Here is a 55,455-nt window from a genome sequence, read left to right on the forward strand (position 1 = left end):
AGCACTATGAACTAGCAGAAGAATTTAACAAACTGCTAGGTGGAAAAATGGATCAGCAGGCGCTTGTTGATATGACCACAGTTTTAATGAATGACTTCTATTTATATGACCGCAACGGTGCGTTTGTGTCGATCTTACGACGCAGCCGTGACACCTTCCTTGAAATGACCGCGATTATGTACCAAAAACCAATTGTTCGTGTCTCAGAAATTGTTCGAAAATTTGTGAATAAATACGGCATGTACCGAGAATCCGATTTTGTGATGAACTATGTATATTTGCTTTTAACAGCCGAGGTGAACAGTCTGGAAATGCTGGTGGAGCAGGATGATCCGATTCGTCTGCTGCTGTTATCGGACTTAACACCTACTGAAGAAACCTTTTTGGCTAAGCATATCGGCAAAATTATCAGCGGGAATTTTGAGATTTCCTACTTTGAAAATGTGGTGGATCGCAAGCAGGGGATGTATCTTGAAATGCTGAATTATGATGGCTTAATTACTACCGGTTCGGTAGACGGGGTGCCGGAAGATTTTCCAGTGGTTGTGATGGACCCGTATGTTACGCCCAAGGCCTTAGTGGTTATTCAGAATTTAGTGAACGAGCTTTCCTTAAATAAGGAATTAGGGTTGTAGCGATAAAGCCAGCAGATTTTGCTGGCTTTATTCGTGTAATTCTAACGGCAGACCGTCTGGATCGAAAAAGAAGGTCATTTTCTCGCCGGTAAAGTCGTCGGTGCGCAGCGGCTCGCAAGCTACACCATGGGATTCAAGGTAAGCAACGGTGTCTTCGATGGCATCGGTTTTGAAGGCTAAATGCCGCAGTCCGCTGGCTTCCGGGTAACTAGGGCGCTTCGGCGGATTCTTGACGGCAAAGATTTCCAGCTCGGCACCATTGGCCAGCTGCAGGTCCAATTTATAATCGTCCCGTTCTTCGCGGTAGTGTTCCCTTATAATCGGAAGCTTTAAAATATCCACGTAAAATTCGCGGGCTTTTTGATAATCTGAAACGATAATTGCTACGTGATGGATGGTGTTAAATGATGGCTGATACATAAAAAATCCCCTTTCTTGCTACCAAGCATAGCACAGCTTTTGGCAGAAATCTGCTGGTGCGGCTGTCAGAAGGGGAAAATCTATGCTATACTCTAATCATAATTTAATATAGAAACATTTGGGGTGCTAAAAAGCTGAGATTATACCCATGGAACCTGAAACAGTTAGAACTGGCGCAGGGAAATGTCGTAAAAACATCAATTGCGCCCGTCCATTTATTTGGTCGGGCTTTTTTTAAGACTTCTCTCTGCCGTTCTAGTAGCAAGAGAAGTCTTTTTGATTGTTCAGAGTATGGTTTAGGAAGGGAGTTGGGTGTTTGCAAAGAGCGAAGCTGCAAAAAATGATGCTGTTAGCCATGATGATTGCGTTGGATGTTGTACTGTCACCGTTGTTTCGCGTGGAGGGGATGGCACCGATGTCCAGTGTGATGAATGTTTTAGCTGGCGGGCTGTTGGGACCCGTGTATGGAACGGCGATGGCTTTGTGTTGTGGGGTCATCCGTATGGTTTTATTGGGGATGCCGCCCTTAGCTTTGACGGGTGCAGTTTTTGGCGCCTTTTTGGCGGGGCTATTGTATCGCATGACCGGAAGTATTTATGGTTCCATGATCGGGGAAATTATCGGCACCGGGATTATCGGTTCGCTGCTGTCGTATCCGATGATGGTTTTCTTAACCGGCAGTCAGCAGGGGTTGTATTGGATCATTTATACCCCGAGATTTATCGGAGCGGCCTTAATTGGTTCCTTCGTGGCTTTATTTGTTTGGAAGTTGATTTGTCGTGTACCAGTGTTTATAAGATGCCAGCAATTATTTGGAGGGATTAAGTCATGAGTAAACTATCAGCCGCAGTAAAAGATGTATTTCCGTTGTCCACGTCGCCTTTGGTTCAATGCATTACCAATGAAATCACCTGTGAATCGATGGCCAATTCCTTGTTGTATATTGATGCCAAACCGGTGATGGCGGATGATGCCCGCGAGTTTCCGGCTTTTTTCCAGCAAACCGACAGCCTGCTGCTGAATCTGGGACGTATTTCTCCGCAGCGGGAGGCCAATATTTTTGAAGCCAGCCGTTTTGCGAAAATGCACCACAAACCAACCGTTATCGACGTGGTAGGTTTAGCGGCTAGTCCTTTGCGACAGGAAATGGCGCTGCAACTAATGAAGCAGCCGCCTCAAGTCGTTAAAGGCAACATCTCAGAAATGCGGGCGTTGTGTCAGCTGGAAAGTCACGGGCGCGGCGTTGACGGTAGTTCGTTGGATCAGTCGGAAGAAGCGCTAACCGAATTGACCGCAGCATTGAAGATCTTGGCAGCCGACTACCCAGATACTACCTTCTTGGCAACCGGTGCGGTGGATGTGGTGGTGAATCAGACCGAAGCTTGCCTGTTGGAAAACGGAGTGGATGAACTGGACTGCTTTACGGGAACCGGCGATATCGTAGGTGCCATGATTGCGGCGTTATTAGGTGTCGGCCTGGAACCTTTCCCGGCAATCATTGCGGCGGTTAGCTACTTTAATTGCTGCGGAGAAAAAGCCAAAGAACTGGTTCCTGAAGGCTTAGCCGATTTTCGTCAAGCCACCTTAAATCAGCTTTCGCTGTTGATGAAGACCGACTGGGAAAAACAAGTGAAGGGGAAAATGGTATGAACAACGAACTACTGAAGCTTTATTTAGTGACGGGACGTTATGATTTTAGCGATGAGGAGTTTTTGACGATCATCGAAGAAGCTTGCCAAAACGGCGTAACCTCGGTTCAGCTGCGGGAAAAGGAATTGTCCACTCATGACTTTTATCAGCTGGCATTAAAGGTCAAGGCGGTGACTGCTCGCTACGATATTCCTTTGATTATTAACGATCGGTTGGACATTTGTCTGGCTGTGGATGCTGAAGGGCTGCATATCGGTGACGATGAGCTTCCAGTGACGGTAGCCCGGCGTTTATTGGGCTCGGATAAAATCCTCGGAGTATCCGCTAAAACACTGGAAAGAAGTGTAGAGGCTCAAACAGAGGGGGCTGACTATTTAGGCGTGGGGGCGATTTTCCCTACCCCAACGAAGGAGTCTGATGTGACACCTATAGCGACTTTAAAAGAGATCACGGGATCTGTGGCGCTTCCGGTGGTAGCCATCGGCGGAATTAAGCTGGGTAACCTGTCTGCTTTGACAGATAGCGGAATTACTGGTATATCAGTAGTAAGCGAAATAATGAAAGCTGAAGATGTGCCTCAAACAGTCAAAAGCCTGCGCCAGGCAGTTGAGGCCCTGTAATGTATCTTTGGTTAAAAGGAGGCCCCCATGATTAGCTACAAAAAAGATCAAACGTTCCAAAAAGTCGATGAGAACACCGAGCGTTGTGTGGTAACTCATAGCGACAAGATTATGTCGGTAGTCGTACGTTTCAAAGAAGTTCAAGAAAGTACTTCGTTGCACAGCCATCCGGAAGAACAGGTAACCTATATCGTTAAAGGCAAGTTCAAGTTTTTTGAAGAAGACCAAGAATATATTGTCGAACCTGGTGATTTTCTGCGTTTTGAGTCCAATGTGCGCCACGGCTGTGTTCCATTAGAACCAAATTCCGAGTTGGTCGACACCTTTACACCGATTCGCAAGGATTTTTTGTAAAATTGAATGAGTGATACATTGAGCCGATGAGGGAGATTTCATCGGTTTTTTCCTGTGCGCTAAAAGCATAGAAACCGGGTTTCCAGCCGTTGTAGCGTATAATGATTCTTATACTATCAGGTGTCCAAAGGAGTAAAATCATGTTAGAACAATCCACCATCACGACCGGTGAAAAGACGAGAGAGTGGCTGTCCATCACGGCGCCAACCGAGGAAGAAATCCTCAGCTATGCAGCGAAGTTTGACCTGCCGAAGGATGTATTTACCCTCCATCCTTTTACCGAAGAAGTTTCGCGAATTGAAATCCTTGATTCAGACAAGCTGGGCCAGTGTGTCAGCCTGGTTTTGATCAGCTATCAGGTGGAACAGGATGTTTCCGATTCGGTTGAGGGGGCGTTGCTGCCGATTTCGTTTCTGTTTTCAGAAGACCGAGTGATTACGGTGGCTTCAGATACCTACGAGCTGTTGAAAATGCAGCGGATGTTTGAAGCCTGCGAAGGCGATGCGGCGCAGTTTATCATTGCTTATATTTTATACACCTACCACAATTATCTGCTGGCTTTAAACAAGCAAAAACGGATGATCGATGAAGTCAACGAGGCCTCTAAAAATAGTACCGAAAAGGACAACCTGATTTTACTGCGGGATATCGAAAAAAACCTGGTTTATCTGGAGCATACGCTAGACGATCAAAAACAAACGACGGACTTGATTTTAGCAGATGAACGGATCATTAGCCAGATTTCCAAGGAAGCGTTGAACGATGTTCGGATCAGCTGCCGGCGGGTTGAAAAGCTGGTGCATTTGTATCGCGGATTAGTGGATTCCACCAGCGGAATGGTATCGGCTTTGATGGACAATACCTTGAATCACTTGATGAAATATCTGGATTCAGCGGCCTTGATTATTTCCATTCCCACCTTGATTTTCAGTCTGTGGGGGATCAATACCGGCGGACTACTGTGGAAGGATTCGATTTTGGGTTCACTGAGTGTAGTTCTGCTGGCACTGGTGTTAACGATTATTGGTGTCATTTTGCTGCGGCGCAAGGACTTTATGGACTGATTATCAATTGAAGTTGTCGCTTTAAGCAACGCACAAATTCAAGTGGGAATTTGCGAAGGTTATTCCCGAGAACAGAAATTGGATGTGTTAAGATGGAAGTGAAGAAAAGAGTGAGGAGGTAATAGCCATGATTGGAGCTGCCGCTAGTTCATTTGTCGCTTTTTTGCTGGTGTTGATCCTAGTCCAAGGACAAAATATCCAGCCAGCTGATGTCGCATTTTCCCAAAAAGTGATCACTTATCGCAAGGCTGGACTAACCAAAATGTTTCTCTTCTTTACTAAATTAGGCAAAGCGGTACCGACGCTGTTAATCTGTCTATTGCTGGTACTTATTCCCCAAACTCGAACCACGATTGCTTTGAATGTGGGAATTAATGTGGTGGCAACTACCGGCCTTACATTTATTATTAAACGTATCTTTAAGCGGGAACGGCCGCGAGACAACCGCCTGGTGGAAGAAACGGATCATAGTTTCCCCAGTGGTCATTCTTCGACAGCCGCGACACTTTATATCGGAATATTTTTGAACGCTCTGTTGTTTATGAACGCAGCTTGGTGGTTGGCTGTGCCGGCGTTCCTTCTGAGTTTTTTAGTCGGCTTTAGCCGCGTATACCTGGGCATCCATTATTTCACCGATGTGTTAGGCGGCTGGTTTTTAGGGCTGACAATTGCTTTTGTGGTTCCACTATTGATGAATTAAACAAACCCTGCGATTTTTTTCGCAGGGTTTTACTTATTTGCCTAATTGATAAGCTGCCACACGTTCTGCTTCGGGCACCATATTTCCGCCAGTTCCCCAAACAATGTGGGTTCCTTTGCGAAGCTGTGGATTTTCTTGGGCAAAGGTTCGGTTTACATCTGAAAATGAAGCAAAACCAGCTGTCGAAGAGGGTTCCACGAAAATGTCTTCCTGATCCTTCAACAACCGCAGATAGTGATACAACCGCTGATCCGCCACCGTGGTTTCCCCATATAAGAAGGGCTCAATTACCTCACCCACTAAACGGGATGGTCGGCCAACTGCCAAACCATCGGCCGCGGTTTTCCCGTCCAAGCCAATATCAGAAACTGCGATCTGATCATTTAACTGAGTGTACAACCCCAGCAGCATGCAAGGAGCATGAGTGGGCTCCACGAAAATAATCGTAACAGCCTCGCCGAATAATTGATGCAGACCAAAGGCTACGCCGCCAGGACTGCCGCCAACCCCGCAAGGCAGATAAACAACTAGCGGCTGTTCCTTGGAAATAGTAATTCCTTGGTGGATTAACTGCTGCTGCAAACGCAAAGCCGCCACACTGTAGCCTAAGAAAAGATCCCGTGAGGCTTCATCGTCAACAAAATGACAGTTAGGATTTCCTTCCGCCGTCTTTCGCCCAGCGGCTACTGCTTGACTGAAGTCTCCAGGATGCTCAACGACAGTGACTCCTCGTTCTCGCAATAAATCCTTTTTCCATTGTTTAGCATCTTCTGACATATGCACCGTGGTTCGAAAGCCCAGCTTCGCCCCCATAATTCCAATGCTTAAGCCTAAATTACCAGTCGAACCTACTGCAATTTCATATTGAGAAAATAGTTCAAGAAAGGCTTGATCCGCTAATTTTTCGTAATTGTCGGTCAGCTGCAACATGCCAGTATCCAAGGCAATTGTTTCCGCCAATTTCAAGACTTCGTAAATCCCGCCCCGGGCTTTAATGGAACCAGAAATCGGCAGATGACTGTCGCATTTCAAGTAAAGTTTTCCTTCAAAGTTAAAGTCATCAGAATCCTTCAAGGCCGCCAGCATCTTAGGAACTTCCTTCAATTCCGATTCGATAATCCCGTTAGTCGCTTGAGTTTCCGGAAAAACCTGCGCAATATAAGGCGCAAAGCGTTCCAAGCGAGCCGCCGCATCCTCCATGTCCGCCAAAGTAAATACCGCGGGCTTTTCTATACCAAAATTCGGATTTCTCCATTGAACTTCCTGGTAGTTTTGTAAATCAGTTAAAAAAGCATCTATCTGAATCATAAAGGACTCCTTGTTTTTTATTCAAAGATACCATGTTTGCCCAAGAGTTGTGAATGCTTATTTTTTGTTCATCAACTGAGAGTAGCAAGATAGCGATGTTTGTTGCAAAAACTTTGTGCTATCATATATAGAGGGAAAAGAAGGGAGTTAAGGATGTATAAGAAGTTAAATCAATATCTTGGTAGGAGACCTGGATTTTATTTGTTGTTTCTATGGACTATATTGGTAGTGGTCCAGATGATAGTTAATGGTAGAAATCAGCTTCCGCTTTGGCATAACATGTATACTAAATTTGTCTTTGCATTGTGTTTTTTACTAGTCTTCTTTTTTTACACGCTAAAGTTACAAAAGCGGACACAGTTTGTTGTCGGTTTTGTCAGCAGTTTTATTTATCAAATTGTCAGCAACTGGTTTAATAAAGGTTTAGTGGATTATACCTCATTGATTATTCTGGCTGTAGTTGCAATTATGTGCGCTGCATTTTTGATGATTATTGTTACAGGTTTAGAAAGAAACTACGAACGTTCAAAATAAACGATTCAATCGAGATTTAGCATAATAAAAAGCTAAATCTCTTTTTTTGTCTTGCGAAAAAAGAGCACTGGAGTGCAAGCGAAGGTCACGATTTTTCCCTATGATAAAAGAAAAAAGCAGGTGATGAGATGAATTGGAAGGCACAATTCCCCGCAACGCAACAGCCTACAGAGCAGCAAATTGCGGAATTTATTGACAATCAACTTTGGCAAGTGCTGAATCACTATTTGCAGCAAGCTTATGAAGCGAAACCAAAATACAGCCATAGCAGATGCTCCATGCAAGCCGGCTGGAACGTCAAATACCACAAGGCAGGTAAATCCTTGTGCACTTTATATCCAATGGAAGGCTATTTTATTATGCTAGTGGTTGTCGGAAAAGCCGAGATGGCTGAAGCGGAAGAAATGATGCCTTTGCTGTCGACCTATACGCAGCAAGTCTTCCAGCAAACTGAAGTCGGCCAAGGACAAAAATGGCTAATGCTGGAAATTAGGGAGCAGGAAATTTTAGAGGATGCGATAAAACTCGTTGCATTGCGTCGTAAGCCAAAAAATCAAATCGATCGGGGAGAGCTGAATGACTAGAATTACGCAAATCATGCAAAAGAAGCTGCCGGAAATGCAGCTGTTGTCCGTACGAAAGACCATCCACTTTTTTGAAGAATATTCCGACTTCATGGGAGAAGCTGTCGGCAAAATCGAAGAACGGATCAAAGAAGCCGACAGCTATCCCAGCAGCGGGCCGATCGTTTGCTTCCATAATATGGACTTAGAAAAATTAGACGTAGAGATCGGTTTTCAAATAGCTGAACCAATCGCAGGAAAAGGTGCAGTGAAGGATTCCGTACTGCCCGCTCGAACGATCGCCACCGCGATTGACCAAGGACCTTATGAAAAACAGGATCCGACGATGGAAGAACTGATGAAGTGGATCAGCGAAAACGGCTATCAGCCTACTGGCGGAATTTATTACCACTATTTGAATGATGATCAGCGGCCGGAAGAAGAGCTGCTGACGGAGATGTATCTGCCGATAACGAAGCAGAGCTGACATTACTAAGCTTGCAGCAGCCAATCGATCACATTCATTTTCTTAATACCATCGTAATTTGCTGTTTTATTCAATTGATCCAATGTTAATAGATACTTAGGGTACTGGTCGTCGATTGATTGCAGTGAACGCAATTCACGAGTTAACACCTGCTCATCCAAGGCGGTTAACGCAACTTGATAATAAGTAATTTCCTGTTGGTCATTGATAGCAACGAAGTCAACCTCATACTTTTTAGTTTTCCCGACATAGACTTTCTGGTATCTTCTAAGCAGTTCCAGGTAGACGATGTTTTCAACAATATGACCGAAATCTTCTCGGTGATCCCGCAGTATCAGTTGTCTTAATCCAATATCTACAACATAGTATTTCTCTTGACTGTTTAATAGCTGCCTACCATGAATGTCGTAGCGTTCAGCCCGATACATGATTAAGCTGTCAAGAATACCAGCTATATATTTTTCAACTGTTTTGTTAGAAATAGCGGCCCCCGCGCTCTTAAGTGTATTTGTTAATTTGTTGGTATTAACTAGACTGCCAATGGTACTAAAAAGGGTAGCCAATACTTTTTCTAACACCTGCACATCCTGTACACTCAAGCGAGTGATAATATCATTCAAAACAACGGTAGAATACAGACCTTGAAGGTACTCTAAAAGTTCCTGATCGTTATCAGTAAAAAGGGCATAGGGGAAGGAGCTTTTCAAGTAATCGTTGAAGAAGGCTTCATCAGTTTTATAACGGTCGTTTTGCTTATGCCAATTGACGTACTCTTGAAAAGACAACGGCAGCATCGCTAGTTCTACATAGCGACCGCTCAATAAAGTGGCAATCTCTCCGCTTAAAAAATAGGCGTTTGAACCAGTTATATAGAGATCGACGTTGTTCTCTAAAAAAAGTGAATCCACCACACGCTCAAATTCCTGAACATGTTGAATTTCATCAAGAAAAATATAATACATTGATTCTTCAGTTGTCATTTTTTTTAGATAACGGTACAGCTTTTGGGGATCCCTAAGCTCATCAAAAGCCATGTTTTCGAAGTTAACGGAAATAATATGGTTTTCTGGTACACCAGAATCAATCAGCTCCTGTTTAAAAAGGAGAAACAAGGTTGATTTTCCAGAACGACGTACACCGGAAACGACTTTGATAATGGGTTTATCTTTATGTCTTTGCAGAAAATTCAAGTAGCTTTTTCTTTTAACATACTTCGCGTTCATTTTATCCCCTCCATTCCTAAAACATACCACAAATCAAAAGTTTTTGGAATCTATTCCAAAAACTTTTTCCGATGATTCAAAAGAGAACCAAAACTAAAACAGCTGACACGTATCGTGCCACAACGGATTTAGCCAGAACAATAAAAAATAAGCCATCGCATACCGAGATATACGATGACTTACCTTATTTCTCAAACCTAAACCATCTGCGCCAACAACAACCCAGACACCAGGATAGACAGACACAAAACCCCACAGCCTAGTAAAAAGAAAGCTTTTGGCTGTTCCGCACTTGCTTCATCCGAGCCTCTTCTTAAAGAAAGAAACACCAAAGCAGCACCCAGGATATTAAAGCTGATCAACTGCTGAGCCAGGGCCATAAACAAATAGTGCTTTTGCTGTTTGCCTTTCAGCATTTTCAACCAATAGCTTTGCGTAAAGGCGATGCAGGCATTCAAAAAGATGAAGGCAAAGGGCGCTTGATTTAAAAGCTCCGTGAAGCTGATATGTAAGTTAAGGGTGGTCAGATAGACATAAATCAAAATCAAGATGGGACTAATCAACCAGTAGCCCTGCAAAATCGGGAAGGGATTGTAGCGTTTAATAGTCTGAATCATAATGAGCTCTCCTGTTCTTTTCCTAGCGAGACGATGTAGCGTCTGATAATCGTATCCAGCAATAAGTTCAACGTAATAAAGGAATGCAATTGGCGACTTTGGCCGTGAATCACCATCGGCGTTACGTGATAGTGCAGGCTGTAATTAGCCAATGAAGACATATAGTTTTGACTAAATTCAGTAATGGCGATGAAAGGAATTTGCCGCAGCTTCAAGATTTTAATGTCTTCCTTCATCTCATCGGTTTCCCCGCTTAGGGAAATAAAAATCACCAAATCCTGTTTCGTGAAGGCGGACATACTAACATCAAATTCCGTTTTAGCCGGCAAGACCATCGAACGGACCTTGCAGCCTAGTAAAGATTTGGAAAATTCGTTGGCGGCATTTTTCTGAGCATAGCCGGTGCCGTAGCAGTAAACAATGTTGGCGTTAGCCAGCAGCTGCATCAGCGGTTCAAAGTCCAGCTGGTCCAAATATTTCTGCGTATCCTCAATGTCTTTGCGTTGATTGGCTAAGACATCATACAAATTGTCGTTTGGGTTATCCTTGGAGGATTTCAAAAAATATTTCAATTCTGAATAGCCGGAAAAGCCTAGTTTTTTCGTTAAGCGAATCACGGAGGATTTTGACACATGAGCGGCTGTCGCCAGGGAGCTGATGGTCATGGCTTCAACGTTCGGCTGGTTATCCAGCATGTAAGCCAATATTTCTTTTTCGGTTTCGCTAAAGCTTTCCTGCCGCGAATTAATCAAATCTCGTAGATTCATAAAAACAGCTCCTAATCCCTCTTGTTTCCTCTATTATAATGTAAGAAACCAACAGCGACTAGGAGCAAATCATTAATTCAACAATTGTTCGAAGCGTTCTCTCACTTGGGGAACGTCCATCCCAACAATAACTTGGAAGGCTGTACCTTTTCTTACTACACCGTGAGCGCCGCCTGATTTGAAGGCTGTGTCGTCGGCTACTTTGGTTTCGTCTTTGACACTAATTCGCAAACGTGTGGCACAATTGTTTACTTTACTGATATTTTCTGCGCCACCAAAGGCTTCTAAAAAGACTTGGGCCCGTTCAGAATAAGGATCGCTGGCTGCTGAGTCGTTGCCAGCTTTTTTGGCTTCTTTGTAATCTTTTTTGCTGTACAATTTCACTTCAGTATCTTCTTGTTCACGACCTGGTGTAGCAAAGTCGAATTTCAAGATTAAATATCTGAAGGAGAAGAAGTAAATCGCCACAAAGGCTAAGCCGATCGCAATTTGGATCAGGTAAGTTTGCCAATGGTTTGGCCATAATGGCAACCAGTTTCTGGTCAGCATATCGATCAAGCCGCTGTTCATGTCACCGACAACCCCGAAGCTGAACATCGTTGCTGCCATGATACCTGTTAAGACGGCATGAAGCAGGAACAATGGTGGTGCGATAAATAGGAACGTAAATTCTAATGGTTCAGTCACCCCGATTAATGCTGCAGTTAAAGCAACCGGAATTAAAATCGACAAAACTTGTTTTTTCTTGCTTGGTTTAGCCGTTGCATAAAAGGCTGCGGAAATACCAAGAGAAGCAAAGATTTTTGAGTTTCCGTTTAATGAGAAGCCGCCTTGCGGGAACAACTCTTTTAAAGAAGAAGTACTTTGCGCAAATTCGTTTAAGTGTTCCATCCAGTATTTCGCGATCCCACCTTCAACGACAGCTGGACCATAAAGGAATGGGGTATAAACGAAGTGATGCAACCCAGTTGGGATCAACACCCGTTCTAAGAAAGCGTACAGACCAACTCCGAAGACACCTGATGAAACCAAGAAGCCTTGCATCGAGCTGATGCCCATTTGAACTTTTGGCCAAATTAAGCAGACCAACAAAGCGACTGGCAACATAACCGCAAAGCCTAGGATGTAAACGAAGGTTGAACCTTGGAAAACCCCTAACCAATCCGGTAATTTTTTCTCAAAGTAGCGGTTGTGCAACCAAACGGCGATAGAAGCAAAGACGATGGCTCCCAACACACCAGTATCCAATGTTTTGATACCTGCGATTAATTTCAAACCAGATTCGCCGCCAGGATCAGCTGCAAAATTGACACCAAAGGTTTTTCCGTAAAATTGCAGGATGCTGCTGATAAAGTAATTAGCCGTTAAGTAGATAACAAATGATTCCATGGCTGCTCGGCCGCTGGCTTTTTTCGCCAGGCCTAAAGGCAATCCAATAATAAAGAGCAATTCCAATTGATTAAAAACGGTCCAAGCGCCATTTTCGATAATCGACCAGACGTTGTACCAAGCTGATCCTTCCGTTGCGATACTACCTACCAATAGTGGGTTTTTGAATACGACTGACAAGGCTACTGCAATCCCGGCAAATGAGAATAAAAGCACCGGTGTATACATTGCGCCTCCGAAGCGTTGTATTTTCTCCATCATGTAGAGAACACCTTCTTTCGTTTTGATGACTTATTTATAGCATGGTTTGTAATCCGCTTACAATAGACTTGGGGCATTCTGGACTAAAGTCGGTGAAGTAGAAATTTAGTGTCAACCGATGAAACAAAGTTCCGCATTTTCCTGTGACCTAGCTTTTCCTTTGGGTGCTCGTTATAATCTAAGTGGGAGGTGTACATCCAAATGAAGAATAACCTGCAGCTGTTTTACAAAACTGGTGAAGAACGTGTGGCCCCTAACTGGCACCAGGAGCTGGAAATCATCTATATAGTAGAAGGAAAGTTAACTGCCGGCATCGAACAAGAGGTGCTTCAGCTGTTGGAAGAAGAGATGTACATCATCAACAGCGGCATCAGCCACTATTACTTAGCTTCACCAAATACCGAATATATTATTGTAAAGGTGGACCCGCGCCTGTTTAACGAATTTCTTTCTATAGAAGAAGCGGTTTTCCTGCAGCAGGCCATCGAGCAGGTGGAAAGCCACAGTAAAAACTGGTCTCAGCAGCGCCAGCAGGAGATGGGTCAACTCATTTTAGCATTATACGAAGGGGAAGAACTAGACCAGCCGCTAAAAAAATTGGATCAGCTCACCAGCTTAACCCAATTATTTTCAACCTTAGCTAAATTGCCGCAAAGTACCCGGCAAATGCAGAAGGTCAGCGTGCAAACCTTAAATAATCAAGAGATTTTGGAGCGTTTGGATCGGGTGTATCGCTTTATCGACGAGAATTACTTGGAAAATATCCGGATTGAAGATGTGGCGGCGATTTTAAATGTCAGTCCCACCTATTTTTCCCGCTTTTTCAAAAAGAACGTGGGCATCCCGTTTCACCGCTTTTTAAATGAATACCGCATCAACAAAGCCAAATACATTTTATCAAAAGAAACCATCCCCATGACCGAGGTGGCGGAACGCTCCGGGTTTTCCAGCGAGAAGACCTTCCATCGGGTGTTCAAGGAAATCGAAGGAATTCCTCCTTTACGCTACCAAAAGATAATTCTTGGGAAAAAGTAGGACAAAAAATGGGAAGAATAGTCAAGGATCGTCACGTATAGTGGAGTTATCACTAGGACGATCCTTTTTTTCGTACCTATAAAAATGTACTGGAGGAATTAAATATGTTTAACTTTTTCAAGAAATCAGCGAAATCAACCGACCTTAGCTTATATGCCATGACCGAAGGCTGCTTAAAAGCCATTACAGCCGTAGACGATGAAGTCTTTTCTACTAAGATGATGGGTGACGGCTTCGCCATTGAACCGCAATCCGACGACATCTTTGCCCCAGGCGCAGGTGAGGTCACCAGCGTTTTTCCCACCAAGCATGCGATTACCTTCAAATTAACCAATGGGGCCGAAATTCTGCTGCACATGGGATTAGACACGGTGGAATTAGCCGGCGCACCTTTTGACGTCTTAGTTAAAGAAGGCGACCAAGTAACCGCGGAAACCCCGGTTGCCAAAATGGACCGCAAAGCCATCGAAGACGACGGAAAAGGCACCGACGTAATTATTGTTGTCACCAACACCGATCAGTTCCAATTGCCTGAGATTCCAGCAAAAGATGTCCAACAAGGCGAAGAAATCGGCGCAATCAAAGAAAAGTGAGGCTCCACCATGAAACTATTAACCTTAAATACCCATAGTTGGGTAGAAACCGATCAAATCGCCAAGCTTCATCAGCTGGCGGATGTGATTGTTAAAGAAGAATTCGATGTCATCGCCTTACAAGAGGTCAATCAATTTCACGGCAGCCTGCCAGTTGCCGACAACCAAGTTACTTCTTTATCGGATTTACCAATTAAAGAAGACAACTTCGCCCATATGCTGCTTAAGATTTTAGCCAACAAAGGCCAGCAGTATTTCGGTATTTGGGGCGATTGCCATATCGGCTTTGATATTTATGAAGAAGGAACGGCGCTGTTGTCCCGGCAGCCGTTTCAAGAAACGCAAAAAATCACCTTCCGTTCAGAGCTGGATTTTGAAGATGTTCGCCGCCGCACCGTTGTCGGCGCCAGCGTTGAAATCGAAGGTGAGCTGCAGTGGTTCTATTCGGCTCACTTTTCGTGGTGGGAATTTGAAGGAGAAGCGCTGTTTAATGAAGAATGGAAAACCTTTGAGCAAGCGATCCAACCCAGCCTGAAGCATCCTACTTATTTATTAGGGGACTTCAACAACGATGCCCAGAAGCTGGCAGAAGGCTATCAATTGATCCAAGCCAAGCAGCAATGGCAGGACAGCTTCCATGCCGCTCAAGAAAAAACCGGTGAACATACGGTAACAAAAAAAATTGCCGGCTGGGACGAAAACAAACAAAAATTGCGGATTGATTATGTATTCACTTCAAGAGAATTACCAGTGGATTCTTATCAAACGATCTTTGACGGTGACAATTACCCGATGATTTCCGATCATTGCGGGATTGTCGTGGAAATCAATCAGGAAGAGAAAGGAAGTTGCGCCTATGCTAGTTAAAGACTGTATTCAAGGCCTGCAGCATATTGGGATCCCCACCAAAAAAATGGAGGCGTCGATTGCTTTTTACGAAAATTTGGGCTTTCAATTAATGAACGAAGAGGAACAAGTCAATGGCGGAGCCGTGGCCTTCTTAGAATTAAAAGGCTTAGTGATTGAGCTGTGGGAACTGGAAGAAGATCGCCAGATTGGGGCGATTGATCATATCGCTTTAGATGTCATCAAGATCGACGAGCTGTATCAGGCAGTCAAGGAATTGCCGTATCCAATCGTCTCTAACGGCATCGAATCGCTGCATTACTGGAAAAAAGGCATCCGCTTTTTCATCGTAGAAGGCCCGAATCAAGAAAAAATCGAATTTTGTCAGATTAATCTGTAGTTAATAGGAGGAACCGCAATGGAGAAGACATGGTGGAAAGAAGCAGTCGTGTATCAAATTTACCCTCGCAGCTTCCAAGACAGCAACGGCGATGGTGTCGGTGATATCCCAGGAATTATTCAACGCCTGCCCCATTTAAAGGAATTAGGCGTCGACGTGATTTGGCTGAGCCCGGTTTATCAATCACCCAATGATGACAACGGCTACGATATCAGTGATTATCAAGCCATCCAGCCAGAATACGGTACGATGGCCGATGCAGAAGCATTGTTTGCCAAGGCCCATGAATTAGGCTTAAAGGTGATGATGGATTTAGTAGTCAATCATACCTCTGATGAGCACCGCTGGTTTGAAGAAAGCCGCAAATCAAAGGACAACCCGTACCGGGATTACTACATTTGGAAAGATCCAGTAGACGGCAAAGAACCCAACAACTGGGCTTCGGATTTTGGCGGACCGGCTTGGGAATACGACGAAACCACCGGTCAGTATTACTTGCACATTTTCTCGAAAAAACAACCAGATTTGAACTGGGACAATCCGAAAGTACGTCAAGAAATTTACGACATGATGAACTTTTGGCTGGCCAAAGGGGTGGATGGCTTCCGAATGGACGTTATCAACCTGATTTCCAAAGATCCGGCCTTTCCGGATGATCCCGATGTTGACTATGAAAACCACAGCTCATCGATGGAAATGGTGGCTAATGGTCCCAACGTTCACCAATACTTGAAAGAAATGCACGATCAAGTCTTGTCGCAGGCGGATATTATTACAGTAGGTGAAACCCCGGGCGTTTCTACGGATGACGCGATTCTGTACACTGGCTTTGATGCCGGGGAATTACAGATGGTTTTCCAATTTGAACATGCGGTGATTGACGACAGCAAAGAAGGCTTAGGCAAATGGAGCAACGAGCGCTTTGACCTAGTAGAATTGAAACGGATTTTGTCGAAATGGCAAGTAGAGCTGCATAACAAAGCCTGGAACAGCCTGTACTGGAATAACCACGATCGGCCACGGGTAGTTTCCCGCTTCGGCAACGATTCACCGGAATATCGCGAGCTTTCGGCTAAAATGCTGGCAACCACCATGCATTTCATGCAAGGCACGCCCTACATTTTCCAAGGGGAAGAAATTGCCATGACCAATGTGGCCTTTGAAAATATCGAGGCGTATCGCGACATTGATACTTTGAATGCGTACCGCGACTTGGTGGAGGAGCAAAAACGTCTGACACCGGAAACCATGATGGAGTTTGTTCATCACTCTTCCCGGGACAATGCCCGCACGCCTATGCAGTGGGACGCCGCTGAGCAAGCCGGCTTTACTACCGGTGAACCTTGGTTAGGGCTGAATCCTAATTATTCTGAGATAAATGTAGCTGCGGCCAAAGAAAATCCCGCGTCTATTTTCTATTATTATCAACAGATTAATCAACTGCGGAAAAATCATCCGATTATCGTTTACGGGGATTATGAATTATTGAATGCCGAAGATAGCGAAGTCTTTGCTTATGTTCGACACTATGAGGATGAAGAATTGGTCATCATCAACAACTTTACCGATCAAACCATCAAGCGGGAATATGATGTACCTGCCGATGCAAAAGTGTTGATCGCCAACTATTCCGATGATTTAGGTACGACCTTGCGCCCTTATGAAAGCAAAGTCTATCATATCAAGAAAGAAGGGTAGAGGATGTACGGAGCAATTGAAGCCGGCGGCACCAAGTTTGTCTGCGCCATTGGCACTAGTGAATTAGAAATTTTGGAACGGGAAAGCTTCCCGACTACCACCCCAGTTGAAACCATGGCTTTGGTGGTGGAATTTTTCAAGAAGCATCAAGCACAGTTAGAGAGTATCGGCGTCGGATCGTTTGGCCCTATCGATATTCATCGGGATTCAAAAACCTATGGCTACATTACGTCCACACCTAAGCTGGCTTGGCAGAACTTTGATTTTATCGGTTCCTTGAAGCAGCATTTTGAACTGCCGATTGCCTGGACCACCGATGTAAACGCCGCTTGCTTTGGCGAATACGTGGCGGGAAACGGCAAAGGCTTGTCTAGTGTGGTTTACTACACCATTGGTACCGGAATTGGCGGCGGTGCGTTGCAGGAAGGCAAGTTTGTAGAAGGCTTTAGCCATCCTGAAATGGGCCACATGCTGGTGCGCAACCATCCTGCTGACGACTTTACCGGCAGCTGCCCATTCCACGGGAACTGCTTAGAAGGCATGGCAGCCGGCCCTGCGATCGAACAGCGTTTGGGACGAAAAGGCCAAACCTTAGCAGAAGACGATCCATTTTGGGAGATTGAGGCGGAATACATTGCCCAATGTGCCTACAATACTACCTTGATGCTCTCGCCAGATGTGATTATTTTTGGCGGTGGTGTAATGAAGCAACAGCATTTAATGATGAAGGTTCACCAAGCCTTTGAACGCCTGATGAAAAGCTACGTCAAAACTCCACAGCTATCGGAGTATATCGTTACGCCAGCTTTAGAAGACAATGCCGGTACAATCGGTTGCCTGGCTTTGGCTCGAGAAGCCAAGCTGCATTCGTAAAAAAATAGCACGAAGATTTTCCTAGGGAAGATCTTTGTGCTATTTTTTCAGTTAGTTTTGCCCAACTCGTGATTCCGTAAGAATCGGATTTTCCGAACCTTCGATTATCAGATCCAGGTAGTTCTTCACTTCGCTGGAAATTGCCGTGCTGGCGTCAGCGTAGAGAATACTAGGGGTGTTGTCGATCACATAATGATTCACGCCATCCACCTGATAAATCGGCTCTTGGTAAGTAGCTAATTTGGAGGATTCGATCGCACCATTCAGGGAACAGCCAATATCAATAATAAAGGTGCCGTGACGCATTTTTTTCAAATCTGATCGATAAACTAGATGGTCCTTTCGGGTGATATCCCACAAGGTGGTGTTAACGATCACGTCAAAATCATACAGCTCACTTCTGAATAAATCCTCTTGCTTGCGGTTGAACACCGAAATCTCATTGGTGTATTTGTTCAAGATTGCTAGTGCTCCTTGGGCAACGTTCCCGCGGCCGATCACAGCGATTTTCAGGTTGGCAGGCAATCTTCCTTGAGACATAAAAGCATGAAGAATTGCCGACGCCCCAGCTAAATAATTGTTTTTCCAAAAAACATTGCGGGATTGATTAAACATGTTTGCCCATTCGTAGGCGATAATTTCATTTTCGCGAATATAATCCATCCGTTTCGGATTTGATTCCGCATGAATCCAGCCGAAGATACATTGTTTAGGTTTGATTTGATAAAAAAAGTCCTCGTCACCAATTTTTGGTGCACAAATAATTTCTTGTTGCAGGGTTTCGTCTCGGCTGACGATGCGGCATCCTAGTTTTTCATAGGAAGAATCGGAAATGTTTAATGCCTCTCCGTATCCGCTTTCAAAGTAGAGCTGAGATTTATTTGACAATTGTTCGACATCTTTTGGAGTTAAAGCAATACGCTTCTCACCAGCCTTGCTGCTGATGGGAAATCCAACGGTTTTTAAAGTCATATAAATCATCCTTTCTCTTTTAAGCCTAACACGTATTTTCCATTAATGATAGGAAGGTGCTCTAAACCCCTGCTGTTAAAGGATTCGCGGGTCGTTTCAAATGACAGCTATACAAAAAGTCACCAGAGAAGCACGCTTCTCTGATGACTCCCTTATTATCCAATCCCCGTTACGAAATAGAACAATTTATCCGCGTAAGTAGGGTCTTTCAAATCAGTTTTGATGGTCTGCTGCAGCAGATCTACGTTATCAGTGACAATCCCATCGACACCGTAAAACATCATGCGCGTCATGGTGTCTTCATCGTTGACCGTCCAGACGAAAACATCCTTACCATCGTCGTGGGCCGCATCGATGAAGTTGCGGTTCAAGGTAGTGTACTCAATCGTAAAGAAATCGACCTTGCTGATGGGCGGCCCCACGATATTAAAGGGCATGATATAGCCGACATAAAACTCCGGTACCAGCTCTTTCAGCTTAGTGGCCACATCAAAATCCAAGGTTTGCAAAATGGATTGATGAGCCAAAATCGTATCTTTGTATTTTTCTACAAAACGCTCCACCATATCAGGACTGTCCTGCGGAGTGGCTTTGATTTCGATCAACAGCGGCTGATCCGCCGCTTCGGCCTCTGCCAGATAATCGTCGAAAGATACCAACGGAGCACTTTTCCCGTTTTCAGTGACCTGCAAGTCCTCCAGCTCAGCTAAGTTCAGCTGATTCGGTCGTTTATCCACGCCAGTCAAGGCCTTTAAATTAAAATCGTGCATCACCACAAACTGCTGATCTTTAGTTTCCTGCACATCCATTTCCACATAAGAAGGGTGCAAGCGAGCCGTTTTCTGCAATGCGTCCAAGCTATTTTGAACGCCATTGCCATTAGAAACCCCGCGATGGGAAATTGTTAAGGGCTCTTTTAAGGAATAGTTGCTGAGGTAGTTGGTGTTGTAAGTTCCTACACCGATGCCGAACAATATAGCCACCACAACAAACAAGGAAACTTTACCAAAGGACCAGGCTTCTTTTTCTCCAGCGGCACTCTTCGTAAACCACTCCGGCAATCCGGTAAGCAAGCCGCTGTCATCCATCGAAGCAATCGTGATATAAAAAATCCCCACCGTCGACAACACAATATTTGCCAAGAAAACGAATTGCATAATCGTCATGGCTACCACTGCACCTGGCAGAGCATATTCCGGCAGGTTCGTTTCCACTAGGCTCAAGAGTAGTAAAACCACTCCGTAGCTGAGGGATGCCAGCAGCATCACGGCAGCGCTGATTAATAAAAATTGCCCCAGCAAACGCAGGAAATTCCAGCCCTTAGTTGCCTGCCAGCTTTCCTTGACGGCTTGTCCAAACCGCCGATCCCGCAAAATCATCTGAGGTAAGGCAAAAATTAAGCGAATAGAAAAGTAAACCAAAACCAGATAAGCTATCACCACCGAAGCAATCACTGCGACTCGATTGGCGAAAATGTAATCCAAGATAAAAGCCGGAATTTTGACCTTAGCCAATAAATCCGAGTTGAAATTCAACCCGCCAAAGGGCAGCACCAGCAAAAAGTACACCAGGAAAAACAAAATTGAGGAAGGCCGAATTTTTTTCAGCTGAATCAAGGTCCCCCTCAACAGCTGCCTCAATGAGATCGGCTCTTTCTTTTTAATAAAAAAGACACTGATCAATAAAAAGGTGAATTCAAAAAAGACGCCAATCAAAATCGCCAGCAAAACGGCAATCAGTGCCAGCAGCACCCCGGGATGGTCCCGCAGAATAATGCCGATTGAGTCATAGGAAAGATAATCAATCTGTCCGCGCCGCAAAATAAATTTAATTAAGCTGGTTAAGAAGGGCAAAAGGATAAACAGCATAAAGCCGTGAAGCAGCAACACGTCCCGAAAATAAGACATGGTACTGCGCAAAAAGCGGAATAAGTGCAGAAAACTATTTTTTACATAGGTCATTCAAACATCTCCAATTGTGGGAAATCCATTCTTTATTTTACTAAAAGAAACAGGATAAGTCTTCTTATTGCACTAAGAAATCCCATCTTTTTGACTTCTTCAAAAAATTCCAACAAACTAGTTGACAATCGTTCGGTACCGAACTATAATCAAATTATCAATTAGTTCGGTACCGAATTAAAAAGGGAAGAGGAAATTGTATGAGTCAATTTACAGATGAATTAATGAAGCAATTACGTTTTATCGGTGTTGCCAGCAATGCCTTTATGAGCCAAAAGAAAAAACACTTAACTGGTCAAATGCGAGTGTTAGCTATTTTAGAAAAAGAAGACGGTCTGATTCAAAGTCAATTAGCCGAGATTTTAGATTTGCGTCCAAGTTCTTTAGCGGAGCTGTTAAAGAAAATGGAAAAAAGCGGCGATGTGATTCGCAAAGAAGAAGAGCAGGATCGCCGCTTGAAGCGGGTCTTTTTAACTGAGCAAGGCAAAGAAAAAATCACCGGCTTCTCCGACAACGGCAAAGACCAGAGCGAAGAATTTTTTGCCGGTTTAAGCGAAGAAGAAAAGCAGCAGTTCGGTGAATCCTTGCAAAAAATCGCCGACGGCTGGAATGAAGAATTTCAACAACAGGCAGAGCGTTTTATTGACCCGATAGATCGTCTGCGTCAAATGCAAGATTTCCGGGAGCAGTTCGAAGGCTTTGAGGGTGATTGGCACAAGATGACCCATGATGAACGCAGAAAAATGCGAGATAAAATGCGCAAAGAAATGCATCACAATCCCTTCTTTGGCGGTCCTCATCATGGACCTGGTCCACACCACGGGCCAAAAAGCGGTCGTAGAGGTTTCCCACATGACTTCTTTGGCGGCGAATTTGATCGGGGACCTAAGCCCGCTGATCCCCGCGATTCTTCAGAAGACCAGGGAGAATGGGAAGATTTTTAACCGGTCATTTTTATAAAAAAGCAAATGCTGAAGTAAACGAAAAGCACTGACACAGCGATCCCATTAGGACCGAGGTGCCAGTGCTTTTTTAGAATGCTTTAGTGATAATTTCTTGGGCGCAAGTTTCACACAAGATCGGAGCGTTCTGCAGCTCCAGATCTTTTCGGGCTTTTAATTGGCCGGCCGAATTTTTCGGTGGAAAGCGCCATTTTGTCCAAACCGTTTCATCGGTTTCGATTTGTTTCTGGCAATTATTGCAATGGAAAGTTTTAGTTGCTGGATCAAACATGGTGAGACCTCCTAGTCATTCATCTGCCTTTTCGCCTTTTCGGCATCCTGAATCCCGTGCCTTACCGCCAATCGAATAATGCCATAAAGAACCAACGCACCAAAAGCAACATATATAAGCCCAAATAAATTACTCAGCAGCATAGTAACACCCCTGCTTTAATTATAGCAGAAATTATTTTCCGATTTTTAGTAGAAGAACACAAAATCTCCCCAAAGAAAAAAGACCCTGCTGGAGAGTCTACTTAAACTTAACGCTTTGTTCACTTAACTGCTTCATCAATTCTTCTACATAAGCAGCTTGAAAATCTTTCCGGAAAGAATCCAGAAATTCATTTAACATTTTATCGAAAACGACTTCTGAGGAATCCAACAATTCTTTAGGTGAAGCATATTCGGCAACAATTGACGCGCTGTCGAAGGAATCGGCCACATTTTCCGAGACCTTCTTCATTAGTGAAACAATATCAACTTGTGTTCGTAGCATAAAAACCACCTCTTTGCCTGAGTGTAACACAAATGGGTGAGAATTTAAGGAAAGTCAGGGATATTGGAGGAAACGATTGGAAATTTACCAATGTCTATAGACTAGGCTGGTTAGCATTGACGCTCATGCATCGTTTATTGTGGACTTAGTACAAATGATCGCCTACAATACTCATGAACGGATGGTTATGATCGTTAGAAACCATGGGGCTATTGGCCAAAATTATAATAGTAGAAAATGGAGGCTTTAAAACTGCCTTTTTTCTGCAAGATCGAAAGGTGAGTATGTTGAAGAACGCTTTTTTAGGGATCGATGTGGGAACCACCGCCATCAAAATTGGCGTAATTGAAGAAAATCGGTTGGTTTATGAAACGTCCGTCAAATTGACGACTTATGTGGATGGACCAGTGAAGTTTCAGCAGTCCGCTGAACTGGAGGCAGCCTTTGTTCAAGGGGTGAAAAGCATCCCCAGCGAAATTCGCGCCGCCGTCAGCAATGTCAGCTTCAGTACCGCGATGCATAGTGTCATGCCGGTAGTGGATGGTGTGGCCGGAAAGATTTTTATCTGGTCGGACGAACAAGCCAGCGAAGTCATCGAAGAGTTCCGGAAAACGGATCTCGCCAAACACTTCTACCAAAGAACCGGCACGCCGATTCATGCCATGTCGCCTTTTGCCAAGATTCTTTATTTCGGGCAGCAAAAAAGCTATCCCAAGAATGTGAAGTGGTGGGGAATCAAGGAACTGTTAATGGAATACTTCACCGGAAAAGCCCGAATCGATTACTCGGTGGCTTCAGCTACCGGATTGTTCAATCTGGAAACTTTAACCTGGGACCCAGAAATTTTAAACTACCTGGAAGTAGCGCCGAAGCAATTAGCTGAACTGACGGATACCACCGCGGCATTTCCGATCGACTCCGGTGCCGCAACTTCATTGGGCTTAGCGCCGGATGTTACTGTGATTACCGGTGCCAGCGATGGTTGTTTAACCGCTTATGCTAGTTATTATCGCACCGGAAATACCAGCAGTTTAACGATCGGGACTAGTGCCGCCGTCCGGAATATTACTCAGCAAACCCATTTTGATGCCGAAAAGCAGAATTTCTGCTATTACCTGGATCAGGAGCATTATGTGATTGGCGCGCCCTCGAATAATGGCGGTTGCGTGTTGGCTTGGGCCTCTCAAGCGATTGGCGAACCGGAGACTTTTTATCAAAAGCTGCCGAATAATTTAGCTGCCTCACCAATTGGTGCTAAAGGCCTGCGCTTCTTTCCTTATCTCAACGGCGAACGGGCCCCTTTTTGGTCAGCCAATAAAAAAGCTGAGTTTAAGCATGTAACCGTGGAGCATACGAAAATTGATATGATTCGTGGTGTTGTGGAAGGAATGCTGATGAACATTCGTATTTTGTGTGAGATGGTGGGGGCGCGGGATGGCTTATCTGTCAGCGGCGGCTTTTTCCAAACGGAAGCCTTAACCCAAATGACCGCCGATCTATTGGGCCTGCCTTGTATGTATGCCGAAGAAAACGAACCGCTTTTTGGGATTTACTATTTGATTCACCAGCCAGAAAGAATTGTTGAAGCCGGCAAGACATTCGTGCCAAATGAAGCAGTTAGTCAGCAAAATCAAGAGCTGGCTCAACATTATTTTGATGAATAAAAAATCGACGAGACCATACATCTCGTCGATTTTTCAATTTAATAAACCAATTCGGCTTTATCATTCATAATTTCGTTCACTCGATTAATAAAATACTCCCGGGACATATCCTGGCCGCCATAGACGTGGAGCATGTGCTGATTTGCCAGTTCATCGGTGTAGTCTTTTAAAGCATAGACGGAATAGGTCTGATAATTATCGCCAATGTAAGTAATCGTTGGCCAAAAAGCAACATCGGTGAAGGAAACCTTATCCTCCGCCTTGTCGTAATTAATTTTCCAGCGGGCCATACCGCCAAGCATTTGATCAGGTTCAGCTTGCGAAGAAATAAAGTTGCCTAATGAATAAATCACTAAGGTTTCGTTTCCGCCGCTGCCGGTCACATAATCCACCGGCTGAATCACGTGAGGGTGTCCACCGACAATCACATCCACGCCAGCATCGCTAAGCAGTTGAGCCAAACGCTCCTGTTCCGCATCCTGCACAAACTGGTACTCCTGACCCCAATGCATACTGACCACTTGCACATCGCTGATCTTATTCAGTTCTTCCATGTCCTGCCGGATCACATCATCATCCATCAAATTAACCAGATATTCTTTGCCATCTGGCAGTACGTAACCGTTCAGTCCGTAAGTATAGGTAGTGAAGCCAACTTTAACACCATTGATTTCTCTAACCTTCAGCTTCTCATCCTGAGGAGCTTTTCGGGAGCCAGTCACCATCGTATCCGGATAGTTTTGCTCCAGATAGGTTAGCTGATTGACAATCCCCGGCTCGCCGCGATCCATCGAGTGGTTACTGGCGGCTGCCAGCCAGTTAAAGCCGGCATTATTGACGGCATCTAAAACTTCCGTCGGACCATTAAAGGACGGGTAACCGGACAAACCTAACTCTTCACCGGCACAAATGGTTTCCAAATTAATGTAGGAAACATCGGCATCCTCGGTTAAATAACGAGTGGGCTCATACATCGAGTTAAAGTTATAGCTGCCGTCGGGAGTCTGATTGTTCATATAAATGAAGTCATGAATCAAATTATCCCCCACCGCTGAGAAGGAAATTTCCACCGGCTTGCTGCCGGCTCGGCTGTCGATTTGCAGCTCTCTTTTTTCGACTGCCCCTTTACTGCACCCTGCTAACACCAACACTAAGGCAATTCCTGCCAACAACTTTTTCATTTAACCCAAACTCCTTGTTTTTCAATTTTGATTTTGACTCAAATCATCGATTAAATTAAGGTGATTCCTCAACAAATTCCTGCACGATATATTCCAATAACAGCATCAACTTCCCAAAAAAGCTGTTGTATTTTATGTTTTGGCTGTCTAGCGGCCGTTCATCCTCCACCTCGAAGCTGATGGTGGCTAACTGCTTCGCCCGGGAATCTAAATTACCGGTGAAAAGGATATTTGGAATCCCTCTTTCCTGACAAAAGGTCATTTTTTCAATGACTTTTTGCGTTTCTCCGGATTTAGAAATACTGATCAGCATGCTGATGTTCTCGGTATTGTTGCTGATGATGCCGGAAGAATCACCAGCATTGACAAACAGCGTCTTGATCCCATTCACCAAAAGCTTTTTATGTAAGTAATCCGCCACAATACTGGAGAAGCCGGTCGCATAGATGGTTATAAATTTGTCCTTGTTATTCGCGTAAAATTCCTTCATCCCGACAATGGAGGGTTCGATCTTTTGCGTGTCGATATTAAAATCAATCGTCGCCGAAACTCCTTGACTGCTGGTGCGAAATTGATTCTTCAAAAAATAGAACAGCTCCAGATACCCAGAAAATTCCAGTTTTTGGGCCAGTCGAACAATTGCAGCCGGAGAGGTAAATAAGCGCTGAGCCAATTCCCGTAAGGAAACGCCTTCCAATTGATCGACATGGCTAATCAAGTACTCAAGAATCTCCTGCTCATTGGCTGAGAGCTTTTTGCCCTTCATAATAATATCCAGATCCATCTGACAACTCCTCCTCATTACAAAAATAAGTATAGCATAACAGCGCTTAATGGAGGCTAGAAAATGAAGAGACTGCTATCTACTAACATTCTTAATTTTTCATTAAGAATCGCCGAGACTAGGGCTCTCTATCGGTTAAACTAAAAGAAAAGGCTGAGGAGGGATGAGTTGATTTCAACTATACCAAATAAAAAATATGTCCGTCTTGAACAGCGAGTATTGTCACGAACCTTGTCAGAAATCGTTTTTGCTCACGAAAATTATGCCCATCGTATTGGAACAGAAAAGTCTTGTTCCTTTTGTAAAAAATATCGCCAATTGCGGAAGCAGCTGCTTCGCAATACTGAGCTCTTAAAGGAAATGAGAGAGGAAGAAGCAAATGAATAGTCATCGACCGCCTACTTTTTTATGTGAAGTCCAAATTAATCAGTATAACCAGCAGTTTTCTGTGGGCGATCAGGTGACGTTTTCGATCCAAGACAACGCCCGGCAGCTAGCCGGAACGGTCCTCAAAAAATACACCAACAGCTGCTTAATTGATATTACCCAAACGAATGCGCTAAATAAACGAGAACAGGAAATCTATAATGGCCGGGTGGTGGTTAATTATAGGAAGATCAACGAGGTGAAAATCCATGAACAGTGAAACCTTTGAAGAGCTGGAGCTGTATGTTCAAACCCTCGCCTTCCAAGTCGAAGGACTCCGCAAACAATACACAGATGCCAAGGCCCAGCAATCCCTACAGCAGCTGGAAAAAGATTATCACCGCTGCAAAGAAATGTACGACCAGGAAGTCTCTAAAATGAAGAAGCACGAACCGAAGAAAGTTTTAGAGGAATGGTAAAAAATGGTCCAGCGCAGGAAGGTTTCCCGTGCTGGACCATTACTATTTTATGATTTACACGGCACTGCCGGCATAGAAGCCATCACGGATAGCATCGCCGATCTTGCCAATTTTACTACTGTCGCCTACCACACGAGTCTTAGTGTGGTATTTTTCTTTAATACCGTCTACTGTAGTCAGCACCGGTTTCATACCAAAGGCGTTAATTACGGTATCCGCCAAGACTTTCTCCGTCGTGCCATCTGCCTTCTCAACCACAACACCATCGGCTTCAATCGCCGCAACCTTGGTACTTGTCAGTATTTCCACATTGTTGGCCGCCAACGCATTCATTAAGGAAATTCGATTGATAAACATCGCATCTTCAGCCGCGGCTTCCTTCATTTCAATAATGGTTACCTGTTTGTTCATTTCATCGGCCATTTCCAAGGCGCCATCACAACCAGTGGAACCACCGCCACAAACGACAATCTTGTCGCCTTTAATCAATGATTCATCCCGGTGAGCTGCCACCATGGTCACGACATTTGGCAAATCAATCCCTGGAATATTTGGTACCAACGGTTCAGCGCCGCAGCCGACAAAGATTTGATCGCATTCAGCTAAAATCGGATCATCTGCTGAGACAAAAGTATTCAACTGAACATCGACACCTAATTTTCCTAATTGTGTTTCGTACCAGTCGCTTAAAAGCTGGATATTGTTCTTGAATTTAGCAGTGGCTACATCCCGCATGATTCCGCCTAGGCGATTATTGGCCTCAAACAGAGTCACTTTATGTCCTCGCAAAGCTGCTACCCGAGCGGCTTCCATTCCGGCTGCCCCGCCGCCGACTACTACAACGTGTTTTTGTTTGTCCGCTGCTTCTAATTTAAAGCGTCGTTCTTCCATCGCTTGAATGTTCACTGAACAGCTAAGTTTGGTGTGATTATTCCAGATGCGGCCGATACAATTTTCGTTGCAGCGGATACAAGGGCGCACGTCCTCACGTTGGCCTGCCAGCAATTTATTCGGCAAATCTGGATCAGCGATTAAGCCACGACCAATCATGGCAAAGTCGACATTGCCGGATTCGATTAACTCCAAGGCCGATTCTGGATTATGAGTTCCGGCATTCATTAATGGAATCTTCACGGCTTTACGAGCGGCTTCAGTAACGTAAGACATACAAGATTCCCCTAAATAAGAAGGAGGGAAGATGTAGTCCAAGGTTTCGTAACAACCAGCATCAATATCCAGCGCATCGACGCCTTCTTCTTCTAATAACTGAATCAATGGAATCGAATCCTCTAGCGTCCGACCGCCTTCAAAGCGATGATCTAAGGAAATCCGGAAAAGAATCGGCATATCCGGACCAACCGCTTTACGAATGGCCTGAATAATTTCTCTTGGGAAGCGGGCAAAGTTTTCTGGTGAACCGCCATATTCATCGGTCCGTTTATTCCAAACCGGTGACATAAACTGATCCACTAAATAACCGGCATGGGCATGAATTTCCACCGCGTCAAAGCCGGCATCTCTAGCTAAACCGGCCGCAAAAGTAAAGCCGTCCATCACCGCTTGGATATCTTCTTTGGTCATCTCGCGACACGGAACATTGGGGTCAAAGGCTGACGGAATCGGTGATGCTGACATCGGCGGTCGTCCCAAAGTATCCGGAAAGGCATTTCGTCCGGTACCGCACGTAATTTGGCAAACAACCTTAGTACCATAACGATGAATTGAATCACACATGGAGGTCAAAGCTGGCATAACTGTAAAGGAATCCAACGTTCCCTCCATCGATCCTTGAGCAATTTCTTCGTTCAAAGGCTGGCAGCCTAAAATAATCATACCGGCGCCGCCTTTAGCCCGTTCCACAAAATAATCAATTTCCTGTTCGTCTTTGCGACCGCTGGCAAAGGCCGAGTTGGTGCCCATCGGCGACATCACAATTCGGTTTTTTACTTCCATCTTGCCGATTTTAAAGGGGGTAAAAAGTGCATCATAGTTCATAAATTTCCCTGCTTTCTATTCGTCTTTAGCAAAAGGTGTCGCGTAATAGCGATATACGTCATACTGGATCACAATCGGATCGCTGGTGAAATCCACCCGTCCAATTCCGAAGCAAGCAATGCGGTTGCACCAATCGTAACGAGGATCATCTGTGTCTAAGACTGGCATCGGCTGTGTGCCCATCACTGGCGGGAATTTCCCGTTGGCATAATCCGCTGCAGCTTCTTCTGAACCAAGATCAATCCGGCCTTTATAGAACATATTGATATTTGCGCCATCATCCGTTTCGATCATTGTCCGGCAATCTACATCGACAATTCCGTTTGGATGAACAGTAGACCAATCGGCGCCTACTGGTAAAATTTTCCCCTGCAGCTTGGGTCCCCATACTTTTCCGCCAGCAATCGTGCCAGTCACGCGGGTTCCGCCGGTTGGCAGCTTTTGAATGAACATATTGGCATCCACATCAATCGAATAAGTGAAAATGTGTTCAATCTCAAATTTGTTTAATTGAAAATCTTCCATTTTTAGCATCTCCTTTGTTTTTAACTCTTGTGAAAATAGTATCATGATAGCGTTTTGATTCCATTGGTGAAAAGAATGATTTTTCAATCCCTTATCGTCAAAAACGCCAAGAGATGCTAAAATTGAGGTAATTGGGATCGGGGGAAAAGCAAATGAAGGAATACACAAAGAGTGACTTGGTGGAATATACCAATCAGGTGATCAACTACATAGCCAAAGGTTGTACAATCGAAGAGTTGATTCAATTTACTTATCAAACCTTTAACCTGTCGGTGATTGTTGCTGATCCCGGCTACCGATTTATTGCCTATGCCGGGACAGAGGAAGTCATTGATCCTTATTGGCAGCAGATCATCGCCAGCGGTGAACCCACCGATCACACGATCATGGAATATTATATTAATGACGGCTTAATGAAGGCCATCACCAGCTCCAAAGAGGCCATTTATGTAGATTGGGGTGTTTGTGTTGATTATCCTCAAACCTGCGGACCGATTTATATTGATCAAAATTTGGAAGGCTTTGTCAGTGTGCTGTTTATGGATGAAGCCATTTTGGACTTTTCCTTGCAGTTAAATAATCTGCTGCGGCAGTTTTGTACCATTTTGATGCGTTCTAAAAACTTTCGCTTGAAGCATGCGATTAATCCGGTGAAGGAATTACTGGCCCAAAAATTCTTTGATACGGAGAATTACCCCCATGCGGCTTCATTGGAGGAATATCTTTCGACGGTAAATATCCTTCCCCGCTATTGTGTGGTGGTGCTGTCTGAGAAAAATAGCGATGCGGTTATTTTGTCGCATATTAAAAGCCGGATTGTCAAAGGTCGCTCGGATATCCTCTATTTAGTGAAGGATCAAAAATTGTATTTGCTTTTCCATCAATTGAAGGCCGCTGAATTAGGGGAGCCCTTCTTAAACTTGATTCGACAATACAGCGTTTATTGCGGCGCCAGCAGCATTTTTTCTTCCTTAATGGACCGCAAAGCCTGTATTCAGCAAGCCGAACTAGCCCATGCCACAGCCCAGGCGTTAGATGACAGCGGCGGCTGTACCCAATATACGAAGGCTCTTTCAGCCATTCTTTTGCTGCAGCCAGTGAGCGACATTCAACCAGAAAATCTGCTGCCCCAGCAATTACAGACGATCTTCACCTATGATCAGCTGCACGAAACCGAATTTGCCAAAACCTTAGAAACCTACCTGGAGCAGCGCAATGATATTAATAAAACCGCCAGTGTCTTGCACGTCCATCGCAATACTTTGATTTATCGTTTGAATAAACTTCGCGACTTACTGGAAGTCGATATCGATGATCCGGAAATCGCTTGGCTGTTTCAACTGGCATTTCGGGTGCAGCAGGTGGTTAAATAAAAAACTGTCTTACAAGAAACTTTCTCATGGGAAACTTTCTCGTAAGACAGTTTGTTCTGTTTTTAAACTTATATCTTCGAATAAATCAACCGTCGAAATTCCCCAAAGGTCTTCAGCTGCTTAATCTCCTGATAAGTCTCCGGCTGATCAAACAAGGAGATCAGTGCTTCGTAAATATCGGAGAAGCGGCGGCGGTCCACGTCATTGATGGCCGCCAGCAGGACTACATGGACCCGTTTGTCGCCCCAAACAATCCCGTTATCGGAAATCGCCACACTGATTAAGGTTTTATGGGCATCCATATACACCGAATGGGGAATCGCAATCGATTCAAAGGCGGTGGAAGAAGCATTTTCCCGCTCAAGGACATGGACTAAAAATTCTGGCGGCACAATCTGTTCTTGGGCCAGGCGCCCGCACATTTCCTCAATCACTTCGCTGCGTTCCTCCATCGGCAGCTGACTAGTAAAGAATTTTTCATCAAAGTAATCATCAAAATTCTTCCGCAAAATATTTTTCTTCCAATTCAACCGCAAATTGCCAAACTCGGTGTTCAGCATCAAGCGCTGTTCCTCGGTAAAAATCGGCGAAATCTGAATCACTGTATAGGCATCAGTTTGCGGCACCGGCAAAGTCGTCAGCAGCAATTCAAACAACAAGCCCTCTGTTTCCGAAAACTCCGAGACAATCGTTTGGATATTCAACTCGTTGCCAAAATGCTGGTTCAGCTGCTCATACAATTTTTCGTCCAGATTCATATACTTCGGACACAGCAGCACCGCCCGGATTTTGGACTGATTCCGCTTCTGGCCTTCCAATTCCGAACCAATATGCAAAGCAATATAGGCCGTTTCGTCCTCACTGACGGGAATATCCAGCAGCGTGCTTAAACGCAGCGACAGATAGACGGCAATATCATAGACCATCGGAAAATCCTTCTTCAAAGAACTGCGCATCGGATTCTTCAAAGAATTCCCCTGCTTGGCCCGTGAGTACAAGCCGCTGACATGCAGAGAAAAAGGCACAACGAAATTCTCGCTGCTTAAATTAATCCCAAAGGTCTGACGCACCTCATCCAGAACGGTTTCTACTGATGCAACAATGTCATCACCGACAATTTGCTCCAGCTCCTTCAAATTATTGGAAGGAATATAGTTGGCATTGGCCTGGAAAATCATATGGATTTCTTCTTTTTCCAGTCGGTTCAAAGATAGGCCAAAGCCTTCTTCGATTTTTTCAATCATGCTGGTCACTAGTTTGGCTTTGTCTTCCCGCAGCCACGAACTGAACCAATTGCGGGTCACCAGCGTTTTATCATTGCGGACGGCTTCCAACAAAATCAACAAGTGCATCATCAAATTGATAAAGGAAAAGTCGTTCAAATGATAATTGGATTCCCCCATGGTGGAGTGGATAATCTCCGACAGCTTCTCGATATCCGCCACCGCAAAATTGGCTGCCAAAACGTCTTTGTCCACAAATTTATTCGGTACTTCCTCGAAAATGATATAGGAAATCAGCCGGCGCTTTTCTTTTTCCTCGCCGATGATCTGAATCGTATCCTGCTTAATGACAAATTTCACATGATATTTCTCGTAGGTTTTGTTCATGCGAGCAATGTCGGCTTTTAAGGTGGAATAGCTGACAAACAGCTCCTCTGACAGATCAAACAGATTCAAGGTTTCGTTTTCCACCAGGATTCGCTTAATAATATAGAAGGAACGCTCCTTAAACGTTTGCGGTAGAGCGCTATCAATATCCGGCTTTTTCAGTAAATTTTGAGCCTCTTCAGGATGCACCTTGTAGCCGGCATTAGAGGAAGCAATGACCGGGGATTTTCCCAGCTGATTCAGTTCGTAGATGTAGTTCTTAACGGTGCGGACTGAAACATTCAGCTTCTCTGCCAAGCTTCTGGCGGGAACAGGCTGAGTATTCTGCAGTAACAGCTGCAGCAACCGCTCTTGTTTTTCCTTCATAGGTGCCACCTTCTTTTTAATTTCTACCTATATTATAGCGGTTCTCTTGGTAAGAAAAAATAGAAACTTGCACGACCAGGGTGCAACTGTTTAGTTGAGGGTGCAAGCCTCCATGAGCAATAATATGGGTGTAAAGAAAAACTGAACGTGCACACGAAGTTTAAAAAACTATCTGGAGGTTTTCAAAATGGAAACGATTAATATCTTACTATGTTGCGGTGCTGGTATGTCTAGTGGATTCTTGGCTCAAAAAACGCGGAAGGCCGCAAAGAAACGCGGGATCTCAGGATCTATCGATGCAAGAAGCGAAAGTGAAGTAGCATCTTATCTAGATTCAATCGATATTCTATTATTAGGCCCACATTACGCATCCTACAAAGATGAAATGTCTCAGCAAGCAGCTCCTCATAATGTCGTGGTGGACGTAATCCCACAAGATATTTACGGCATGCTGGACGGCGAAGGATTGTTGGATTTCGCCATTGAAAAATTAAACGCATAAATAAAATAAAACAAAGGGGTAAGCAAAGATGAAAAAATTTATGGATTGGCTGGCAAACTCATTTGCACCAAAAGCCAAGACGCTGACGCAAAAACCAGCGGTGGCAGGACTATCCAGTGCCATGCAGAAATTAATTCCATTTATCATGACTGGATCGATTGTCTTCTTCTACAATGTATTTCGTTCCTACATCCCGCAGCTGCCGGATTTAGGAAACATTTCTAATTACTCGTTTGGGATGATCGGTTTGATTGCCGCCTTCATGGTAGCCAATCAGTACATGGAAAAATTCAAACATGCCAACTATTCCATTACCGCCGGGATTGTAGCGATCTGTGCCTTAATGATGACCCTTCATCCAGTGGGTGCTGAAGAAGGCGTCTACGACATGGGCCGGGTGGGACCCACCGGAATTTTAATCGGGGTTATCACCGGCGCCGTGGTGAGTGTGATTTTCCATTACTACAGCAAACTGAAATTATTTAAAAACAGCGAAATGCCTGACTTTGTCATTGAATGGATCAACAACATCATTCCGATTTTCTTGAGCTTGGCTTTGTGGTCAACCTTGATTTTTGGCTTGAATATCGATATTTTCCAAGTCATTATCAATCTGTTTGAACCAATTCAAAGCTTCGGACAATCGCTGCCAGGCTTGATCTTACTTGTTTTGATTCCAGCTTTCTTCTATTCAATGGGTATCTCAACTTGGTTATGGTCAGCGATCCAAAATCCAATCTTTATTGCCGGCATTGCGGCTAACGCTTTAGCGGTGCAAAACGGAGATCCAGCCATGAACATCGTAACCAACGAAACAGTCTACAGTCTAGGCTTGATCATGATGGGTGGTACTGGTGCAACGTTAGCGCTGAATATCTTAATGTGCTTCTCGAAAGCTAAAAAACTGAAAACCTTGGGCCGCATTTGTATCGCGCCTTCCATCTTTAATATCAATGAACCGATTGTCTTTAGTACCCCAGTTGTGATGAACCCAATTTTGATGATGCCAATGTGGATCAACTCCATCACCGGCAGCTGTGTTGTCTGGTTTGCGATGCGGGGCGGATTGTTAAAAATCCCTGAACAGCTGATGCAGGTAGCTCAAATTCCAGCACCGATTTCCAGTGTGATGATCCTGCAAGATTTCCGGGCGATTCTATGGTACTTGCTGCTGTTCGTCCTTTACATTGGCACTTGGTACCCATTCTTCAAAGTATATGAAAGAGAAGTATTAGCTGAAGAAGTCAAAGAAGAAAAAGTTGGGGCTGAAATGAGCGCGCCCATCGAAGCAGTCTAACAGATAGGAGTTTATAACGATGATGGAAGAAAAAGACTTACTAGAAGAGGAAAATGAACTGATTCCCGTTGCCATGCAAATTATCTTGCACGCCGGCAATGGCCGCACCAAAGCCCAAGAAGCAATTAAATTAGCTAAAACGCAAGATTTCGAAGCAGCCCATGCCGCATTGAAGGAAGCAAAAGACAATATTGTCTTGGCCCATCGCTCACAAACGGCGGTGATTCAAAACGAAGCGGCCGGCAAAAGCTATGATCCATGCCTGTTGTTTACCCATGCCCAGGATCATTTAATGACCATTACCAGCGAAGTCAACATGACCCGCGATTTGGTGGATATGTTTGAGTTAGTGATGCAGAAATAGGAGGCCGTTTGTTTAATGAAGAAACTTTTATGGATGTTGCCTATCGCAGCGCTGTTATTAACAGCCTGCGGTTCAAACGAGACGGGCACGGACGATTCTGGCGGAACGGCTAGTACTAACGAGGCTAAAGAAACCACGATTTACCTAGTGAGACACGGCAAGACTTGGTTCAACACCATGAACCAAGTCCAAGGCTATAGCGATAGTCCTCTGACAGAAGAAGGGGAAGAACAAGCGAAGCTGGTTGGCGAAGGCTTGAAGGATGTTGAATTTACATCGGCTTATTCCAGCGATTTAGGTCGCCAACGCAATACCGCCAAGCTGATCCTGGAACAAAATCAACATGATGTGCCGCAAATTATTGAGAACAACGGCTTTAGAGAAAAGAATTTCGGCAGCTTTGAAGGTCAATCCAACGACGACATGAACCTAGCCGTGGCGAAAGCGCTAGATCTTGATTACCCGGAAGGCAGCGATGAGCTGTGGGATTTCTTGAAGGAACAATTAACCGAAGAAGAACTCGCTAACAAAGTCGCTGAGGTTGACCCAACCCAAACCGCGGAAACCTATGACGAAATGCACCAACGAGTGGAAAAAGTGATGCCCGAGATGATTAAAGAAGTCGAAGCAAAGGGCGGCGGAAATGTGCTGATCGTCTCATCCGGCGGGATCATCCCGATTATTTTAGAAAGTGTCGCTCCTGGCGAGTACCAAGGAGAAAAAATCGCCAATTGCAGCGTAACCACTTTAACCTACAAAGACGGCAAGTATACGATTGATAAAATCGGCGACACTACCTTTGTAGACCAAGACTAATCAATGTGAAACCTGAAGCAAGTCCGTTATTGACCATCCTTCAGTTTTGCCAGTTCTGCTTTTCCCAGTTTAGCTTGGCGTGGATATCTATTATCAAACTTAAATACAAAACAAGGCTAGCGAAGTCTAGCAGAATGGTATGCGCACGAAAATCTGAACAAATTTGCCAAAATTTGTTTCCTATTTCATGAGATAGCTGCCAGTTGCCAGTTCTGCTTTTCCCAGTTTAGCTTGGAATAGATATCTATTAACAAATTTAAACCCAAACAAAGCTAGCGAGGTCTAGCAGAATGGTATGCGTACGAGAATCCGACAAATTTGCTAAAATTTGTTCCCTTATTACCGAGTTAGCGCCATCAATTCTGAGCTAACTCACCAATTTGGAAAACCTTCTTCACCCGCATACCCTTCTGGCACCGTGGAAAAGGCAAATTCCTTTCCCACAACATATAGCAACAAAACAAACTAGAGGAGGATTTACTACATGAACAACGAATTTCCAAAAGACTTCCTATGGGGAGCATCAACCAGCGCCTACCAAGTCGAAGGTGCCGCATTAGAGGATGGGAAAGGACTATCCCAACAAGATATTATCAACTCTGAAAGACACGAAAAATTTGGCTTTGCCGATGCCAGCATTGCCAGTGATCACTACCATATGTTTAAAGAAGACATCGCTTTGTTTAAAGAAATGGGCTTCAAGAGCTACCGCTTCTCAATTGCTTGGTCTCGCGTTTTTCCAAACGGCGACGATGTAGTCAATGAAGCAGGTATTCAGTTCTACCGCGATTTAATCAAAGAACTAAAAGACAACGGCATTGAGCCAATTCCAACCTTATATCACTATGACTTGCCTTGGCCATTAGTTGAAAAATACGGCGGCTGGCTGTCTCGCGAAGTAGTCAAAGATTTCGAAGTCTTCGCTAAATATGTGATCAACGAATTTAAAGACGACATCAAATATTGGATTACTATCAACGAACAAAGTATCATCGTGCAATACTGGACACAAAAATGCTACATCTTGCCGGAACATCAAGACAACAACCAATTGCGTTACCAAATCAATCATCACATGAATTTGGCGCAAGCCGTTGCGGTGAAATACGCTCACGAAGCAGGTGCTTTGGCTGGACCAGCATTAGGCTACTCACCAGTTTATGCTCGTACTTGCAAACCAGAAGATCAAATTGCGGCTTTGAACGCCAACGATCTGCGTAACAGCTACTATTTGGATGTATATTTCCGCGGCTATTACAACGTCGCAGCTTTAACTTATTTGGAAAAAGCTGGCTTAGCACCAGAAATGGAAGAAGGCGACGAAGCATTCTTCGCTGAAAACTTGTCTGACTTCTTTGCCATTAACTATTACGACAGCCAATGTGCCCATGCATGCCCAGAAGATGCAGAGCGCCGCTGGTCTGGTTACAACTTATCAGGTAAAAAAGGCGACATGTCCGGCTTTGAAACCCATCCTGGCTTCTACCAAATGTGTCCAAATCCGGAATTGAAAACTACTGACTGGGATTGGGCAATCGATCCGATCGGTTTGGAATACGTGTACCGCGACTTGTATACTCGTTACCGCGTACCATTCATGATCACCGAAAATGGATTAGGTGCTTACGATGAATTGACTGAAGACGAAAAAGTTCATGACGATTACCGCATCGATTACTTGCGTGAACATATCAAAGCTACCAAACGCGCAATGGACTTAGGTGTTGAAGTGCTAGGCTACATGCCTTGGTCAGCCCTAGATTTACTTTCCACCAGCAATGGTTACAAAAAACGCTACGGTCTAATCTATGTCGATCGTACCGATGAAGATCCAAAAGAATGCCGCCGCATTCGCAAGGATTCTTTCTACTGGTACAAGGATGTCATCGCCACTCACGCTGCTAAATTGGACTGATGAAAATGTTTATCCGCTATCTCATCTCAGTATTGGGCTCGTCGTTGGTAGGTGTTGGCGTTGGTTTATGTGTTGTTACCGGTCTCGGTGCCGATGCTCTTGGCGTATTATGGGAAGGTCTGACTCAGCACCTTCCCGTCACCGTGGGCCAAGCTTCTCTGTTGGTCACCGCTGTCTGCCTGCTGCTAGTCACTTTTATCAACAAAAAAGAATTAGGCTTAGCCACGATTTTGAATCCGTTGGCAACCAGTATCTTTACCGATCTGATTATTAAGCAAGTGAGTGTTCAAGGGGCGATCCTCTTGAGGCTGGCCGTTGTGATTGTCGGCATCTCATTTATTGGTATCGGTTCAGGGATTGCGGCTGCGACGAATACCGGCAAGGAAGGCTACATTGCATTAAGCTTTGCTTTGAGCGGCCGCTTGTCGATTGATTTAGCCAAGGTTCGGATGGTTCTAGACTTAATCTGTTTTGTTACGGGAATGCTGTTAGGCGGAAAATTTATGATCGGACCGATTTTCGGTGTAGTATTAATCGGACCGTTGCTGAAACTGACCAGTCAATATTGTGGTCGGAAGATGCTGCCGATTATGTGATAAGGACGAAGTTGCTTTAAGCGCTTCGTTTTTTTTATGCAAAAAGAATGCAGCAGAACTAGAAAACTGGGGATAACTAATTCCTGTGCAAAAGAAATAACTATGCCAGCTCCAGTGGACACGCGGATAAGCGAGTTATGAACAGGTGTGGATAAGTTTGTGGATAACACTGTGGAATTGTGTGGAAAAGGACAAAATATATTCACAAGAGAGCGGTTGTGGAAAAATAATAGTGCGTTAAATAGGAAGCTGCTTCAGTCAGCTGCTGGTGTTTGTGGATGATTATCCAGGCGCGGCTAGTAAATGGTAAGTAAAAAGGGTGTGAAAAATTACAGCAACCAACTTGTCCACAGGACCTGTTGATTGCTGTAATTTAGTCTAATAGCAAAAGCTGCAAGCTGTACGATTGCCAACATTTTCCATGGCTACTTCTTCAACCGAATTAGCATTACTAAGCCCTCGGCAACCTGAATGGGAATGGTATTTGGTTCCGGATTGTGGTGCAATAAAGACAGTTTGTGATACTGGCTGAGGTTGAGGAGCTTGTTGCGCTTCCGCCGCAGCCTGTGCCTGTTGGGCAGCCACTTGTTGCTGTGCAGCAGCTGCTTCTTGAGCTAAGCGATCTTCTTCGGCCTTCTGTGCCGCAAGTTGAGCTTGCTGCTGTTCCTGGGCTTTTCGTTCTTCCTCAGCCTTTTGAGCTTCGGCCGCTTGCTGTTGTTCCAAAGCCTTTTTTTCTTCCTCAGCTTTTTTAGCTTCCGCGGCCAGTCGTTGTTCTTCAGCTTTCTGTTCTTCACGTTTTTGGGCAGAGTCAGATGAAGATTCTGCCGAAGAACTCACAGTACTTTCGGATGTCTTTTGAGTGGAGCTCTCTGAGGTAGCCGAAGAGCCTGTCTTGGGCAGACTTTCTTCAACTCGTGCTGTCTGTTTTTCCGGCGCGGATTCACTTGTAGGAACCAAAATTAACCCCACCGCTGAGACGAGAAAGGCAACACCAACTGCAATCACAGCTTTCTTAGTTTTTAGATTGTCCTTCTTAATTAGAAAGACGATTGTCGCCGCAACAGCTGCCACAAAGGCAATCATGCCAGTCAATGCTACAAAAGCAGAACCTAAAGCGATGATAATCCCAACAAATACTAAAGCAGCAATTACTTTCCTACGATTTTCCTTCATTTTTTCATAAACCTCCTTTTTTGTTGAACGAATTTCCTCCTTTTTGCGTATGTTTTCTAATCGGCATTTCCCCAAATGCGTACTTAATAAAATAATACTACAAATTCCATAAAATAGTCAGTTTGATGAGAGCGTTTTTTGGTACAAGAAAAGATAGCTAAACATTGCTAAAGGTTAAGAATCCGGGATTTTTTTGTGACCTTTTCAACGGAATGACTTTTCTGGAATCAATTTGTGGCATACTAAGCAGAAAATGTTGTGAATGAGGGATAATAATGACCAAGCTGTTGATTGTGGATGACGAGGAAGATATTCGGGAACTGGAAAAAATGCTGCTGGCTTCTTATGTAGATGAAATTATTGAAGCGGAAAATGGGCAGGAAGCACTGGAAATGATCGATCAAGAAGTAGCGTTGATCATCATGGATTATATGATGCCTAAAATGAACGGCGTGGATGCGGTGAAGGAAATCCGCAAATCCTATTCGGTTCCGATTCTGTTTATTTCGGCAAAAGGGCAGGAATACGACAAAATCGTCGGCTATTCTGCCGGAGCAGATGATTATTTAGTCAAACCCTTTTCTCCCCAGGAACTGCAGCTGAAGGTGCAAGCAATGCTGCGGCGCTATTTGAACTATAACAATCCACAACTACAAACCAACCATGCGCTTCAGATTCGCGGACTTGTTTTGCACCCGGAAACACGAAAGGTAGCGTTGGAGGAGCAGGAAGTGACTTTAACGGGAAAAGAGTTCGACATCCTGCAGCTGTTGGCCGCATCACCCGGTCATGTTTTCTCAGCTGAAGCGATTTACGAAGCGGTGTGGCAGGAGCCCTATTTTTACAGCTCCAGCAGCACCATCATGACCCATATAAAAAAATTGCGGCAAAAAATCGAACAGGATCCGAAGAAACCGCAGTACATTTTGACCGTATGGGGAGTGGGTTATAAAATTGAACAGTAAAAAAACTACCTTTCCTAAAGAGATTTTTCGCTATTTAATTCTAAGTGTTGTGAGTGGCGGCGTCTTGTTCTTGCTGCTGTTTTTAGGAAATCAAGCGTTGTACCATCAAGTGATTCAGCCGCAAATGGAAAAGAAGGATTTGTCCGAGGCAACAGAGGAGTTTCAAGCCTTTGTTACTCAGCAGGAAGCTAGTAGTTCAAGCCGGTTTACTTGGCGATCCTCTGACGGCGCTGTTTTCTATTTACGAAATAATTCTGGGAATGGCAATGAGCCGAAATTCCATAAAGAACCTGAAGGACCAATGGATGAGCGGCGTCCGTTGGGAACAGAAAAAGAAACGAATATTACTTACTCGGATGGTCAAACAGCTACGACCTTTTTGGTGGTAGAGAATCGCTGGATTATGTACATCGGTATCGTTGCCTCCGTCGTCTTAGGATTGATTTTTGCGCTGGTTTTGTTTTATCGCCAGCTGTTGAATAAGGCGAAATACATGCACCAAATTGAAAAGGGCACGATTATTTTAGAGGCGGGGGATCTTGATTATCGGATCGCGGAAGAGGGGCATGATGAGCTGACCCAAATCGCCGCCAGCATTAACAAGATGAGTCAATCCCTCAGTGAGAAGATTATTTTGGAAGCGAAGGCGACTCAGACCTCTAGAGAAATTATCAGTGATTTAAGTCATGATATTCGAACACCGTTGACGATTCTAAGCGGCTATTTGCCAGTGCTGCTGGACACCGACTTAACCGAAGAGCAGCGGAAATACCTGAATTTGATTCATAAGAAAACCCAGCAAATGAATAATCGAGTGAATGATTTGCTGGAATACGCCACGATTTTTTCCGGACAGCGTCCTTTAGAGCTGCAAATGATCGACAGCCGCATGCTGTTTGAACAATTTATTACAGAGCTGATGCCAATTGCTGAAGTCACTTATGAATTAGACATTCCGGCGCAGGCCAAGATAGTTGGCGACATGAGCTTGCTGGAGCGCTTGTTTGATAATTTGATTTCCAATATTAATCAACACGCTGAGCTGGAAGAGGGAGTAACCATTCAGATTCAGCCCCAGGAGGATCAGCTGCATGTTCTGATTAAGAATAAGGTAGCTAAGTCCGATTCAAGTATCGGAAAATCCTTGGGAGTAAAAATTTCTGCCATGATTGCCGAGCTTCATCAGGGGCAAATGATCAGTACATTAACTGGGGAAACCTATCAAACAGAACTGGTTCTGCCAATCAAGTTCGAAAAATAGCCAAACAACTGAAGATATCCAACAGGAGCAGTCGATTATCCGCTGCTTCTTTTTTTGCGAGTAAAAAGCTGAGTGAGTTTGAGGAGCCTTTCTATCAAACTTCAGATTTGTTCAGATTTACTTCAGAAGGAGTTCAGATTCGCCGGTTATGATACATTCATCGCTACTAAATAAACGAGGATTGAAACAAGGAGGAATATCCACATGGCAAAAGCAAAGGTGAAAAGCGGGGAGATATTTGAACGCAGAGAGAAAAAATATTTGCTGACACCAGAAAAATTTGAGGTGCTGCTGACTCGCTTACAGGAATATATGACGATTGATGAGTATGGACTGCATACGATCCACACCATCTATTACGACACGGAAGATTTGGCGGTGATTCGTCATTCGGTGGACAAACCGAAATTCAAAGAAAAAATGCGGCTGCGCAGTTATGGATTGGCCACTAATCAATCAAAGGTATATCTGGAATTGAAAAAGAAGGTGGCTGGCGTCACCTACAAACGGAGAACAGCGATGTCTTATCAGGAGGCCAAGAACTTTTTAACCTACGGGGTGAAGCCCCAGGAGCAAAAGCAAATCTTCAAGGAAATTGATTGGTACACTCAGCAACAGGAGCTGCGGCCAACTACCCTAATCAGCTATGACCGAATGGCTTTGAAGTCTAAAAGGGATGAAAATTTCCGTATTACCTTTGATCAGAACATCCGCTATTCGTTGGAGCATTTTGAATTGGATCGGGTGGACCAGCATCCGCAAACGCTATTAACGAAGGAGCCGACAGTTTTGATGGAGGTTAAGATTTTTGAAGCCTTCCCCTTAGAAATCAGCCGCCTGTTCTCAGAACTACAGATTTTTCAAGGGAAATTTACGAAGTACGGCAATGTTTATCATTGGGTACTGTTTCCGGAATGGGAGCAGCAGGTGGCAAGTCACGCTGGTCCAAAAACAAAAACAATTAAGGGAGGAGAATCGATTTATGCTTGAGAGTATTCTTAGCAGCAATGTCAGTGCCATGACCGTGACACTGACGCAGGTTTTATTAACGATTTCATCGAGTTTGATTTTAGGCTTTATCATTGCGATGGTGCACAAATACCGCAACAGCTATTCTAAAAACTTTATGTTTACCATCGCTCTGCTGCCGGTGTTGGTTTCGTCGGTGATTATGATGGTTAACGGAAATTTAGGTGCCGGGATTACGGTAGCTGGAGCCTTCAGCCTGGTTCGTTTCCGTTCGGCACCGGGGAATGCCCGGGAAATTACCACGATTTTTTTCTCAATGGCCGTGGGTTTAGCGATTGGCATGGGCTATATCGTCTATGCAGCCATTTTTAGTTTAATTGTCAGCTTGGCCATGATCGTATACACCAATCTGCGGTTTGGCGATGCGACAGAGAATGCGCGGCAAGTGCGAATTACGGTGCCGGAATACACCAACTACATGAAAGATTTTGACGACGTGTTGCAGAAATTTACCGATTATCACCAGCTGGACCAGATTAAAACTACCAACTTAGGCAGCTTGTTTGAAGTTTCCTTCACGGTGCATGAAAAAAATCCCTATAAAGAGAAGGAATTTTTAGACGAGCTGCGGTTGGTCAACAGCAACCTGCCGATCATTGTCCAGCCAGCCGGAAGTGGGAAAGACTTATAGCCCACAGAAAGAAGAGGGGTAGTATGTTAATTTGTTTGACCGCCTTACTTGGTTTCGTATGGATGCTGTTACCTGAAAGAAATGAGCAGATGATTGACCCCAAGCAAAAAAGGGATTAGCGGATAAAAACAGGAAATCGGCTAATTACTTAACTAACACCTAGATGCAAAGCAAAGCCAGACTACGGCAATATCACTTTGCAGATGCTTAAAACGAAAGAGAAGAGAGGATGAACTGTATGAAAAAACGACTATCGATTGCCTCTGCTTTATTGGCACTTGCACTAACTGGCGGCATTGTTTACAAAGTGACGGCCAGTCAAACGGAGGAAGCTAGTACGGCTGCCAGCTTAACGGGTTCTTCCACTACTAATATAGCCAACTCGGCGGCTACGTCGACTGCTGGAGAATACGACGACGAAGACAAGACCACTACCTATGACGAAAGTACTGCTACGACGATTACCTTGGCAGATGGCAGCTCCGCAGTTGATGGTGAAGGTGCAGAAGTCTCAGAGGACACGGTCACAATTACTAAAGGAGGCACTTATGTCTTATCTGGGACACTCACCAATGGTCAAATTGTTGTTAACAACACGGATAGTGACACGGTGAGAATCGTACTGGATGGTGTTGAAATTACCAACGAAACTACCGCTGCCCTTTCCGTTTTGCAGGCAGAAAAAACTATTTTGACCACTGCAGAAAACACCGACAACCAAATAGCGGCTACTGCTGAAAGTTTTCCTGAGACGGATGAAGCCCAAGCCGCCATCTACAGCGAGGATGACTTAACGTTGAATGGCACGGGTACTTTAACGGTCCAAGCCACAGCTGGTCATGGGATTCAAAGTAAAAATGACTTAAAGGTCACTAGCGGAACTTACACCATCGACAGCGGCAATGAAGGCATGAAAGGCAAGGACTCGGTGCAGATTTTGGACGGAGACTTTACGATCCAAGCGGCTAATGATGGGATTCAAGCCACCAATGCCGAAGAAGCAGACAAAGGCTACATTATTTTAGACGGTGGCACCTATACCATCGATAGCGAAACAGATGGAGTTCAGGCTGAAACGTATTTAATTGCCAATAATCCAATGATGGATATTGCTACCAACAGCAGCGGGACCGTTGATTCTGCTTCAAGCTACAAAGGTCTCAAAGCCAGCGGGGATGTAACCATCTATGGCGGTACCTATACGATTGATTCGGTGGATGACAGTGTCCATTCCAACAGCAATGTCACAGTGGCTGGCGGCACGCTGAACCTGACGACCGAAGACGACGGGATTCATGCCGACAGTACCACCACAATTTCTGATGGCGAAGTCAATGTGCTGAATTCTTATGAAGGAATTGAAGGCGCAAATGTTGTTTTCTCTGGCGGGAATGTCACTGTGGTTGCTACTGATGACGGGGTGAATGCGGCCGGCGGGTCCACTACGAATGAAACGACAGAAGCTGGTGGTCCAAACCAGTTTGGCGCTGATTCCTTCCAAGAGGGCAGCAGCGGGGAGTATTCCATCACGATTGAAGGCGGAACGATTCAAGTGGATGCGGAAGGCGATGGTCTAGATTCCAATGGCGATATTTCCATGACCGGTGGTCAAATGACAGTTTACGGTCCGGTCAGTGGCGGGAATGGCGCGCTGGATTATGATGGCACCTTTGATGTCAGCGGTGGAACACTTTACACCTTAGGTTCGGCGGAAATGGCGCAATCCGCCAGCGATACCTCTACTCAGCCAAGTATTCAGATTTGGCTAGACAGCGAGCTGCAAGCCGGTGAAGTAGCTACTGTAACGGATAGTCAGGGAAGTGTGATTGGTGTAGTGACTGCGGCTAAAGCCTTCTCTAATTTCATTTTCAGTGATCCAGCCATTCAAACTGGTGAAACCTACACCGTGGACTTTTCAAGCGGCACTTCTACCACCGTTACCGTTGATTCCACAGTGATATCCGTTGACTCATCCGGTGCTGCGGTGGAAGCTAACCAAGGAATGATGGGTGGCGGCGGTCCTGGAGGCGGCATGGGCGGCCGACAATAAGCGGCGAAGAAGGGCTTTCCCTTCTTTGTTTTACAGAAAGGAGCGAATGCTATGAAAGCCAGTATCGTCATTCCAGCCTATGAACCAGAACCTCACTTTTTGACTTTTTTAGCCAATCTGCTATGCCAAACGGATCGTCCTATCATTGTAGTTGATGATGGATCGGGCCCCGATTATCAATCAGTTTTTGAAGAAGCGAAACGCAAAGGCGTCATTTTACTGACCCATGGGCAGAATTTGGGGAAAGGGGCCGCCCTAAAAACCGCCATGCGTTTTCAATTGCGGCATATACCTGAGGCCAGCGGCATTGTCACCGCCGATAGTGATGGACAGCATCGGGTGACTGATATTTTGAAAGTTGCCAGCCTGGTAGAAGAGCATCAGGATACGTTGTTCTTAGGTGCGCGTCAGTTTGATCAAGACCATGTGCCTTTTAAAAGTCGTTATGGCAATCTGCTGACTGCTAAGATGTTCCAATTTTCCACCGGTACTGCCTTATCCGATACCCAAACGGGCTTGCGGGGAATCCCCCAAAGCCATCTAGAACAAATGCTGGAAATTCCCGGAAGACGGTTTGAATATGAAATGAACATGCTGATGCAAGCTAAAGAGATGAGACTAACCCTTGAAGAAGTGCCTATTGAGACAATTTATTTTGGCAACAACGAGCATTCCCATTTTCGTAGTGTGGCGGATTCATTGCTGGTTTATCTGCCCTTTTTGAAATTTATTGCCAGCTCAGGCCTGTCAGCGGTCTTCGATATTTTGTTTTTTGTCATCTTATTGAAGCTGGTTTTCCCAACAGCTCCGAATGCATTATTTGCGGCGACAGCTCTAGCCAGAATCAGCAGCGGCTTTTTGAACTATCAGCTGAATCGGCGTTTTGTTTTCAAAACCAACCATAAACAACTAAAAGAAGCTGGCAAATACGCCTTGCTCTTTGTGAGTCAATTACTGTTAAGCTGTCTGCTGGTTCAAGGCCTGTCAGGTTTGTTTCAGCACATTATTTTAATTAAGGTAGTCGTTGATTGCGGGATTTTCTTTCTCAGCTTTTACATTCAACGGCGCTTTGTCTTTAAGAGAGGAGGGTATGAGATTTGAGCAGACACAAACGGTTTCCCTGGTTTTTTTCAGCACTGCTGCTGCTGATCTGCTTTACCGGGTTTGTTTTATTGGATACCTTCGTTGTGCCGAAAACCTACTCGGCCATCGCTACCAATACAACCACCGAAGCTACTTCTGCAACGGAGAGTATTGAAGAAGCTTCCAGTGAAGCGGCCGAAGCGGTGATCACCGAAAATAGTTATCAAGATGACACCATGTCCATTACCATTTCGACGGAACAAGCCGCGGACACGACGTATTATGTGGCTGATGTTCAGGTGGAAAGCAGTGATCAGCTGAAGACCGCCTTTGCTGAAGGAACCTATGGCCGGAATATCAAGGAAACCACTTCATCGATGGCGGCAGCAAACCAAGCTGTGTTGGCGATTAATGGTGATTATTACGGCTTCCGCGATACGGGGTACGTTCTGCGCAATGGCAGCTTATACCGCGATACCCCTGAAGAGGATACGGATGCTTTAGTGGTTGATGGGGATGGAAACTTTTCAATTGTGAACCAATCGGAAGTTTCTGCTGAGACACTGTTGGAAGAAGGAGCTTCACAGGTTCTGTCCTTTGGCCCGGCTTTAGTTGAAGACGGTGAAATTGCGGTAACCAGTGATGAAGAGGTTTCGCAATCCATGAGCAGCAATCCCCGAAGCGCGATCGGTCAAATTGGTGAGAATCATTACATCGTTATCGTCTCGGATGGACGAACCGATGAAAGTGTGGGCTTATCCTTGTATCAATTAGCCGAAATTTTTGAAAGCAAGGGAGCAACCGTAGCCTACAACCTGGATGGCGGCGGCTCTTCTACCATGGTGTTTAACGGACAAGTGGTGAATACACCAGTGGCAGGAGCGAAAGGCGATTCCGGCAGCGAACGTTCAGTCAGCGATATTATCTATTTTTAGAAAAGAGGGATGTTATGCAGATAAACAGGTGGTTGGCTGGTTTGGCCGCAGGATCGGTGTTTCTCTATATTTTTAAAACTGTCTATAACTACTTCGGATATGGAGTGACTAGCGGGGCGCTGGATAGTGCTTGGTGCTGGCCTTTACTGCTGATTGTTTTCCTATTGGTTGTGAGAATAGTCAAACCTGATGTTACCAAGGCACGAGGAATGCGAGCCAGTTGCCGTTGTTTCTTATTAGCCGTGATCAGTGTCGTGCTTGGTCGAGTGTTAACCGGTATTTTCGAAATTGCCGGGACTTCCTCGGGGTATGTAGTGGTTTATTATCTAGCCGCATTAGTATTTACTTTGCTGGGCAGCTTCTTTTTAACCGTGGCATTGCGAATTCAGAGCTTGAGACACATGAGCAGTTAAAGAAGAGACCTCCTTCGCTTTTTTTGAGCAAAGGAGGTCTTTTTTTAGGTTTTTCTCAATTCATCGCGGATCTCTTTTATTATACAAGATTTTTACGAGAGTAGTCCTAACCAAAAAAATCCATCAAATGAGGATAAAGCAGATCTTGATTGATAACGTAGCTGCCGTGATCATGGTCGTTCATGATTTTCAAGGTAGCATTCGGTAAAGCCGCCAACAGGTTAATGTAGGTTTCCGGTTTGAACAGATCATCGTCTGCTTTAACCAGTAAAATCGGGCAGTTCGCTTTGCGGACATCCGCCAACTCAATGTTGGGCTGTTCCAGCATCAATTTGAACAAAGGATCTTTGGTTTCTTCATAGGTTGCTTTAATCTCTTGATAGCTTTCGTCGGTAAAATCCTCAGGCTTCAGATTAATCCCTAACAAGGCTAATTTATTTATCGTTTCAGGCGCCTTCATCGCCAGCATCAATCCAATAATTGCTCCATCGCTAAAGCCGACTAAATCGACGGGGCCCAGATTCAGGTCTTTGATAAAGCTGTAAACATCCTCAACCATTGCTTCGTAGGAATAGTCGTCGGTTTGCTGGCTTTGGCCATGGTTGCGGCTGTCGATGGCGTAAATTGTATAGTGATCAGCCAGCTTAGTTGCTAGTTCAGTGAATATTTGATGATCCTCGCCGTTTCCATGCAGCAGTAATAGTGGCTTTCCTTCGCCGCTGATTTGGTAGAAAAGTGAGATACCGTTTGTTTGGATGATCATGTTAGAGCTCCTTTCGGATTGTCGTTTGGTTTTAATTATAGAGGATTGATGCGGGAAATGGAATTGGGTGGATCAGGGCTCTTAGAAATTTGGCACGGATAAAGAATGACTAAATAATTTATTGCAGAATTTTAGCGTTCCAGCAATAATTATTCGTTTTTTGCGTAACTTATAGTAGAGGTAGAAATTACCGAGGCTCCAGCTGACTTAAATGCTGCGTATAAATTGAAAAAAGTGCATAAAATTAGTGACAATTAATTCTCCAAAAATAGGTAAATTTGGAGAATTGATTATCATAAAAAACGCCTGTATAATTAGGTTTAAGAGATATTCGTTTTGGAGGTGAATTTATGACTGTTAAGAGTAAGATAAAGAATCGAATCAGAGTAGCTCCTAAAGGGAAAGTTTTTGTTTTGTCTGATTTTTCACCATTAGGCAATTATAAAACGATCCAGAAACAGATCAATCTGCTGGTTCAAGAAGGAGAATTACGACAACTGCATCGAGGCATTTATCAAAAACCTAATTACAACGAGCTGGTTCAACGGTCAGTTCCAGCTTCAGCCGAAGAAATTGCGGAGGCCTACGCTCGCAAAAACCGTTGGAAGATTAGCCCAGCAGGTGATTTAGCACTAAATAAAATGGGGCTGTCAACGCAAGTTCCTAATCAATACCATTATGTCAGCAGTGGTCCTAGTAAAGAAGTTAAATTAGAAAATGGACGCACAATCACTTTTCGGCATGTAACACAGCGAGAAAGCAATATGCATCCAGTATCAGCAATGGTAATCGAGGCCTTGAAAACACTTGGTCAAGAGAGGGTGTCGCTTATAACACTAGAAAAAATTTCCAGTCGATTAAATACCAGGCAATTTGAGCAATTAAAGAAGGATGGAGTTAACGCACGTAGTTGGATTAGGGATTTGATTAATAAAATGGAGGAGTATAGATGATCGATTTTTTGAATCTTTCAGAAAAAGAACGATCTGAGATATTTCGAATTACTGCAATGGACATTGGGGTGAGTGACGCGATCATTGAAAAAGATTTTTGGGTGGTGCTGATGCTGGATATTCTGTTTCATCACTCAAGGTTTGGTGAGCATTTTGGCTTTAAGGGTGGGACTTCACTATCCAAAGTGTACAATGTGATTCATCGATTTTCGGAAGATATTGATCTGGTTCTTGATTGGCGTTTGCTAGGGTATGAGAAGGATGAACCATGGCAACAGCGGAGTAAAACTGCTCAGCGTAAATTTAACGATCAGGCAAATCAAAGGGCGGCGGAATGGATTAAAGATGAATTAGTACCGGAGCTTCAGCTTAAAAGCCAAAGGTTAGGGATTGCTGATCTTGATTTGCGAATTGCTGTAGATGATCCTCAGACAATTGAAGTGTTCTATCCGAGGTTTCATGAGGACCAAAGTATTTTACAGGTGATTCGTTTGGAGATTGGTCCTTTAGCAGCTTGGACGCCGTGCGAAAGTCAGGAAGTTTTCTCTTATACTGCTGAACATTTTCCGCAGCTTTTTGAACAACCAAGTACGATAATTCCGACTGTGGCAGTAAATCGAACGTTCTGGGAAAAAGCAACCATTCTTCATAAGGAAGCGAACCGTACAAATAGTCGAGTTCCTGATCGTTATTCTAGGCATTACTACGATCTGTACGAAATGAGTCGTACACCGATTAAGGATCAAGCTTTTTCTGATCTACAGTTATTGCAGCAGGTTGTTTCTTTTAAAATGAAATTTTATGCTGACAATTCGGCGAACTATGAAGAAGTCTTAGCAGGAAATTTGAAGCTGGTGCCCGATGAGAAGCAGGTGAACTTATTACGAAATGACTATCAAAAGATGCAACGAATGATGTTTGGCGTGTTTCCGGATTTTACTGAAATCTTGGATGGACTAAAAGAGTTAGAGCATCAATTTCAAAAATTAAGTAGTTTAGAATAGAGTTTCTTTTGTTAGGCTAGGACAAAACTTAGAAAAAGAACGAGCTAACTGAAGTGGTATTTTCAGTAAGGTCGTTCTTTTCAATTTTAGCTATATTGCCAATCATAAGCATAAAGCAAAATATTCCGCATGTCTTCTTTAATCGAGCTGCGGGAAATCGGCAGCAGCTGTAAATGCTCGGTTTCCTCAGAGGTATGCTTTAAGGCGCGTTCGCAAATAATAATGTGGGGCCATTTCTCCGTATAGACAGGGAGCTCATCCAGCGAGTAATAGAGGGTATCGTCAATCACATTGTGATCCATGTTCAGCCACTTCAATAAATTTTTGCGATAAATGGTGTGGGACAATTCATCCTCCGCCACAATAATAAAGGCAAACTTGCCGGTATGCTTGTTCAGCAAAATCGAGGAAGTTTGGGAACACAATTTTTCAATTGCTGTATCCGAGAAAATCAGTTTGTCGCGGTCTTCCGGCTCCAAGGAATCCCGCCATTTGTTCAAGACCTTTCTTACTCGTTTAGTCAACGCCAGCTGTTCGTCGCTAAGAAAATAATGACGTTCCACCAGAAAGGCTTGGATATCCTGCCACATGGAGTGAAGCAGACTTAAAAAGGGTTTTTCAAACAAAATGTCGTAAGCCAGCTGAATTTCGAATTCTCTTTCAAACTGGGAGATCAGCTCCTTCAAGCTGGGTGTCTGCTCAATCACCAGATTCCGATCGTATTTGTGATTCATTTCGACGATTAAATAGTTGGAGGTATTTAAAGACAAGGCATTGTACCCGAAAGCGAAGTAAACAATTTCGTTGTCCGAATAAGTCCCTTCGCCAAAAAATAAATTCATCGTGTTGCTGATCTGCTGATATTGCAGGCTGTTGCGAATATAATTGAGTTCCTGCTGGCTGTAACTGAGGGCAGAATTTTCCCCGCGGGTAATAATCAGGTAAACAGACAAGACTAGAAAGCTGTATTCCCGCTTGTTCATTTGATAATTGTTGGAAAATTGATCCAAGATCAGCTGCACAAAGCTTTTGGCCTGCTGCATTTTCGCCTGGTCGACTTGTCCATCCAACAAATCACAGCGCATCCAAATCGATAAAACTACAAAACGGTAACGCAGTTCATTGTCAATGAAGGCACCCTCTTCATCCATGATGCAGGATTCTTTAAAGTAGGTTTCCGCTTCTTTTTTCACCTTAAAGGCTTTCGCCACCGAAATAAATTCTTCCTCAACAATCGTCAGATAATCGTCTTCTCCTAAAATATAATGGGCACAAACCCGCAGAAATTTGGATTCATTGTAGATTTGTTTAATCAGATCATAGCGGGTCAAGCTGCTGTGGAAACTCATCGTCAATTCGGAACTGGTCAGCTCCGAGGATTGAATCGAGTCTTCAAGAAAATCGGTAATTTTGGCAAAATCCCGTTTGATCGTATTGGGTGTTACCTGCAGACGTTCGGCAGTCGTTTTGAGATTCAAGGTCTCCAATTCAAATAAGAACTCCACCAGCTTTACTTGCCGAATGATATCTTTTTCAATATAAGCCTCAATCATAATACCGGTCCACCTCCTCGTTTTATTGTACTTATAGCCAGTATAACACGGTGTGATGGGCACCCTCAAAAGTGACAAAAGCATCGTTTGAATATTATCAATAAGATTGATTATGGTATGATAGATGAGAAAAGGATAAGGAAACAAGTAAAGGAGAATAAAAATAGGAGGGGTACAATGGACGACCCAAGAGCATTAGAAGCCATCATGGGCTTAATTATCTACGGCGGAAATGCCAGAAGTGATGCAATGGAAGCGATCGCTGCGGCTAAATCCGGAAAATTCGCGGAAGCGGAAGAAAAAATTCAAAGTGCCGAGTCAGCGATAGTTGAGGCACATCGTGCTCAAACCGATATGCTGACAGAAGAGGCTAACGGCAACCACATGGAAATTACGCTGCTGACGGTACACAGCCAGGACCATTTAATGACAGCGATTACTGTCATTGATTTAGCAAAAGAGATTGTGGATTTGTATAAACGAATTGATTAAGAAAGCTTGGAGATAGGAGACTGTCTCCAGCTTTTTTCTTTTAAACCAGCAAAAATATAGTCGAACATTTCTGTTATAATTTTTTAAAAGAAAGGGGGCAGGAGCGTTGAAAACCATTTTGATCATTGATGATGATGTACATATTGGCAATGTCTTGGAAGAGATGCTGCGCAAAGAAAGTTATGAAGTCATGCGAGCTTATTCCGGTACCGAGGCTCTGCTGGTTTTGCAGCAGCGGCAGCCGGATCTGGTGTTATTGGATTTAATGCTGCCTGGGCTAAGCGGCGAGGAGCTTCTGCCTCAGCTGGAAGGCGTTCCGGTGATTGTTCTTAGTGCGAAAGTCGATATCGATAACAAGGTAGAGCTTTTGCTGAACGGTGCTGTTGATTACGTAGTGAAGCCATTCAATTCTAAGGAGCTGCTGGCTAGGATCGCGGTACAATTTCGTCAGCAATCGGTGCAAAAGACGTCAGGTGTTTTGGCCTTTGAAGAGATTACGCTGGATTTGAACCAGCATCAAGTGGCAGTTAATGATCAGCCGATTAAGCTGACGCGGACCGAATACGCGATTTTAAAGCTGCTGATGCAAAATCCGTCGCAAGTGATTACGAAATCCTTGCTGCTGGAGCGGATTAGTGAAGATACGCCGGACTGCACCGAAACTTCTTTAAAGATGCATGTCAGCAATCTGCGAAAAAAATTGCGTTTCGCCAGTGATCGCGATTATATCGAAGCAATCTGGGGAATTGGTTTTAAGCTGCGGGCCGACTAAATCTTTACCCGATCTTTACGGTTTCCTTTACCGGTTTCCAGCCTTTTGACCGATAAAATGACCGTAGTAAGTAAGGGGGACGACAACAATGGATACTATTCTTGAAACAAAGGCTTTATCTAAAAACTACGGGCACTTCAAAGCCTTGAATCGGTTGAGCATGACAGTGCCCAGAGGTTCAATCTATGGCTTTGTCGGCAAAAACGGCTCAGGAAAGACGACCTTGATCCGCTTAATTTGCGGGCTGCAGCACCCATCTTCCGGGAGTTTTACTTTATATGGTAAGGAAAATACCGAAAAAGCTATCGATCGGTCTCGTCGCAGAATGGGCGCGGTGGTAGAAACGCCGTCGATCTATTTAAATATGACGGCCAAAAATAATTTGAAGCAGCAGTACCGGATTTTAGGGCTGCCTTCTTATGAAGGACTGGAAGAGCTGTTGGAATTAGTCGGTCTGGAAACTACCGGTCGGCGCAAGGCGAAGAATTTTTCCCTAGGGATGCGGCAGCGCTTGGCAATTGCCCTAGCTTTAGTGGGGGATCCGGATTTTTTAGTGCTGGATGAGCCGGTTAATGGTCTTGATCCGCAGGGGATTATCGAAATTCGTGAGTTGATTTTAAAATTAAATCGTGAAAAGCAGATCACTGTGTTGATTTCCAGTCATATGCTGGATGAGCTGGCGAAATTGGCCACCCATTATGGCTTTATTGACGATGGGAAAATTGTTAAAGAAATGAGTGCTGCCGAACTTGAGGCGGCGTGCCGTAAGTGCGTCCGGATGGAAGTAACTAATATGCGTGGGCTTATTCAGGTGCTGGAGGGAATGGACGTTGAATATAAGATTGTATCAGATACGTTAGTTGATTTGTTTGCTAAGGTGAATGTGACGCAATTGGTCTTGGCCTTAGTAGAGGTAAATTGCGACGTACTGTCTATGCAAGAATGGGACGAAAGTTTGGAAAGCTACTATGTCGCTTTGGTTGGAGGTGGCAGTCATGGGTAAATTATTGTCTGCTAATTTCCAGCGCCTTTGGTTGAACGGGACTTTCTGGGTAACGGTTTTAGTGATTATCGGCTTAGAAAGTACCTTTTGTTTAAAACTGGATGACCAAGGATCTTATCCCGCCGACATGCTTCTGCTGTTTTTCTTTCAGATGATTGGCGTCGTGATTGCTGTTTTTTCAAGTTTGTTTAACGGCACCGAGTATCAGGACGGGACAATTCGCAACAAATTAGTCGTCGGACACAAACGCAGTCATGTTTATTTTGCTAATTTAGTGACCGGTTTTGCAGCGGTGACGATTCTTTTCCTGGCGGGAGTGATTACGGGAAGTGTGCTGGGCGGGTTGTTGTATGAACCGGTGCAAAATGAGCTGGGAACAATTGTTTTGGCTGGCGGAATTGGCTGGTTGGCCTGCTTGGCATTTACAGCGCTTTTTAATCTGGTGGGGATGCTTTCTGCTAGTAAAGCAACTACGGCCGTTATTTGTATCTTAAGTGCTTTTATATTGATGTTCTATTCCTTGAGTCATTATCAGCAGTTGATCAGACCGGGAGTTGTCACTGGTACGAAGCGGGCGACGTATCAATTTTTGCTAGACCTTAATCCCAACGGTCAATTGCTGCAGGCGATGTCTTACGACGTGGACGCTGCTGGGCGCATGATTCTGTTCTCTTCCGCAGTAGTCGTGCTCTGCAGTGTAATCGGCGTATTTTTCTTCCGTAAAAAAGATTTGAAATAAAGAGGTGAAAAAAATGGTTCTGCCTTGGTTCCTGTGTATTGTCCTGCTGCTGATTGTTGCGGCTCTAGTAATTAAAATCTGGCTGTTAAAAAGAAGTATGAAGGAAATTTGTCG

General features: G+C 44.3%; 61 protein-coding genes and 1 riboswitch (2 of these 62 running past the window's edge). Of the genes, 43 read left to right on the forward strand and 18 right to left on the reverse strand.

What is annotated here, in order from left to right; all coding sequences use genetic code 11:
- A protein-coding gene (locus tag JZO70_RS00745; protein WP_207671612.1) for an AcpB/EbpR/MafR family transcriptional regulator crosses the window boundary here: on the forward strand, positions 1-635 show its 3' end. Its footprint begins 880 nt before the window's first position; the window shows 635 of its 1,515 coding nt (coding positions 881-1,515); its start codon lies off the left edge, out of view; it ends in the stop codon at positions 633-635.
- 27 nt (positions 636-662) lie between these two features.
- Here JZO70_RS00745 and gloA2 read toward each other — a convergent pair whose 3' ends face one another.
- Positions 663-1,055, reverse strand: coding sequence for an SMU1112c/YaeR family gloxylase I-like metalloprotein (gloA2, locus tag JZO70_RS00750; RefSeq protein WP_207671613.1), 393 nt, complete (start codon positions 1,053-1,055; stop codon positions 663-665).
- Positions 1,056-1,164: 109 nt separating this feature from the next.
- Positions 1,165-1,254, forward strand: a riboswitch (TPP riboswitch).
- 117 nt (positions 1,255-1,371) lie between these two features.
- On the opposite strand from gloA2, the gene thiW reads away from it, so the two are divergent.
- From thiW to JZO70_RS00780, 6 genes are all read left to right on the forward strand, one after another.
- A complete protein-coding gene (gene thiW, locus JZO70_RS00755; RefSeq protein WP_207671614.1) occupies positions 1,372-1,887 on the forward strand; it encodes an energy coupling factor transporter S component ThiW in 516 nt (171 codons plus the stop codon).
- On the forward strand, positions 1,884-2,705 hold the full coding sequence (thiM, locus tag JZO70_RS00760; protein WP_207671615.1) for a hydroxyethylthiazole kinase: 822 nt from the start codon (positions 1,884-1,886) through the stop codon (positions 2,703-2,705). Before thiW ends, thiM begins: the two co-directional genes overlap by 4 nt.
- Positions 2,702-3,325 (forward strand): thiamine phosphate synthase, encoded by a 624-nt coding sequence (thiE, locus tag JZO70_RS00765; RefSeq protein ID WP_207671616.1) that lies wholly within the window; start codon positions 2,702-2,704, stop codon positions 3,323-3,325. The genes thiM and thiE overlap by 4 nt, the downstream gene beginning before the upstream one ends.
- A gap of 27 nt (positions 3,326-3,352) precedes the next feature.
- On the forward strand, positions 3,353-3,679 hold the full coding sequence (locus tag JZO70_RS00770) for a cupin domain-containing protein (protein WP_207671617.1): 327 nt from the start codon (positions 3,353-3,355) through the stop codon (positions 3,677-3,679).
- Positions 3,680-3,819: 140 nt separating this feature from the next.
- Complete coding sequence (locus JZO70_RS00775; protein ID WP_207671618.1) at positions 3,820-4,743, forward strand: magnesium transporter CorA family protein; 924 nt, start codon at positions 3,820-3,822, stop codon at positions 4,741-4,743.
- Positions 4,744-4,870: 127 nt separating this feature from the next.
- Positions 4,871-5,443: a phosphatase PAP2 family protein gene (locus JZO70_RS00780; protein ID WP_207671619.1), complete on the forward strand. Its 573-nt coding sequence runs from the start codon at positions 4,871-4,873 to the stop codon at positions 5,441-5,443.
- A 33-nt stretch (positions 5,444-5,476) separates the two neighbouring features.
- On the opposite strand, the gene dsdA is transcribed toward JZO70_RS00780, so the two are convergent.
- Positions 5,477-6,751 carry a D-serine ammonia-lyase gene (gene dsdA, locus JZO70_RS00785; RefSeq protein ID WP_207671620.1) on the reverse strand — a complete coding sequence of 425 codons (1,275 nt, stop codon included), beginning with the start codon at positions 6,749-6,751 and terminating at the stop codon, positions 5,477-5,479.
- A 153-nt stretch (positions 6,752-6,904) separates the two neighbouring features.
- On the opposite strand from dsdA, the gene JZO70_RS00790 reads away from it, so the two are divergent.
- From JZO70_RS00790 to JZO70_RS00800, 3 genes are all read left to right on the forward strand, one after another.
- A complete protein-coding gene (locus JZO70_RS00790) occupies positions 6,905-7,285 on the forward strand; it encodes a hypothetical protein (RefSeq protein WP_207671621.1) in 381 nt (126 codons plus the stop codon).
- A 128-nt stretch (positions 7,286-7,413) separates the two neighbouring features.
- A complete protein-coding gene (locus JZO70_RS00795; RefSeq protein WP_207671622.1) occupies positions 7,414-7,869 on the forward strand; it encodes a DUF3788 domain-containing protein in 456 nt (151 codons plus the stop codon).
- Entirely contained in the window at positions 7,862-8,335 is a 474-nt protein-coding gene (locus tag JZO70_RS00800; RefSeq protein ID WP_207671623.1) for a GyrI-like domain-containing protein, read from the forward strand. Before JZO70_RS00795 ends, JZO70_RS00800 begins: the two co-directional genes overlap by 8 nt.
- Before the next feature lie 5 nt (positions 8,336-8,340).
- Here JZO70_RS00800 and JZO70_RS00805 read toward each other — a convergent pair whose 3' ends face one another.
- The 4 genes from JZO70_RS00805 to JZO70_RS00820 form a co-directional block, all read right to left on the reverse strand.
- Positions 8,341-9,558, reverse strand: a complete 1,218-nt coding sequence (locus JZO70_RS00805; RefSeq protein ID WP_207671624.1) for an ATP-binding protein — start codon at positions 9,556-9,558, stop codon at positions 8,341-8,343.
- A gap of 197 nt (positions 9,559-9,755) precedes the next feature.
- Positions 9,756-10,175 carry a hypothetical protein gene (locus JZO70_RS00810; RefSeq protein WP_207671625.1) on the reverse strand — a complete coding sequence of 140 codons (420 nt, stop codon included), beginning with the start codon at positions 10,173-10,175 and terminating at the stop codon, positions 9,756-9,758.
- Positions 10,172-10,942: a MurR/RpiR family transcriptional regulator gene (locus JZO70_RS00815; RefSeq protein WP_207671626.1), complete on the reverse strand. Its 771-nt coding sequence runs from the start codon at positions 10,940-10,942 to the stop codon at positions 10,172-10,174. The genes JZO70_RS00810 and JZO70_RS00815 overlap by 4 nt, the downstream gene beginning before the upstream one ends.
- Positions 10,943-11,014: 72 nt before the next feature.
- Complete coding sequence (locus JZO70_RS00820; protein ID WP_207671627.1) at positions 11,015-12,592, reverse strand: alpha-glucoside-specific PTS transporter subunit IIBC; 1,578 nt, start codon at positions 12,590-12,592, stop codon at positions 11,015-11,017.
- Between the two features lie 201 nt (positions 12,593-12,793).
- On the opposite strand from JZO70_RS00820, the gene JZO70_RS00825 reads away from it, so the two are divergent.
- The 6 genes from JZO70_RS00825 (at position 12,794) to scrK (ending at position 18,037) form a co-directional block, all read left to right on the forward strand.
- On the forward strand, positions 12,794-13,627 hold the full coding sequence (locus JZO70_RS00825) for a helix-turn-helix transcriptional regulator (RefSeq protein WP_207671628.1): 834 nt from the start codon (positions 12,794-12,796) through the stop codon (positions 13,625-13,627).
- 104 nt (positions 13,628-13,731) lie between these two features.
- Entirely contained in the window at positions 13,732-14,220 is a 489-nt protein-coding gene (locus JZO70_RS00830; protein ID WP_207671629.1) for a PTS sugar transporter subunit IIA, read from the forward strand.
- Between the two features lie 9 nt (positions 14,221-14,229).
- Positions 14,230-15,087: an endonuclease/exonuclease/phosphatase family protein gene (locus JZO70_RS00835; protein WP_207671630.1), complete on the forward strand. Its 858-nt coding sequence runs from the start codon at positions 14,230-14,232 to the stop codon at positions 15,085-15,087.
- Entirely contained in the window at positions 15,077-15,466 is a 390-nt protein-coding gene (locus JZO70_RS00840; protein ID WP_207671631.1) for a VOC family protein, read from the forward strand. Before JZO70_RS00835 ends, JZO70_RS00840 begins: the two co-directional genes overlap by 11 nt.
- Before the next feature lie 18 nt (positions 15,467-15,484).
- Positions 15,485-17,164 (forward strand): glycoside hydrolase family 13 protein, encoded by a 1,680-nt coding sequence (locus JZO70_RS00845; protein ID WP_207671632.1) that lies wholly within the window; start codon positions 15,485-15,487, stop codon positions 17,162-17,164.
- A gap of 3 nt (positions 17,165-17,167) precedes the next feature.
- The gene (gene scrK / locus JZO70_RS00850) at positions 17,168-18,037 is read left to right on the forward strand and encodes a fructokinase ScrK (protein ID WP_207671633.1); all 870 of its coding nucleotides are present in this window, start codon (positions 17,168-17,170) and stop codon (positions 18,035-18,037) included.
- 51 nt (positions 18,038-18,088) lie between these two features.
- On the opposite strand, the gene JZO70_RS00855 is transcribed toward scrK, so the two are convergent.
- Both JZO70_RS00855 and JZO70_RS00860 read right to left on the reverse strand, forming a co-directional pair.
- Complete coding sequence (locus JZO70_RS00855) at positions 18,089-19,009, reverse strand: Rossmann-fold NAD(P)-binding domain-containing protein (RefSeq protein ID WP_207671634.1); 921 nt, start codon at positions 19,007-19,009, stop codon at positions 18,089-18,091.
- Between the two features lie 155 nt (positions 19,010-19,164).
- On the reverse strand, positions 19,165-20,970 hold the full coding sequence (locus JZO70_RS00860) for a glycerophosphoryl diester phosphodiesterase membrane domain-containing protein (RefSeq protein WP_207671635.1): 1,806 nt from the start codon (positions 20,968-20,970) through the stop codon (positions 19,165-19,167).
- Between the two features lie 200 nt (positions 20,971-21,170).
- Between JZO70_RS00860 and JZO70_RS00865 the strand changes: the two genes are divergently transcribed.
- Positions 21,171-21,914: a MarR family winged helix-turn-helix transcriptional regulator gene (locus JZO70_RS00865; RefSeq protein WP_207671636.1), complete on the forward strand. Its 744-nt coding sequence runs from the start codon at positions 21,171-21,173 to the stop codon at positions 21,912-21,914.
- Positions 21,915-22,002: 88 nt separating this feature from the next.
- Here the strand turns inward: JZO70_RS00865 and JZO70_RS00870 are convergent, their stop codons facing one another.
- Together JZO70_RS00870 and JZO70_RS00875 are read right to left on the reverse strand one after the other, a co-directional pair.
- Positions 22,003-22,203 (reverse strand): hypothetical protein, encoded by a 201-nt coding sequence (locus JZO70_RS00870; protein ID WP_207671718.1) that lies wholly within the window; start codon positions 22,201-22,203, stop codon positions 22,003-22,005.
- Between the two features lie 240 nt (positions 22,204-22,443).
- On the reverse strand, positions 22,444-22,689 hold the full coding sequence (locus JZO70_RS00875; RefSeq protein WP_207671637.1) for a toxin-antitoxin system, toxin component: 246 nt from the start codon (positions 22,687-22,689) through the stop codon (positions 22,444-22,446).
- Between the two features lie 284 nt (positions 22,690-22,973).
- On the opposite strand from JZO70_RS00875, the gene JZO70_RS00880 reads away from it, so the two are divergent.
- The gene (locus JZO70_RS00880) at positions 22,974-24,353 is read left to right on the forward strand and encodes a gluconokinase (protein WP_207671638.1); all 1,380 of its coding nucleotides are present in this window, start codon (positions 22,974-22,976) and stop codon (positions 24,351-24,353) included.
- Between the two features lie 38 nt (positions 24,354-24,391).
- Here JZO70_RS00880 and JZO70_RS00885 read toward each other — a convergent pair whose 3' ends face one another.
- Both JZO70_RS00885 and JZO70_RS00890 read right to left on the reverse strand, forming a co-directional pair.
- Positions 24,392-25,534, reverse strand: coding sequence for a CapA family protein (locus tag JZO70_RS00885; protein ID WP_207671639.1), 1,143 nt, complete (start codon positions 25,532-25,534; stop codon positions 24,392-24,394).
- Positions 25,535-25,589: 55 nt separating this feature from the next.
- Positions 25,590-26,318 (reverse strand): MurR/RpiR family transcriptional regulator, encoded by a 729-nt coding sequence (locus JZO70_RS00890; protein ID WP_207671640.1) that lies wholly within the window; start codon positions 26,316-26,318, stop codon positions 25,590-25,592.
- A 168-nt stretch (positions 26,319-26,486) separates the two neighbouring features.
- Here JZO70_RS00890 and JZO70_RS00895 point away from each other — a divergent pair, with 168 nt between their 5' ends.
- Genes JZO70_RS00895 through JZO70_RS00905 form a run of 3 tightly spaced genes read left to right on the forward strand, consistent with a single transcriptional unit; the run spans position 26,487 to position 27,163 of the window.
- On the forward strand, positions 26,487-26,705 hold the full coding sequence (locus JZO70_RS00895; RefSeq protein WP_207671641.1) for a hypothetical protein: 219 nt from the start codon (positions 26,487-26,489) through the stop codon (positions 26,703-26,705).
- Positions 26,698-26,964, forward strand: a complete 267-nt coding sequence (locus JZO70_RS00900; RefSeq protein WP_207671642.1) for a DUF2187 family protein — start codon at positions 26,698-26,700, stop codon at positions 26,962-26,964. The genes JZO70_RS00895 and JZO70_RS00900 overlap by 8 nt, the downstream gene beginning before the upstream one ends.
- The gene (locus tag JZO70_RS00905; RefSeq protein WP_207671643.1) at positions 26,954-27,163 is read left to right on the forward strand and encodes a hypothetical protein; all 210 of its coding nucleotides are present in this window, start codon (positions 26,954-26,956) and stop codon (positions 27,161-27,163) included. The genes JZO70_RS00900 and JZO70_RS00905 overlap by 11 nt, the downstream gene beginning before the upstream one ends.
- A 54-nt stretch (positions 27,164-27,217) precedes the next feature.
- Here JZO70_RS00905 and JZO70_RS00910 read toward each other — a convergent pair whose 3' ends face one another.
- Both JZO70_RS00910 and JZO70_RS00915 read right to left on the reverse strand, forming a co-directional pair.
- The gene (locus JZO70_RS00910) at positions 27,218-29,158 is read right to left on the reverse strand and encodes an oxidoreductase (RefSeq protein WP_207671644.1); all 1,941 of its coding nucleotides are present in this window, start codon (positions 29,156-29,158) and stop codon (positions 27,218-27,220) included.
- 15 nt (positions 29,159-29,173) lie between these two features.
- Positions 29,174-29,683 (reverse strand): DUF3237 domain-containing protein, encoded by a 510-nt coding sequence (locus JZO70_RS00915; protein WP_207671645.1) that lies wholly within the window; start codon positions 29,681-29,683, stop codon positions 29,174-29,176.
- A gap of 152 nt (positions 29,684-29,835) precedes the next feature.
- Between JZO70_RS00915 and JZO70_RS00920 the strand changes: the two genes are divergently transcribed.
- Positions 29,836-31,056: a PucR family transcriptional regulator gene (locus JZO70_RS00920; RefSeq protein WP_207671646.1), complete on the forward strand. Its 1,221-nt coding sequence runs from the start codon at positions 29,836-29,838 to the stop codon at positions 31,054-31,056.
- A gap of 68 nt (positions 31,057-31,124) precedes the next feature.
- On the opposite strand, the gene JZO70_RS00925 is transcribed toward JZO70_RS00920, so the two are convergent.
- Entirely contained in the window at positions 31,125-33,032 is a 1,908-nt protein-coding gene (locus tag JZO70_RS00925; protein ID WP_207671647.1) for a BglG family transcription antiterminator, read from the reverse strand.
- A gap of 187 nt (positions 33,033-33,219) precedes the next feature.
- Between JZO70_RS00925 and JZO70_RS00930 the strand changes: the two genes are divergently transcribed.
- The 6 genes from JZO70_RS00930 to JZO70_RS00955 all read left to right on the forward strand — a co-directional run bounded on the left by JZO70_RS00930 (position 33,220) and on the right by JZO70_RS00955 (position 38,522).
- A complete protein-coding gene (locus JZO70_RS00930) occupies positions 33,220-33,534 on the forward strand; it encodes a PTS sugar transporter subunit IIB (protein WP_207671648.1) in 315 nt (104 codons plus the stop codon).
- 28 nt (positions 33,535-33,562) lie between these two features.
- Complete coding sequence (locus JZO70_RS00935; RefSeq protein ID WP_207671649.1) at positions 33,563-34,831, forward strand: PTS sugar transporter subunit IIC; 1,269 nt, start codon at positions 33,563-33,565, stop codon at positions 34,829-34,831.
- Between the two features lie 22 nt (positions 34,832-34,853).
- The gene (locus JZO70_RS00940; protein WP_207671715.1) at positions 34,854-35,195 is read left to right on the forward strand and encodes a PTS sugar transporter subunit IIA; all 342 of its coding nucleotides are present in this window, start codon (positions 34,854-34,856) and stop codon (positions 35,193-35,195) included.
- A 15-nt stretch (positions 35,196-35,210) separates the two neighbouring features.
- Positions 35,211-36,011 (forward strand): histidine phosphatase family protein, encoded by an 801-nt coding sequence (locus JZO70_RS00945; RefSeq protein ID WP_242703705.1) that lies wholly within the window; start codon positions 35,211-35,213, stop codon positions 36,009-36,011.
- Positions 36,012-36,495: 484 nt separating this feature from the next.
- Positions 36,496-37,926 carry a glycoside hydrolase family 1 protein gene (locus JZO70_RS00950; RefSeq protein ID WP_207671650.1) on the forward strand — a complete coding sequence of 477 codons (1,431 nt, stop codon included), beginning with the start codon at positions 36,496-36,498 and terminating at the stop codon, positions 37,924-37,926.
- Positions 37,926-38,522, forward strand: a complete 597-nt coding sequence (locus JZO70_RS00955; RefSeq protein ID WP_207671651.1) for a DUF6198 family protein — start codon at positions 37,926-37,928, stop codon at positions 38,520-38,522. Before JZO70_RS00950 ends, JZO70_RS00955 begins: the two co-directional genes overlap by 1 nt.
- A 378-nt stretch (positions 38,523-38,900) precedes the next feature.
- Here the strand turns inward: JZO70_RS00955 and JZO70_RS00960 are convergent, their stop codons facing one another.
- Entirely contained in the window at positions 38,901-39,695 is a 795-nt protein-coding gene (locus JZO70_RS00960; RefSeq protein WP_207671652.1) for a hypothetical protein, read from the reverse strand.
- A 275-nt stretch (positions 39,696-39,970) separates the two neighbouring features.
- Between JZO70_RS00960 and JZO70_RS00965 the strand changes: the two genes are divergently transcribed.
- The 8 genes from JZO70_RS00965 to JZO70_RS01000 all read left to right on the forward strand — a co-directional run bounded on the left by JZO70_RS00965 (position 39,971) and on the right by JZO70_RS01000 (position 48,062).
- Entirely contained in the window at positions 39,971-40,660 is a 690-nt protein-coding gene (locus tag JZO70_RS00965) for a response regulator transcription factor (protein WP_207671653.1), read from the forward strand.
- Positions 40,650-41,921 carry a sensor histidine kinase gene (locus tag JZO70_RS00970; protein ID WP_207671654.1) on the forward strand — a complete coding sequence of 424 codons (1,272 nt, stop codon included), beginning with the start codon at positions 40,650-40,652 and terminating at the stop codon, positions 41,919-41,921. Before JZO70_RS00965 ends, JZO70_RS00970 begins: the two co-directional genes overlap by 11 nt.
- Positions 41,922-42,125: 204 nt before the next feature.
- Complete coding sequence (locus tag JZO70_RS00975) at positions 42,126-42,911, forward strand: polyphosphate polymerase domain-containing protein (protein ID WP_207671655.1); 786 nt, start codon at positions 42,126-42,128, stop codon at positions 42,909-42,911.
- Positions 42,904-43,581 carry a DUF4956 domain-containing protein gene (locus JZO70_RS00980; protein WP_207671656.1) on the forward strand — a complete coding sequence of 226 codons (678 nt, stop codon included), beginning with the start codon at positions 42,904-42,906 and terminating at the stop codon, positions 43,579-43,581. Before JZO70_RS00975 ends, JZO70_RS00980 begins: the two co-directional genes overlap by 8 nt.
- A 238-nt stretch (positions 43,582-43,819) precedes the next feature.
- Positions 43,820-45,631 carry a carbohydrate-binding domain-containing protein gene (locus JZO70_RS00985; RefSeq protein WP_207671657.1) on the forward strand — a complete coding sequence of 604 codons (1,812 nt, stop codon included), beginning with the start codon at positions 43,820-43,822 and terminating at the stop codon, positions 45,629-45,631.
- 51 nt (positions 45,632-45,682) lie between these two features.
- Positions 45,683-46,732 (forward strand): bifunctional glycosyltransferase family 2/GtrA family protein, encoded by a 1,050-nt coding sequence (locus tag JZO70_RS00990; RefSeq protein ID WP_207671658.1) that lies wholly within the window; start codon positions 45,683-45,685, stop codon positions 46,730-46,732.
- Positions 46,729-47,649 (forward strand): phosphodiester glycosidase family protein, encoded by a 921-nt coding sequence (locus tag JZO70_RS00995; RefSeq protein WP_207671659.1) that lies wholly within the window; start codon positions 46,729-46,731, stop codon positions 47,647-47,649. The genes JZO70_RS00990 and JZO70_RS00995 overlap by 4 nt, the downstream gene beginning before the upstream one ends.
- Before the next feature lie 14 nt (positions 47,650-47,663).
- Positions 47,664-48,062, forward strand: coding sequence for a hypothetical protein (locus JZO70_RS01000; RefSeq protein ID WP_207671660.1), 399 nt, complete (start codon positions 47,664-47,666; stop codon positions 48,060-48,062).
- Positions 48,063-48,168: 106 nt separating this feature from the next.
- Here JZO70_RS01000 and JZO70_RS01005 read toward each other — a convergent pair whose 3' ends face one another.
- On the reverse strand, positions 48,169-48,825 hold the full coding sequence (locus JZO70_RS01005) for an alpha/beta fold hydrolase (protein WP_207671661.1): 657 nt from the start codon (positions 48,823-48,825) through the stop codon (positions 48,169-48,171).
- Between the two features lie 350 nt (positions 48,826-49,175).
- Between JZO70_RS01005 and JZO70_RS01010 the strand changes: the two genes are divergently transcribed.
- Entirely contained in the window at positions 49,176-49,778 is a 603-nt protein-coding gene (locus JZO70_RS01010; RefSeq protein ID WP_207671662.1) for a DUF6088 family protein, read from the forward strand.
- Complete coding sequence (locus tag JZO70_RS01015) at positions 49,775-50,782, forward strand: nucleotidyl transferase AbiEii/AbiGii toxin family protein (RefSeq protein WP_207671663.1); 1,008 nt, start codon at positions 49,775-49,777, stop codon at positions 50,780-50,782. Before JZO70_RS01010 ends, JZO70_RS01015 begins: the two co-directional genes overlap by 4 nt.
- 86 nt (positions 50,783-50,868) lie before the next feature.
- Here JZO70_RS01015 and JZO70_RS01020 read toward each other — a convergent pair whose 3' ends face one another.
- A complete protein-coding gene (locus JZO70_RS01020; protein WP_207671664.1) occupies positions 50,869-52,335 on the reverse strand; it encodes a helix-turn-helix domain-containing protein in 1,467 nt (488 codons plus the stop codon).
- Positions 52,336-52,512: 177 nt separating this feature from the next.
- Between JZO70_RS01020 and JZO70_RS01025 the strand changes: the two genes are divergently transcribed.
- The 5 genes from JZO70_RS01025 to JZO70_RS01045 form a co-directional block, all read left to right on the forward strand.
- Positions 52,513-52,827 (forward strand): PTS lactose/cellobiose transporter subunit IIA, encoded by a 315-nt coding sequence (locus JZO70_RS01025; RefSeq protein WP_207671665.1) that lies wholly within the window; start codon positions 52,513-52,515, stop codon positions 52,825-52,827.
- 106 nt (positions 52,828-52,933) lie between these two features.
- A complete protein-coding gene (locus JZO70_RS01030) occupies positions 52,934-53,599 on the forward strand; it encodes a response regulator transcription factor (protein WP_207671666.1) in 666 nt (221 codons plus the stop codon).
- Between the two features lie 88 nt (positions 53,600-53,687).
- Positions 53,688-54,602, forward strand: coding sequence for an ATP-binding cassette domain-containing protein (locus JZO70_RS01035; protein WP_207671667.1), 915 nt, complete (start codon positions 53,688-53,690; stop codon positions 54,600-54,602).
- Complete coding sequence (locus JZO70_RS01040) at positions 54,595-55,341, forward strand: DUF2705 family protein (RefSeq protein ID WP_207671668.1); 747 nt, start codon at positions 54,595-54,597, stop codon at positions 55,339-55,341. The genes JZO70_RS01035 and JZO70_RS01040 overlap by 8 nt, the downstream gene beginning before the upstream one ends.
- A gap of 13 nt (positions 55,342-55,354) precedes the next feature.
- Positions 55,355-55,455: the 5' end (the start) of a sensor histidine kinase gene (locus tag JZO70_RS01045; RefSeq protein WP_207671669.1), read on the forward strand. It continues 787 nt past the right edge of the window; 101 of the gene's 888 nt are visible here — the first part of the coding sequence; the start codon lies at positions 55,355-55,357; its stop codon lies off the right edge, out of view.

Origin of the sequence: Candidatus Enterococcus moelleringii (genome assembly GCF_017377575.1) — a bacterium.
GTDB lineage: Bacteria > Bacillota > Bacilli > Lactobacillales > Enterococcaceae > Enterococcus_A > Enterococcus_A moelleringii.

Excerpts from the sequence above, each read along its gene's own strand:
- gloA2 (WP_207671613.1), bottom strand. The coding sequence starts at position 1,055 with ATGTATCAGCCATCATTTAACACCATCCATCACGTAGCAATTATCGTT.
- thiM (WP_207671615.1), top strand. The coding sequence starts at position 1,884 with ATGAGTAAACTATCAGCCGCAGTAAAAGATGTATTTCCGTTGTCCACG.
- thiE (WP_207671616.1), top strand. The coding sequence starts at position 2,702 with ATGAACAACGAACTACTGAAGCTTTATTTAGTGACGGGACGTTATGAT.
- JZO70_RS00770 (WP_207671617.1), top strand. The coding sequence starts at position 3,353 with ATGATTAGCTACAAAAAAGATCAAACGTTCCAAAAAGTCGATGAGAAC.
- JZO70_RS00775 (WP_207671618.1), top strand. The coding sequence starts at position 3,820 with ATGTTAGAACAATCCACCATCACGACCGGTGAAAAGACGAGAGAGTGG.
- JZO70_RS00780 (WP_207671619.1), top strand. The coding sequence starts at position 4,871 with ATGATTGGAGCTGCCGCTAGTTCATTTGTCGCTTTTTTGCTGGTGTTG.
- dsdA (WP_207671620.1), bottom strand. The coding sequence starts at position 6,751 with ATGATTCAGATAGATGCTTTTTTAACTGATTTACAAAACTACCAGGAA.
- JZO70_RS00790 (WP_207671621.1), top strand. The coding sequence starts at position 6,905 with ATGTATAAGAAGTTAAATCAATATCTTGGTAGGAGACCTGGATTTTAT.
- JZO70_RS00795 (WP_207671622.1), top strand. The coding sequence starts at position 7,414 with ATGAATTGGAAGGCACAATTCCCCGCAACGCAACAGCCTACAGAGCAG.
- JZO70_RS00800 (WP_207671623.1), top strand. The coding sequence starts at position 7,862 with ATGACTAGAATTACGCAAATCATGCAAAAGAAGCTGCCGGAAATGCAG.
- JZO70_RS00805 (WP_207671624.1), bottom strand. The coding sequence starts at position 9,558 with ATGAACGCGAAGTATGTTAAAAGAAAAAGCTACTTGAATTTTCTGCAA.
- JZO70_RS00810 (WP_207671625.1), bottom strand. The coding sequence starts at position 10,175 with ATGATTCAGACTATTAAACGCTACAATCCCTTCCCGATTTTGCAGGGC.
- JZO70_RS00815 (WP_207671626.1), bottom strand. The coding sequence starts at position 10,942 with ATGAATCTACGAGATTTGATTAATTCGCGGCAGGAAAGCTTTAGCGAA.
- JZO70_RS00820 (WP_207671627.1), bottom strand. The coding sequence starts at position 12,592 with ATGATGGAGAAAATACAACGCTTCGGAGGCGCAATGTATACACCGGTG.
- JZO70_RS00825 (WP_207671628.1), top strand. The coding sequence starts at position 12,794 with ATGAAGAATAACCTGCAGCTGTTTTACAAAACTGGTGAAGAACGTGTG.
- JZO70_RS00830 (WP_207671629.1), top strand. The coding sequence starts at position 13,732 with ATGTTTAACTTTTTCAAGAAATCAGCGAAATCAACCGACCTTAGCTTA.
- JZO70_RS00835 (WP_207671630.1), top strand. The coding sequence starts at position 14,230 with ATGAAACTATTAACCTTAAATACCCATAGTTGGGTAGAAACCGATCAA.
- JZO70_RS00840 (WP_207671631.1), top strand. The coding sequence starts at position 15,077 with ATGCTAGTTAAAGACTGTATTCAAGGCCTGCAGCATATTGGGATCCCC.
- JZO70_RS00845 (WP_207671632.1), top strand. The coding sequence starts at position 15,485 with ATGGAGAAGACATGGTGGAAAGAAGCAGTCGTGTATCAAATTTACCCT.
- scrK (WP_207671633.1), top strand. The coding sequence starts at position 17,168 with ATGTACGGAGCAATTGAAGCCGGCGGCACCAAGTTTGTCTGCGCCATT.
- JZO70_RS00855 (WP_207671634.1), bottom strand. The coding sequence starts at position 19,009 with ATGACTTTAAAAACCGTTGGATTTCCCATCAGCAGCAAGGCTGGTGAG.
- JZO70_RS00860 (WP_207671635.1), bottom strand. The coding sequence starts at position 20,970 with ATGACCTATGTAAAAAATAGTTTTCTGCACTTATTCCGCTTTTTGCGC.
- JZO70_RS00865 (WP_207671636.1), top strand. The coding sequence starts at position 21,171 with ATGAGTCAATTTACAGATGAATTAATGAAGCAATTACGTTTTATCGGT.
- JZO70_RS00870 (WP_207671718.1), bottom strand. The coding sequence starts at position 22,203 with ATGTTTGATCCAGCAACTAAAACTTTCCATTGCAATAATTGCCAGAAA.
- JZO70_RS00875 (WP_207671637.1), bottom strand. The coding sequence starts at position 22,689 with ATGCTACGAACACAAGTTGATATTGTTTCACTAATGAAGAAGGTCTCG.
- JZO70_RS00880 (WP_207671638.1), top strand. The coding sequence starts at position 22,974 with ATGTTGAAGAACGCTTTTTTAGGGATCGATGTGGGAACCACCGCCATC.
- JZO70_RS00885 (WP_207671639.1), bottom strand. The coding sequence starts at position 25,534 with ATGAAAAAGTTGTTGGCAGGAATTGCCTTAGTGTTGGTGTTAGCAGGG.
- JZO70_RS00890 (WP_207671640.1), bottom strand. The coding sequence starts at position 26,318 with ATGGATCTGGATATTATTATGAAGGGCAAAAAGCTCTCAGCCAATGAG.
- JZO70_RS00900 (WP_207671642.1), top strand. The coding sequence starts at position 26,698 with ATGAATAGTCATCGACCGCCTACTTTTTTATGTGAAGTCCAAATTAAT.
- JZO70_RS00905 (WP_207671643.1), top strand. The coding sequence starts at position 26,954 with ATGAACAGTGAAACCTTTGAAGAGCTGGAGCTGTATGTTCAAACCCTC.
- JZO70_RS00910 (WP_207671644.1), bottom strand. The coding sequence starts at position 29,158 with ATGAACTATGATGCACTTTTTACCCCCTTTAAAATCGGCAAGATGGAA.
- JZO70_RS00915 (WP_207671645.1), bottom strand. The coding sequence starts at position 29,683 with ATGGAAGATTTTCAATTAAACAAATTTGAGATTGAACACATTTTCACT.
- JZO70_RS00920 (WP_207671646.1), top strand. The coding sequence starts at position 29,836 with ATGAAGGAATACACAAAGAGTGACTTGGTGGAATATACCAATCAGGTG.
- JZO70_RS00925 (WP_207671647.1), bottom strand. The coding sequence starts at position 33,032 with ATGAAGGAAAAACAAGAGCGGTTGCTGCAGCTGTTACTGCAGAATACT.
- JZO70_RS00930 (WP_207671648.1), top strand. The coding sequence starts at position 33,220 with ATGGAAACGATTAATATCTTACTATGTTGCGGTGCTGGTATGTCTAGT.
- JZO70_RS00935 (WP_207671649.1), top strand. The coding sequence starts at position 33,563 with ATGAAAAAATTTATGGATTGGCTGGCAAACTCATTTGCACCAAAAGCC.
- JZO70_RS00940 (WP_207671715.1), top strand. The coding sequence starts at position 34,854 with ATGGAAGAAAAAGACTTACTAGAAGAGGAAAATGAACTGATTCCCGTT.
- JZO70_RS00945 (WP_242703705.1), top strand. The coding sequence starts at position 35,211 with ATGAAGAAACTTTTATGGATGTTGCCTATCGCAGCGCTGTTATTAACA.
- JZO70_RS00950 (WP_207671650.1), top strand. The coding sequence starts at position 36,496 with ATGAACAACGAATTTCCAAAAGACTTCCTATGGGGAGCATCAACCAGC.
- JZO70_RS00955 (WP_207671651.1), top strand. The coding sequence starts at position 37,926 with ATGAAAATGTTTATCCGCTATCTCATCTCAGTATTGGGCTCGTCGTTG.
- JZO70_RS00960 (WP_207671652.1), bottom strand. The coding sequence starts at position 39,695 with ATGAAGGAAAATCGTAGGAAAGTAATTGCTGCTTTAGTATTTGTTGGG.
- JZO70_RS00965 (WP_207671653.1), top strand. The coding sequence starts at position 39,971 with ATGACCAAGCTGTTGATTGTGGATGACGAGGAAGATATTCGGGAACTG.
- JZO70_RS00975 (WP_207671655.1), top strand. The coding sequence starts at position 42,126 with ATGGCAAAAGCAAAGGTGAAAAGCGGGGAGATATTTGAACGCAGAGAG.
- JZO70_RS00980 (WP_207671656.1), top strand. The coding sequence starts at position 42,904 with ATGCTTGAGAGTATTCTTAGCAGCAATGTCAGTGCCATGACCGTGACA.
- JZO70_RS00985 (WP_207671657.1), top strand. The coding sequence starts at position 43,820 with ATGAAAAAACGACTATCGATTGCCTCTGCTTTATTGGCACTTGCACTA.
- JZO70_RS00990 (WP_207671658.1), top strand. The coding sequence starts at position 45,683 with ATGAAAGCCAGTATCGTCATTCCAGCCTATGAACCAGAACCTCACTTT.
- JZO70_RS01000 (WP_207671660.1), top strand. The coding sequence starts at position 47,664 with ATGCAGATAAACAGGTGGTTGGCTGGTTTGGCCGCAGGATCGGTGTTT.
- JZO70_RS01005 (WP_207671661.1), bottom strand. The coding sequence starts at position 48,825 with ATGATCATCCAAACAAACGGTATCTCACTTTTCTACCAAATCAGCGGC.
- JZO70_RS01010 (WP_207671662.1), top strand. The coding sequence starts at position 49,176 with ATGACTGTTAAGAGTAAGATAAAGAATCGAATCAGAGTAGCTCCTAAA.
- JZO70_RS01015 (WP_207671663.1), top strand. The coding sequence starts at position 49,775 with ATGATCGATTTTTTGAATCTTTCAGAAAAAGAACGATCTGAGATATTT.
- JZO70_RS01020 (WP_207671664.1), bottom strand. The coding sequence starts at position 52,335 with ATGATTGAGGCTTATATTGAAAAAGATATCATTCGGCAAGTAAAGCTG.
- JZO70_RS01025 (WP_207671665.1), top strand. The coding sequence starts at position 52,513 with ATGGACGACCCAAGAGCATTAGAAGCCATCATGGGCTTAATTATCTAC.
- JZO70_RS01035 (WP_207671667.1), top strand. The coding sequence starts at position 53,688 with ATGGATACTATTCTTGAAACAAAGGCTTTATCTAAAAACTACGGGCAC.
- JZO70_RS01040 (WP_207671668.1), top strand. The coding sequence starts at position 54,595 with ATGGGTAAATTATTGTCTGCTAATTTCCAGCGCCTTTGGTTGAACGGG.